Genomic DNA, 57,671 nt, shown 5'->3' on the forward strand with positions numbered 1-57,671 from the left:
ATGAACCATAAAAAAGCCCGCACCTTGCGTTTACAAAGTGCGGGCTAAATTCATCTGGCTACTTGTTTAAGTAAGCAGCGTGGAACTCAATGTGTTCATCAATAAAGCTAGAGATGAAGTAGTAGCTGTGGTCGTAACCAGGCTGCATACGTAGATCTAAATCGGCATTGGTTACCTTAGCGGCTTCGACTAATTGCTCAGGTTTAAGCTGTTCAATCAGGAAGTTATCGGCTTCACCTTGGTCGACCAACATTGGCAGTTTAGTGCCTTTGGTTTTTAGAAGCTCAGAGGCATCGTAGTGTTTCCACTCTTCAATATCCAAGCCTAGGTATTGGTTGAAGGCTTTTTGTCCCCAAGGGCATTGCATTGGGTTGGTGATTGGGCTGAATGCAGAGATAGAACGGTAGCTATCTTCGTTTTTAATGCCAATCGTTAGGGCACCATGTCCGCCCATGCTGTGACCAGAAATCGATTTTACGGATGTAACAGGGAAGAACGACTCAATTAATGCAGGGAGCTCTGTTACCACGTAATCGTACATGTGGTAATGGCTGTCCCATGGGGCTTGAGTGGCATTCACATAGAAGCCTGCACCTTGGCCGAGATCGTAATTTTCATCGTCGGCAACACCTTCGCCACGTGGGCTAGTGTCTGGTGCAACAATCGCGATGCCTTGCTCAGCCGCGGCTTTGAAAGCGCCGGCTTTTTGCATGAAGTTTTCATCGGTACAGGTTAAGCCTGACAACCAATACAAAACAGGAACTGGGTTTTCTTTGCTTGCGTTAGGTGGCAAGAAAATCGCAAAACGCATGTTGCAGTCAAGCGTTGCAGAAAAGTGGGTGTATTGTTTGTGCCAACCACCAGCAACCTTTGCTTGGCTAATGTTTTCGAATGTCATCTATTGTGCTCCGTTAGGTTGATGGTTTGGGAGTAAATTTGTCTATATTACATAAAGTTTCACCACCCACCGGGCAGGAGGTGGTGAAGACAGTTTGTTGCTATTCATTTGTAGCTGTGGCCTCGATGCTCGAAAGAATCGAGGCCAAGATGTGTTACTTATCCATGTGTAGAACAGTACGGATAGATTCACCTTTATGCATTAGGTCGAATGCTTCGTTTACGTCTTGCAGACCCATTGTATGAGTGATGAACTCTTGAAGACCAAACTCACCCGCCATGTAACGGTTTACGATTTCTGGAAGCTCAGAGCGGCCTTTAACACCACCGAAAGCAGAACCACGCCATACACGACCTGTTACTAGTTGGAATGGACGAGTTGAGATCTCTTGACCTGCGCCTGCAACACCGATGATTACAGATTCGCCCCAACCTTTGTGACAACATTCAAGCGCTTGACGCATCACGTTTACGTTACCAATACATTCGAAAGAGTACTCAACACCACCGTCTGTCATCTCAACGATAACGTCTTGGATTGGCTTGTCGTAGTTCATTGGGTTGATGCAGTCAGTCGCGCCAAGTTGTTTCGCTAGCTCGAATTTGCTCTCGTTGATGTCAACACCGATGATGCGGTTAGCACCAGCCATGCGAGCACCAATGATTGCAGAAAGACCGATACCGCCAAGGCCGAATACAGCAACGTTGTCGCCTTTTTCAACTTTAGCTGTGTTAAGTACCGCGCCCATACCTGTTGTTACACCACAACCTAGAAGACAAACTTCTTCAAGTGGTGCTTCTTTGCTTACTTTCGCTAGAGAGATTTCTGGAAGTACAGTGTACTCAGAGAAAGTAGAGCAACCCATGTAATGGAAAATTGTTTCGCCATTGATAGAGAAGCGGCTTGTACCGTCTGGCATTAGGCCTTTACCTTGCGTTTCACGAACGGCTTGGCATAGGTTAGTTTTACCAGATTTACAGAACTTACATTCGCCACATTCAGCTGTGTAAAGTGGGATAACGTGGTCGCCAATCTCAACACTTGTAACGCCTTCGCCGATCATCTCAACGATACCGCCACCTTCGTGACCAAGAATTGAAGGGAAGATACCTTCTGGATCGTCACCTGATAATGTGAATGCGTCAGTGTGACAAACACCAGTAGCAACGATGCGAACTAGAACCTCACCAGCTTTAGGAAGTTGTACATCAACTTCTTCCATTTTTAGTGGCTCGCCAGCTGCCCATGCAACCATTGCTTTTGATTTGATATGCGTTTGACCAGGTTTAATTTCGATTGTCATTGGATGTTTCCTATATGTCAGTACAGCGGATAACTGTGCAATTAAATTCAACCCGTTAAGCGTAGTTGAGCTTAATTGTTTCCGCTCTCTCGTTTTGTTGGAGCTAGTATAGGTGTGAGTGCATGTTTTGATAATCCCCTTAAATAGAAAATTATTATTACGTATTTGTAATAATAAGTATGGAGAGCTGATCTGTTTTCCCTGTGATTACTTTATTCGGATCGAGCCGGTTTTTGATGGAGGGCTACTTATTCAAATAGTCGGAATGCATAGTTGTCATTGATGTTTGAGGGGTTGTCTTATGGCGGCTTATATATTAATAACTGATTCGTACGATAGAGTCATCAATACTCATGATCATTACTAACTAATTGAATTTTAAGGATTGAAGCAATGTCGCATAAGCACTCTGTATGCGACGTTTTGTAAGATATCAGAAACAATAGTGTCATTTTTCTCACCTAATCTCCTCGCCAAATTTTGAGTTCTAACTTTTTGGGAAGAGAAAATGAAAAAGAGTACATTGACCGTACTGTCAGGCTTGATAGCAACAGCTTTGGTCGGTTGCAATTCAAGTTCGCCAAGTGATGACAGCGGCAATATGGATAGCGCAGTGCAAGTGGCGTTCATGCCTGATATCCATTTCCATGATGTTTACGGTGATTTTCAGGATGGCTCGTTCGCAGGGTTGCCGAATGCAATCAGTGGTAAGAATGCAACGATCAGAACGATGGAGTCTCAGATGAACTCTACCCGTCTATTCAACGAAAACTATTTCGCGATGATCGCAGCGCTTGATGATGTGGTTGAGCGCGGAGTGAAGTACGTAGCACTGCCGGGGGACTTCAGTGACGACGGTCAGCCAGTACATATGCGTGGATTAGTGAGCATTTTTGACCACTATCGTGACACGTACGGCCTTGAGTTTTTTGCAGCGCCTGGCAACCACGATCCAGTGAGGCCATTTACTATACCTGCGGGTAAGTCGGACTTTTTGGGAGAAGGGGGTAAGAACCAACGTATTTATAGTCGGGGTAAGGAAGAGTGTGTTGGCTATGAAGATGAGTGGACAACCATTCCCGGTGACGGCGATAACCTAGCAACCATCTGTACTGAAGAAGTGCGTGAGTGGGGCTATGAAGAGATCATGAGTATCCTTGGTACTCACGGCTTCTACCCTCAGCAAGATTATCTCTACTTTGAAACCCCTTATAGCAGTGCGCAAGCTCGTACCAACTACAGCTATGAATTAGCGAAAGAAGAAGCAGCTTTTGATAAGCGCATGTACGAGATCTGTTATGAAGGAACAGGTGGTAGTTATAAAGAGAATGGCTACTCAAGTTGTTCTGAAGTGCCGGATACCAGTTACTTAGTCGAGCCAGTCAAAGGCTTGTGGCTGTTGGCCATTGACGCGAATGTTTATCGCCCTAAAGAAAATTCGTCTGATAGCTCTGTAGACGGAAACACGTTTGATGGATCAAGCAGCGCTGGCTACAACATGATGCTGACTCACAAAGAACATGTGATCGATTGGATCTCTGATGTAGTAAAAGCAGCCAAAGAGCAGAATAAGACGCTTGTTTCCTTCTCGCACTTCCCAATGACAGATTTCTACAACGGTGCCTCTGAAGAGATTGAAGATCTGTTTGGTGAAGGAAGCCATCAACTGGCTCGTGAACCAGATGACAATACTAGTCGTACACTTGCTGCAACAGGATTGAATATCCACGTTGGCGGTCATATGCACTTTAACGATACTGGTAAGAAAAGCTTCAATATCGATGGTGTTCAGCACACGCTCTTTAATATCCAAGCGCCATCGTTAGCGGGTTACATCCCAGCTTACAAGCTGCTGAACATTCGCCCTGATAACCAAATCGAAGTTGAAACTGTGGTTATCGATCAAGTTGAACGTTACAACGAACTATTTAGTCACTACGAAGAAGAGCATGAGTACTTAACAGCAAACGCAAGTAATGAGGAAGAAGAAGCTAAGATATGGGATATCAATATTCTTGATTCAAAGAGTTACTATGAACTCACCGACTGGCATATCCGTGAATTAACGCGCTTGCGTTTCCTTCCTAGTGATTGGCCAATCGAAATGCGTGAAATGATCATGCACATGAACGGTGAAGAGATGATGATCATGTCTCAACTAGAAACGCAGTTCACGGTTTGTCAATTAGCTGACAAGTTGGGTTATCCAGTTGAAGGCTGCACTGCAAATGGTGTCGTTGATGAGGAACAGTTCCAGAAAGATTGGCAGGCAGCCAAAGTAGAAGCTGAGGTTTTGGCAACTACTGAGGGGTTAAGCTTAGCTGACTTTGCAGAGTGGAGTGGTGAGCTACTAGCAACCGATTTCTACCGACTACGTAATGCAGACGAACTGGCGTTCCGTGATATCGGTGAAACACAACTACGCCAATACGAACTGCTAAGCCGCGAGCTTGCCGAGTTTGATGGCACAGTGGATTCAGAGCTAGGTGATCTTGGCCAATATACAGTGGGAGAGGTATTCCGCTCTCGTTTCGGTAGCTTGTTCGTGATTCTTGAAAAATTCGCAACAGGCCAAGCAAGTGACCACTTCTTGATTGATATCGACCAGCAAACCCTGACCGATCTTAAAGGTGAAGTGAAGCGCGATATCCTAAGAGGCTCAACGTCTGCAAATTAAGCGCTTTTGCCGATTAGATGATTAGATGATTAGATTGATGAAGGGTCTGCTAGCCACGAATTAGTGGGCTCTTTTTTTGTCTAAGCGTAGGTTTAATCGAGAATTACACCTAAGAATTTTTAAGGTGCATCATAATAATTACTTGCTGAAAATCGCATGAATCGGAAATAAAACTACAATATTCTGAGCGCCGTATTTTATTGTTGTGGACTTAAACATGCTTTTATCTCTCTCGCCTCCTGTGATGCTGTCACTTGCCATTGTATTTGAAGTTGTCGCGACTTCTCTATTGCCTAAAACGCAGTAATTTACTTCTTTGCCCGCGACTGCCGCAGTGCTAGTCGGTTATGGCTTTGCTTTCTATCTGTTGTCTCTCACGGTTCAAACTATGTCTTTAGGTGTGGCATATGCGGTTTGGTGTGGGGCAGGGATAGTGCTAGTCGCAGCGCTGTCTTGGCTGGTCTACGGGCAAAAACTCGATATCTTTGCGATCATCGGTATCGCTTTGATTTTGGTGGGCGTCGTGATTATTAACTTGTTTTCGACGTCGGTGAGTCATTAGGGGCTAACTCGCTTTTGCCCCATTCCGAGTTTGCGTAACAAAATCGTGAAAAATTTAATCTGAAAATTCCCCAACTTTTTCTAATGGTTGTAATATCTATGGACGCGTAACAATAGTGGAACTAATTCAATGAGAGCACCATTTCAGGTACTTATATTCCCATACAAATTTGAAATGGAAGACCCCATATTCCTGATTGCTTGCCGCACAGACAATGGTGAATGGCAGGCAATTTCTGGTGGTGGTGAAGATCATGAGTCTTTGCTTGAAGCTGCAAGAAGAGAATTATATGAAGAAACCTCGTTAACAGGTATTGAGTGGGTTCAACTAGATTCTATGTGTATGTTACCGCGAGTGTTTTATTCTGGTCATGAAGAATGGAGCCTTAACCCTTATGTGATACCAGAATATTCATTCTCAGTGCAGGTTTCGAGTGAGCCACAGTTATCTTCGGAACACACAGAGTTTCGTTGGTGTAAGGCATCTGAAGCGAACGAGCTTCTCAAATATGATTCTAATCGAATAGCTTTATGGGAGTTATCCGAACGACTTAAGCGCCATCCCATAAATAGTTAGAATCGAATCTGTCCATATTTGAGCCAGTGAGACCCGCGCTGGCTCACCTTTACCCCAAAGTGAGTTTAGTATCCAAGTGTGAACAGTGATGATTTGTTAACTTTGCTATACAAAAAGTAATAAGTAAATTCAGCTTTCAAGCTCCGTCAAAACTTAAAAGTCGCTTTGAGTTTTTTCATTTTAGATGATTTACATACCAGTGACTTGGAAGACCTTGCTTGTTTGAGTATTAGATTCAGTAACTCAACTTAGCAGAGCACCAATCTCAAGCTACTTGCGTCTTTGTACAAACGCCTGAATCTCAAGTTCTCTTTTTCTTCGCTCAGAGACCCAGTAAACATCATTGAGGCCAAGGCCCACATCTGCGAATTGGTAAAACAAAGTCTCTTGAATGGTAGTGACTTCCTTCATGCCAATAGAAGCTATTAGTTTGTCCCTTGATGATCTTTCCTGTGCGGGATCGATTTCTTCAATCTGCTCTAATAGAGAAACGATATATTTCATCCCATAAATACAATCACCGTATTTTTCATCTCTTTCTCGGTTACCTTTCCTTAGAATAGATTGTTCACTCTCATTAGATAATTCTTCTAGCCAAGCCCTATTGTAAGAACGGTTGTCACTTTTGTGCTCATCGCGCTCTATAATTTTATAATCGTTATTCAACTTGTCCATTGCTTCATTGAAGTCGGAAAGAAGCCTCTCTAACTTTTGGTTGTTAGAATTACTGATGATTTGGATACCAATGAAAAGAGCTGAGAGCAATGTAAATATAGGAGTCAATACTCCGCCGATATAGTCGCCGAAGTTTGCAAAATCTTCGGTAGTAGCCAAATAGAAATAATCTTTAAACAGTACAATCCAAGGCAGTGTCATCACGGCCAAAATCACTATCAGTCCCACGCTAATAACTAGGATTAAAATTCGATTACTACCCCATTTCTCAATCATACTTTTTTCACCTTGAACATAACTAGTTAATACAATCATATACTTTCTGAGGAGTAACTCTCTGTCGAGACACACAGTTAAGGCATACATCCCAGAAAACTTAAAGGGACATAGTGTTTATGGCACAAGAGGGTAATTCGGTGTTGAACAAGCCCGCTTTCGAGATATGACATGATCACTTGTTCGAATTAAAGTTGTCCGAAGTATGCCCCTGTGAGCAAAGTCGCCAACTCATTCCTGCCCCAAACCTTCTTAGTCCCGACGAACCAGTTACCTAAAGCGTACCGCATTAGACCAAATTATCTTAATCCATTCAGTAGCGTCTTATGCGGAAATTTTCGGCATTTTGCCCTGAAACTCCCTCTCGTTTCACACAACAGTTTGATATGCCTTGAGGTTCACAATTAGTGATAGCAAGATAGACTGAATGCAAACACTGAAAGAACCCGTCTATAAAACATTATGGATCAAGAGTAAGGATAAATTGTGAATCAATTCAAAGAGTATGTTTTAGGGCCATGCTTAGATTCTGAGGGCAATGCTTTGGCACCTCGCAGCGGATGTTCAGAGGTATTTACAAGATACGTGTCTCGTTACTGGGTTACGATTGCTTGTGGTTTTGCCGCTCTCTGCATCAGCTATTACTCAAAAGATCTAATTGGTCATGACTATTTGTATCTAGCAACAAGGCAAGCTGTATCACCTTTGTTTTGGAATATGCTGTTTGTAATCGGAGCTATCTTAATATGTCTGTCATCCCTTAGCTCCATAGTCAGAGTAAAGGTGGCATCTGAATATTTTTTTAATGCAGCTATACGAATCTTTAATATGGCTGCTGAGATTGGTGCGTTGATGTTCGGCGTTTTAGTCGCGATGGTTATAGTCGCTTTAAGTGGTGGTACGATTTCAGCTTGGGGTATGTTAGGTCATTCTATACTTGCAAGTATACTTTTGGGCTATAGCCTTTTTTTAAATATACTTGTGTGGTGGTTCGCCTTATGTACAGAGGACGACAAGTATAAACCACCTTATCTTATTTACATTGAATCAAAGCCTTTGTTGAAGCTTGGGGTGACAGTATTGTCTTTAGTTGTTCTGATTTGCCTTGTTATTGGAACTGAGCCTCATCCCCCAAAGCCATAACAATTGCTCCAGTTTATAAATAAAGAGGTAGGTACGTTGGGTAAGAAGAAGCGCAAAAAGTCCAAATATGACTTAGTTAAGACTCTAAGTCCAATGGCATTTCCTGCCGAGTATGAAGAATTTACAAAGTCTCTTTATACGAAAGCGTGTCAGGGTTCTCGTCACTTATGGGGAGACATCACCAGTTTAGAAGAATTGCGAAATAACCCCGAGCTTAGAAAGCAATTTTACAGTACCGCGAATAAGGGCATGATGTCAGCACAAGATGATATCGTCGCTATAGTTCAGAGTGAAGGTAAACTAGATTTCCCAAAGGAGTTATTGCTTCGAGGAATTGCTGATGCAATAGCATGGCAACTTTTAGGGCACCAACTTGCCCATGCTAGACGTTTTTTCAAATCAACAGCTCAGCCAGATCTTTATAACAGTAATTTTGAGTCAGTGGTATTTGCGGCTCAAGAAACATTGAAAAATAAGCCTGAAGCAGTAACACTCATATCTGACCTAACTTCATTTATACAAGTTGGCGATTTACTTGTATATGAACCAGAAAAAGGTTTAACGATTGCTGAAGTTAAAGAGGGTTCAATGAACGTCAAAATTGGCGATTTCATGAAATTCTACATAGAGTCTGGTTGCGATAGATCTCTCTATTACTTCGCTAAGCAAGAGGGGAAGCAAGCGGTTAAGCAGCTCCAACGGATGGCCCGTCAAGCTAATAGAATGTCTCATGTGACATCAGTTCTTGGTAAAGGTTACGGTGTTGACCCAGATACAAATGAAGAAGTTAGAATACCAGAACCATTCTTCCCAATTGAGACGTGGGACGACAGACTCAACAATGCACTACAACAAGCAAATAGTAAGGGTTGGGCTCTAGATGTTATTGATAACTGCCTTTTCCTTGGAGTATATAAATCAGATCATATGCGAGTTGGTGGACACATTATGTTCAACGCATGGTTTGACGAAATGGGTGGTACTCCCGAATGCCCAAGATCTCTATTGATAGACTGCATGCGCAACCCTTTAGCGCTACCTATATTTAGTCGGAACATTTCTGATGAAGACACGTTCGATGTATTGTTTGGTCGAAAGCAAGTCTGCATGGGAATCTGTATTAAGTCACTACTAAGTGAATGTGAAAAAGCTGGCTACTCTGTAAGATTTGCTACTAGTAAAGAACAAGGTCGCTTGAGTCAAACGGGTAAGCGACCATATAAGCATCAAGGTAAAGTTGTATTCATAGGGAAAGGAAACAAAGAAGTCGTCTTAATGGATGGTATTTTTCTACGTGTTATGTTTCATGGACAAAGCCCAATATCTGTCATTAGAACAATTTTGGAAGATGTTGAAGTAACAACCTAATTAGCAGCTTAAGAGTGATTCGTAACGCGTGGCATTTTTACTATGAAATGTCATTACTATGGATACTTTTTGTTATCTGACACGGATGTGTTTGAGTGTTTGCACTAAATCATTTATGTCCAAAAATGAGTTGCGCTAACTTCCCTCACACCCCAACACAGCCACAAACGCATCCAAATATTGCTCGATAGTTAAATCCGCAGAAACGGGCGGCAGTTCTACGGTAATACACGGTAAGTTTCTTTCTTGGCACCATGTACCGAATGAGCCTGGGGTTTCGTAATCCACGTCTTCCACGAGTGGTAGGTTGAACTGCTTGCCTAGCCAAGTGGCAAGCTCCGATTGGGTTGGGTCATCGACCATGGCGAGAGGTTCGTGGAAAGAGATGACGAATTTTGGCTTACGCTGTTCAATGAGTGTGATGAGGGACTGCACTTCAGGTTCGAGCTGGTTGGCTTGGCCGGTTTTCACTTTTACATCTCTGACTGGTGTGTGGGAGCTCCAGCGATACACGGTGCCGTTTTCTGTCCAGTTTTGAGTTGGGAAGGCGCGGTTCAGATCGACTTGGTTGGCGTTGGCGCGAGTGCCTAATTGATTGCCATCTGGGTTCATCGACAGGATCACATCGTGTCTCAAGTTGGCGGCTGGCAAACTTCTTAGTGCACAAGACAAACCTGCGATAGAAGCGGTTTCGTCACCGTGCGTGCCTGCTAAGATTAGACCTCGAGATTCGCTTTCTACTTGCGCGGGGAAATAGAGCAAGGGTGCGCCCAATACTGACTTTCCATATGTTAGCGGCTTTATTGAAAATGCAGCTCTTTCTGTTCTTGGAATTAAACTCACCTTTATCTCCTGATTGATCAAGTACTATCAAGTATTAACGATTACACAAACTTACTTAAATAAACTAAAGCGTTAAAACTCGTCAACAGTCGCATTGTTAATTTTATTACTTGCTTCAAAGATAGGCTAGGAGAGCAAAAACATATGGATTTTAAGAAACATTCAACGGCTTTACTCATTTCATCTCTATTGACCCCTTTTATCTCAGTAACTGCCGTTGCTGACACATTGCCTGCGGGAACTTCTCTGGCGAAAGAACAACATTTAGTTCGTGCTAACGATGCAGAAGCGGCGACGCTTGACCCTGCGAAAGCAGAAGGCCTGCCAGAAATGCACATTCTACGTGACCTATTTGAAGGTTTAGTGATTCAAGATCGCGATGGCAATATCACCCCAGGTGTTGCACAGTCTTGGGAAACCGAAGACAACCAGACGTTTGTATTCCACCTACGTAAAGACGCGAAATGGTCGAATGGCGATCCGGTGACGGCCGATGATTTCGTGTATGCGATAAGACGCGCGGTCGATCCTAAAACGGCATCGCCGAATGTTTGGTATCTCAAGCTTACTCAAATCAACAACATTGCTGACGTAGCCGAAGGCAAAAAGCCCGTTGAAGAGTTAGGTATCTCTGCAGTCGATAAACACACGGTGAAATTCGAACTCGATAGTAAAGTGCCTTACTTTGTGGCGATGACAGGCCACACATCCATGATGCCAGTGCACAAAGCAACCCTAGAAAGTAGTGACAAGCCGTGGAGCGATCCTAAGCAATTTGTTGGTAATGGTGCATTCGTACTAGATGAGTGGGTGGTGAACGAGCGCATTGAGCTTAAGAAGAACCCGACGTACTGGGACAGTTCAGATACCCACTTAACCGAAGTAACTTATATTCCGTTTGAGAATCAGAATGCCTCGATTAACCGTTATGCGGTGGGCGAGGTCGATATTACTTCGGACGTGCCTACACACATGGCGCAGCAGCTTAAAAGCAAATATCAAGATGCGTTTACCACAGTGCCTCTGTTGTGTACTTACTACTACGCATTCAATACTACGCGACCACCTTTTGATGATGCGCGAGTACGCAAAGCTGTCTCTTATTCTATGATGCGTGACGTTATCACCAATGGTGTGACTCAGGTGGGCAACTTACCGGCTTATACCTTTGCTCATGAGTACACGGCTGGTTTTGATGCGACACAACCTGAATACAGTACTTGGACTCAGAAGGAGCGTGATCAAAAAGCAAAAGAGCTACTGAAAGAAGCGGGCTACGATGCGTCTAATCCGTTGGACTTCAAACTGCTTTACAACACCAGTGAATCGAACAAGTCCATAGCAGTGGCGATTGCATCAATGCTGAAAGGCAACTTAGGTGCACAAGTTGAGCTTGAAAACCAAGAGTGGAAGTCTTACTTGGTGTCACGTCGCCAAGGTGATTTCGATGTAATGCGCGCCTCTTGGTGTGGTGACTATAACGAAGCATCAACCTTCTTGAGCCTATTGCGTTCTGGCTCTTCAGGTAACTTTGCTCGCTACAACAATGAAAAGTACGACGCAGCAATGGATAGCGCACTAGCCGCAACCAGCGAACAAGATCGCCAAGGTTTCTACGACCAGGCAGAACAGTTACTGGCAGAAGACATGCCGATCGCGCCAATTTACTACTACATGCAGGCTCGTCTAGTACGACCAAGTGTTGGTGGTTTTGCGAAGAACAATGTAGAAGGGCGTATCTATTCTAAGGATCTCTACATCAAAGAGTAATTGCGTTTGATTCACGCGGCGACACACCGCTAAGAACATGAAATAAAGAAAAGGGACGTTGATCATAAATATCTGATCAACGTCCCTTCGTCATTAATCTGTAACGGTAAGCGCAAAAAACTGAAACCTGATTGAAGTATTTTTCACTTTTATTTCAATCAGGTGAAGCCATGTTACCCCCTCTACGTGCCCTTGTTGCGTTCGAAGCTGTTGCCCGCCTCGGTTCTATTGGCGCTGCTGCGCGCGAGCTTTGTGTTACCCAAGCTGCGGTGAGTCAGCAGCTTAAAAGTTTAGAAACCTTTCTCGATACCACATTGTTTGAGCGAAGCTCCAAAGGCGTAAAGCTGACGTCAGCTGCCCAGCACTATCAACCGATTGTTGCGGGTTCATTAGCACACCTGAAATTACAGACTCAAATCCTCTTCGGGGAAAAAGAAACCGACGTGCTCAGCTTGCGCGTAAATCACACCTTTTGTCATAACTGGCTGTTACCTCGCCTGCCATCCTTTTATAAGAAATACCCTTTTATCAGGCTCGATATTCAGCTGGTGGACTGGCCATCAACCAACCCTTGTCAGAATGTCGATATCGAGCTGACCAACGGCAAGGTTGAAAGCGAAGACACCCATTGCGAGCGACTGTTTCAAGAACATTGGCAGTTGGTGTGCAGCCCTCAATTCAAATCCGAGCATCAAGAGTTACTCAGCAAGCATGACTTTGCAGCTCTGCCGACGGTTCAGGTGAAAGGCTACCGAGAGAACTGGCTGCAATGGCTTGGGCATAACCAATTCGAGATGACATTACCTAAGGTTCTGCTCGAAGTGAGTAACTCTCTGCATGCCTTAGAAGCGGTCAAACATGGCATTGGAATGTTGCTGGTGCGTTCGCTCGCGGTGTCCGAATTACTCAAGAAAGAAGATCTTGTACTAGCAAGCGAATCCTCGATGCCTGCCGAATCTGCGCATTATCTGATTACTAAGCACAGTCGCAGCGCCAAGGTGAATTTCTTCTGTGATTGGCTTTATCACCAGATGGAAGACGGTGAACTGGAGTAAAGATTTTCTTATGGATAGCCATAAAAAAAATGAAGGGCGCTCTTACTAACCTGTCATAAAAAACACTTAGTTTAACCGCATACAAATAAGGACGAGGTCACTATGAGTGCTTTCTCACAACCAATGAAAAACCGCTTAAAGGTACTGTTATTTACCGCACCGTTGTTGGTGCCACTGTTTACTTTTTGGCTCGTACCATTTGGTTATTCAATTTATATCAGCTTCACCGATTGGGATTACATCTCGCCAGATTATTCGTTCATCGGTTTAGAAAATTACGAGTACATGGTTGAGGACTATGAGTTCATTCAAGCAGTACTCAACACGTTTTGGTTCTCTGTCGGAGTGGTGATTCCAACCATCATTCTTGGGCTTGTGTTTGCGATGTTGTTGCACAAAAACTTCAAGGGCAGCCAGTTCTATCGTGCGGTGATCTTCTCTCCTTGGATCACGCCAACGGTCGCGGTGTCGATTGTGTGGTCTTGGGTGTTCGAGACGAAGTCAGGCTTGGCCAACCACTTATTAGAGTCGGCAGGGTTTAGCGCAATTCCATGGTTAGAGAACGGAAACACAGCCTTGATTGCGGTGATTATCGTGACGGTTTGGCAGGCGATTGGTTGGACAATGCTGTTTTACATCAGTGCGCTCAACAAGATTCCAGAGTCACTGTATGAGGCTTCTTTGATCGATGGTTGCAGCAGCTTAACGCGCTTTTTGAAGATAACGCTGCCGCTGATTTCCCCAACTACATTCTTCTTGGTGGTGGTCAACATTATTACGGCAATGCAGGCATTCGATCAGTTCCAGATATTAACGCAAGGCGGCCCAGGCGGAGAGACTCGTACCTTGTTGTACTTGTTCTACCAACAAGCGTTTGAGCGTTACGAAATGGGACCTGCGGCCGCAACATCGTTAGTGATATTCCTGATTACTGGATTGTTGGCACTTATTAATACCTACATCGGCAAGCGCTGGGTGTACTACTAGTCGATTTTTGAAAGGACAGAATTATGACCACGCAAGTATTGGATGCCAATCAAGTATTGAATCAGAACGCAGCGAAAACCAAAGTTAGCCCCCAAACCATAGCGACCAAATCAGAGGTTGTGTCAAAGAAAGCCTCAGTGGATCGTAGTTCGTTCCTCGCACTGGCTAAGCACCTGTTCTTAGCAACCTGCGGAACCATTATGGTATTCCCGTTTCTATGGATGTTGTCTGGTTCGCTGAAAAGCAACGATGAGATCTTTGCTAACCCACTGGACTTGATTCCAGAGCAGTTTCGCTGGGAGACCTTTGTCGAAACCTTTCACAGCGCGCCGTTTGGCTTGTACATCTTCAACAGCTTTAGTGTGGCTTTGTTCACGACCCTATTGGTGATTGTGAATTCGGCGATGTTTGCATACGCGTTGACTCAGCTGAGGTTTCGCTCGAAGACGCTGCTCTATTTCGTCGTGATGGGTTGTTACATGCTGCCGGGCGCAGTGACTTACATTCCGTCTTACATCACCTTGGCAAAACTGGGTTTGTTAGATTCACACATGGGATTGGTGGCGTCGAACGCGGCATCAGTTTTCGGAGTGTTCTATCTACGCCAAGTGTTTATCAAGGTGCATCCGTCGCTGATTGAAGCGGCAAGAATTGATGGTGCAGGTGAGCTCAAAATCTTATGGGCAATCATCTTACCGCAATGCCGAGCAGCAGTCGCAACATTGTTCCTCATCACTTTTATTACCAATTACAACAGCTACATGTGGCCTAGCTTGGTTATCACCACTCAGGAACTTAACCTGATTGCGACCGGGATTCGTCACTACTTTATTGCCGAAGGTAACTATGGATTGAACTGGTCGCAAATTATGGCGGCGAGCACCATTGCAGTATTGCCTTTGTTAATTCTATTCGTCATTTGTCAAAAGACGATTCTTTCAGGTATCGCCGATAACGGCGTAAAAGAGTAAACGGAAATGAAATTAAAAACTCTCGCACTAGTGTGTGCTGGCGCAGCAAGCGCGTCTATGTTCTCTAGCAGTGTTCTTGCCGCAACCGAAGTTAACTTTTGGTATTCCGGTGGTACTAAGCCACAGCAAATGATGACTAAGCTCATCGAAGAGTTCAACGCCAGCCAAGATGAGTATGTGGTGAAGCCTGCATTGCAAGGTAACTACACGGAAACCTACCAGAAGCTGCAAGCTGGTTTAGCGTCGAAAACGGCACCTGAACTTGTGCTATTAGATTCAGGTCGTGCGGAAGCGATGCACGGGCGTGGTCTGAGCCGTGACCTAACGCCGTTTATGGATGAAGAGTTCAACTTCTCTGATTTCATTGGCGCGTTTAAAGATCAAGTGACGGCAGACGATGGCACCATCATTGGTCTACCTGCTTACGGTACAACTCAAGTGTTCTACTACAACAAGCAGGTGTTGGCTGACAACGGCTTTACCGAGCAAGACCTAAACACATGGCAAGGTGTAGCTAAGGTCGCAGAGAAAGTCACACAGCGTGACGACAAAGGTAACGTGACCTTCTACGGCTGGGAGCCGATGTGGGGTCAAGACAACATGATTGACGCGGCTTTCTCTAACGGCGCTAAGATCATCAGTGATGACGGTAAGAAAGTGCTGATTGACTCTCCTGAGTGGGTTGAGGTGTGGGACAGCTTCCGTAAGTGGATCCATGATGATCAAATCATGCGAATTCACTACGGTGGTCAAGGCTGGGAATACTGGTATAAAACCATTGATGACGTGATGAAAGACAACGCACTGGGTTATACAGGTTCATCGGGTGACCAAGGTGACTTGGACTTCACTAAGCTTTCGGCAACCACACAACCGGGTTGGGGCTCAAACCCTTCTGCACCACAAGCGGGTGCGCTGGTTTATGTAATGCCAAAAGGTACAGACGAAGCAGCAGCGAAAGGTGCATTTGAGTTTGTCGAGTTCTACACCAACGCGAAAAACACGGCAGCATGGTCGATGTTTACGGGCTACATCCCTGTGCGCAACAGTGTTTCTGAAGTTCCAGAATACCAAGCGTTCACCAAAGACAACCCACAAGCTCTGATTCCGTTGAAGCAAGCAAACACGGCGACCAAAGATTTCCTTGACCCTACCAACGGTAAGATCATGGATGCGCTGAAAGTAGCTGCGGACCAAATTCAAATCCAAAACGTGCCAGCTGACAAAGCGCTAAAACAAGCGGCTAAAAAAGCACAACGTGCACTAGACCGAGCGAATCGTTCTTAATCTGCAAAGTGGATTAACACTATCTTTGCACGCATCAAGGCCCATCTATTCGGGTGGGCCTCTTTTTGATCCAGTCCTTCAATTAGGACGAATTTGGTGAAGACAATGACCCAATTTCAAGGTGAACTGCCGTTTGGCAGAGTACGTATCCCCTTTGATGTACCAGCAGGTTCTCACTGCGTAACCATTACTGGTACGACGGTGAAAAAAGGATTCTTATACGCTGCGGCATACGATGCCAACCAAGCATTTCGTGGCAAAGTGCTATTTGAAAAGGCGCACAAGTCACTCTCTATCCAACCGAAAAACTCTGGTTTAGGTGCGATTGATGGTGCGATTCCATCAGGTGAGTGGTTCTTAGAACTTTACAATCTTGAAGGTGAGTTTCGCACCGAGCGTGCGATGCAGTATCAAGTCGATGTACTTTGCTCTGATGAGTCAGTTAATAGCGATGCTGAGTTAGAACTGACTCCAACGGTGACAAGTGATCACGATATCGAGTTTGATTACAGCCATATGCTGAGTTCTGATTCTCGTTGGTATCGCGGCGATTTACACGCTCACACTCAGCTTTCTGATGGTCACAATACCTTGGCCGCGGCCAAAGATATTGTTGAATCACAAGTGCTCGATTTCTTCTTCTTCACCGAGCACAACATCTGCCAGCCTAAGCTGCCTGTATCAAACCAATGTTTGTTTTTACCAGCGTTAGAAGTCACGACCGATCTCGGGCATTTTAATGTGCATGGCCCGGTTAAGTCTTTAGACCTTAGAGACGTTGAGCACAGCAGCCAAGCGACGATGGAAGCAGGATTGAACTTAGCTAAAAGTGGACACAGTTCCCTTGGCATTAATCACCCGATGATGAAGCCGTGGCATTGGCATTACGATCAAGTGGATCTTAGCCAAGTGTCCACGTTTGAAGTGTGTTGTGACCCAACGTGGTCGACCTCGCCAAAAGCGACCGAAGAGGCGTTATTAGTTCTCAATGAAATGTGGAATTGTGGCCAACGCATTACGGCGATTGGCGGCAGTGATTCACACCTTGAACCCCATGAACGCAATCCAAAATCGGATGAGCCCTCTATCTATGGTGACCCATCAACCTTCGTTTACAGCCATGGTTTGAGCGGCGAAGGCATCTTGTCTGGTTTGCGTAATGGGCAAGTTTACCTAGAGCGCCGCTGTGGCCTGAAGTTTGACATCAACTTAGGCGACTTGCTACCGGGTAATGACTCTCAAGGACAGGCACTTAGTTACCGTATTGCAGTTACTGATTCAGAAAACCCTTACTACGCTGAGTGCGTGGTCGATGGCGAGATTATTGACCGAATCGTTTTGAGTGATGAGCTACAAAGTATCCATATTGATGAAGGCTACCGTTGGTGTCGAGTGGATATCCGTCGTGGAGAACTTTCTTCTGCATTAATCAACAGCCCTCAACCCGTATCTGACAAACGTGAGTTTGAAGGCTGCATCAATGCCGTATTCGACGGCAAACAACCAGAATTTAACCAACCCCTAGTGCGTACTTGGGGAGAACTAATGGAGCGAATGAGCCGTGATGAAGTTTAAGGCGATGTTATTTGATAAAGACGGCACATTGATAGAGTTCCACAAGATGTGGCTCAACGTTTCTCGTGGTGCTTGTGAGCGTGTGAAATCTTACAGTGACCAGCATCAGGGTAATCAAACTGTCACACGTGCTGAGTTACTCTTGGCTATCGGCGTGGAAGGTGATGTGGTTGATAACTATGGACTATTAGCCTCAAACCCAGTGGAAGATACCGCAACAGCGTGGTTCAACATGCTGCAACCTAATGTCTCGCTCGCTGAGTTCACTAAGGTGACCAAAGCCGCTTTCAATGACGAAGTGGAAGAGAACCCAAGCTGGATTGAAGCACTACCAGGTGTGGCTGAAAAGCTTGGCCTGTTTAAGCAGCAAGGCATGATTTTAGGCATCGCGACCGCAGACACCAAAGACTCGACCATCTACACACTGGAGCAATCGGGTTTGAGCGAGATGTTCGATTATGTTGGTTATTCTGATGGCGATATCGAACCTAAACCAGCGCCCGCACTACTCAATGCCTTCTGTGAGCAATGCGGTATTGAGCCACATGAAGTGATCATGTTTGGTGACACGGTTTCAGATATGGAATTTGGCCGCAATGCAGGCGCAAGCAATGTCGGTGTTCTGACGGGGACTGCACAACACAGCGAGTTAGAGCCAGTGGCGGATCTGGTTATCGCATCAGTCGCCCATTTTGAGCTCAACCAACTGTAAGAACGTGGCTAAAACGTCCGCGACAGATTGCAAAGATAGTATTTAACGAATTGATTTAAGGACAGGTTATGGCTGAAGTCACACTGAGAGGGGTAGAAAAAACCTACCCAAATGGTTTTAAGGCTGTGCACGGTGTCGATCTGAATATTCGCGAAGGTGAGTTCATGGTGTTTGTTGGGCCGTCTGGCTGCGCAAAATCCACGACACTTCGCATGATCGCAGGCCTTGAAGATATCTCAGAAGGTGATGTCTACATTGGCGATAAGCGTGTGAATGAGCTGCCACCTAAAGATCGTGGCATCTCCATGGTGTTTCAGAACTACGCGCTTTATCCGCATATGTCGGTGTACGAAAACATGGCTTTTGGCCTTAAACAACAGAAGCTGCCAAAGCACGAAATCAATGAACGTATTGAAGATGCAGCCAAGACTCTGGATATCGAACACCTGCTGAACAACAAACCGGGTGAAATGTCCGGCGGTCAAAGGCAGCGCGTTGCTTTAGGTCGCGCGATGGTGCGTAAGCCAGATGTATTCTTGTTTGATGAACCGCTGTCTAACTTAGATGCCAAGCTGCGTGTGTCGACTCGTGTCAGCATTGCGCAGCTGCACAACAACCTGAAACAAGAAGGGCAAAACGCCACCATGATCTACGTGACACACGATCAGGTGGAAGCCATGACCCTTGGCGATCGCATTTGTGTATTGAATCAAGGCGAGATCATGCAAGTCGATACGCCGATGAATCTTTATCAGTACCCAGCCAATAAGTTTGTCGCAGGCTTTATTGGTTCGCCAGCCATGAACCTTATCAAGGTGAGAGTAGATGAGATTGACGGTGTAATGAATGTAGTATCAGAAAGTGGAGCACGCTGGACGCTGCCACAAGACAAGCAAGCTATCGCTCAAGAGAAACTCGGTGAGTGGTTGTGGTTTGGCGTTCGTCCTGAGCACATTCAACTGGCTAATCACGATGCGCCGCTGGCGGAAGTGAATACTCAAACGCACAGGCTTGATGTGGTTGAGTCGATGGGTAATGAGCTGTATCTCTACTTTAAACTCGGTGCAGATAAGCTGGTGGCTCGCGTGCCTTTTGATGCGGATCGCACGGCAAACAGTGGTGAAGAAACGGTGCTGCATTTCAACACCAGCCAATGTCACCTGTTCGATTTAGAAACCGAAGAGACGCTCGATCCTAAGAGCTGATTCTGTTGATCCTACGAGTTGTTTTGTAAAAAGAAATCCCCATTCGTTGACTAGACGAATGGGGATTTTAGTTACTAGGGGTAGTTACTTTATCAATAGTGAACATTCACTAATTTATTGATTATTTAGATAACCTTTGGTTTTAAATAATCTTAGGTTTTAGATAGCCACCATAGTCGCGGCTTTCTTCATTGCTTCCTTGGTTGAACACTCAATCACGTTCGCGTTAGCAAAGCGGTGAGCGTCTTTCACTTGAATATCGTGAGCCAAGATAACCAGTCTTGCGTTCGCTACGTCTAGGTCGCTGATGCGGTTCTGAATACCGTTTTGACCTTGAGTTTCTACCTTAATCTTAAGGCCTGCGGCTAAGCCTGCTTTCTCTAGTGCTTTCGCTGCCATGAAGGTGTGTGCAACACCAGAAGGGCAACATGTTACTGCTACGATGTCGTACTCGCCTTCGCCTGCTACAGGAGCTGCTTGAGCTTGTACTGGTGCTTCAACCATGTCTTCTTCTGTTTCTACCGCTACCGGTTTCCAGAAGCCTACGATAACGGCTGTGGTTAGCGAGCCAAGCGCAATACCGACGACGTACATTGGAATGTTGCTTGATACTGGCGCCGTGATTAGACCGCCCCACGGTGCGTGCAGTAGAACGTCTGTCATGAAGCCGAATACACAGCCCACGATACCACCGGCAACGATTGAAGGAAGTACGCGCATTGGGTCATTCGCTGCAAATGGGATAGCCCCTTCAGAGATACCGATAGAGCCCATGATTGCTGCTGCTTTACCTGCTTCTTGCTCTTGTTTAGAGAACTTGTTTTTGAATAGGAAAGTCGCCAGAGCCATACCTAGAGGTGGAGTACAAATCGCGATGCCAACGCCGCCCATTAGCCAAGGTTGTGTGTCTACTTGAGTTTGGGCAAATAGGGTCGCGACTTTGTTGATAGGGCCGCCCATATCAAACGCCGTCATACCGCCAAGGATTGTGCCCAGAACTATCTTAGATGCACCAGCCATTGAAGCTAGGAACTCGTTCATTGAAGACATGAACAGTTTAATTGGCTCACCGATGCCCCACAGTACGATACCTGCAGAGATTAACGTACCTAGAAGCGGGTAGATGAAGTACGCACCTAGTGCCGTCATGTTTGCAGAAAGTGGGATCTTCTTAAGTTGGAACACCACGCCACCGGCGATAAAGCCTGCCACGATACAGCCAAGGAAACCGCCGCCCATGTCAGCCATGATGCCAGAAGAGATCATTGCAGGTGCTAGTGCTGGTTTATCTGCAATGGAGTAACCAATAAAGCCGCCAAGAATGATTGGGAAAAGAACAAGGCCTTTGATACCGATATTAGAGATGTCTGCCAGCAAGCCGTCTGCTGGTACGGCACCTTTGCCTGATGCCATTACCGCTAACGCCAACAGAACACCACCGGCTACGATGAAAGGCAGCATGTGTGAGGTTCCGAAAAGCAGGTGGCCTTTCATGGTACTAAGGAGTTTTTTAAAGTCGCTACTACTGTTTTTATTATTAGTATTCGTAGCTTGAGTTGTTAGGGTGCTCATAATTTTCTATGCCTTATGAATTAATTAAAATATTAAGGATCTGTTGTTCGTCTTTTGCGTTATGGATATCTTGAATAAATTCATCGCTGAATTTTCCAAATAGTTCTTGTAATACATAAATATGATGGTCAGCACCGTTGTCTGGTGAAGCAATCATAAAAAATACGGTTGGGTTAATGCCGTCTTCATCGCCATACTCAATGCCTTGACGCTTAACACCGACTGCAATCGCCGGCTCAGTTACCGCCTTGCTTTTTGAGTGTGGGTAAGCGATGCCGTCCATTGAAGTGATGCTTTGAGATTCACGAATTTCAATGTCGGCCAAGAAGGCTTCTTTATTGCTGATTCTGTTGTTCTCAAATAACATGCCTGCCAATTCTTCAAACAGTTCTTTTTTATTATTCGCTTGAAGGTTGTTATTAATTAAGTTGACGTTAGTTAGCTGTGTGATCATTTATTAACTCATTCACTATTGAAGTTCTTGAATTAAAATTAATGGATTAACCCGATTCGCGAAATAGCAAATAAAAGCCCTTCACTGTACATTTGTATCCAGCAAAATTAAGTGTGATTTGCATCATTAATGTAGTGTGAGATGGGTCATATTTGATGGCGTATTTGATTAGGTTTTTGACACGCCGAGCGACCTCCTCAGAAAAAAATGCCCCGTATGAGCAGGGCAGTAAGACTTTGTACTGAGTTCTAAGGGAGCTAGCTGTAAGCACGTGCTACTCGGCCAACGCAGTCCAGTTTGTAGCTCTCAGCATAAGCAGGAATGAATACCGATTGGCCTTTCTTTATCACGCAGGTTTCGCCACATTGGTGAGTGAGCACCATGGACTCATCGAGTGGCAATAGGATCTCGGCACCTTCGGTAGTGATCTTTCTTTGATGTGAGTTTTGCACGATAGAGAACTTAAAATCCTCGACCGGAATTTGGTATTCCATCACATCACCTTGCTCTATCGGGCTGAGCAGTAATCTATCGGCAGGCTTTTCATTGAATTGAGTACAAGAGACTAATTCATTGATATCCATGTACTTAGGCGTCAATCCTGCGCGGAGTACGTTGTCTGAATTCGCCATCACTTCTAAGCCCGTGCCTTTGATGTAAGCGTGGGGTGTCTCGGCATCCAGATACATGGCTTGCCCCGGCTTTAGCGTGATCACGTTCAATAGCAGCGGAGCAAACAGGCCGACATCCCCCGGATATTGATGTTCCAACTCTGAAATCAATTGGAACACAGGGGCATCTGAAAGCTTGGCCTTCATCAGTAACATAGTCAGCGCCATGCCTTTTTGTTCACCTTGCAACGACAATAAGCTCGCGAAGAAGCTGGCTAATCCATTGGGTGTTTGGTCGCCCGCGAGGTCATTAACCATAGAGTTTAGCTCTGGAATCTCAAGATAATGGAAGTGCTCAAGGATCTCGTTGATCGACCTAAAGCCATTCATTGCGGTGTAGTCGGTTAATGCATACACCAGTTCTGGCTTGTGGTTGGGATCCTTGTAGTTGCGGTTGCCAGCCGTCATCGGAATGCCTTGCTGCTCTTCAAGAGCATAGCCAGATTCGGCTTGCTGCTTGTTCGGGTGTACTTGAACAGACAGTGCTTTCTCAGCCGCTAATACCTTAAACAGATACGGAAGTTCACCAAAACGACTTGCGACTTTCTCGCTTAGAAACAGGTTTAGGTTCTTGGAAATAAGGTTCGACAACGTGGTCTGTTGCCCGTTATCAGTCACCATTGAGCAACCATTGGGGTGTGCGCCCATCCAAATCTCCGCTTGTGGCTCACCAGACTGGTTATCAATACCAAACAGTTGGCTGAACGAAGAAGGGCTACCCCATGCGTAGTTCTGAATCACATTAGTCATTGGGTAGAAAAAACGTTGTACGAACGAATCGTTCGCTAAAGAAAAATCAGACATCGAAATCACCATGAAGGGAAACATGGCTTGAGCTCTACTCGACCTAGTGAAATGCGAGTAGAAGGGCTCAAGCCATTGGAGTTGAAATGGCTTAAGCCGCTGCTGTCGTTAGCTTGGCTTTGCGTAGATTTTTAAGCGCGATACAAGTCACCGCAGTCACGCCCGCACCTGATGCCATGCATAGTAGTGCCAGCATTGGGTAGTTCATTGCACCGAGCAGAGCTACAACTGGGCCACCATGGGCAACGCTGTTGGTGATACCAAACGAGAACGCCATTACCGCAGCAGTCATTGAGCCAAGCACGTTGGCTGGGATAACTGACATTGGATCTTGAGCCGCGAATGGAATCGCACCTTCAGAGATACCCACCAAGCCCATCGCGCCTGCTGCTTTACCTGCTTCAATCTCAGAAGATTCGAATAGGTCGAACTTACGGCCAAGTCTGGTTGCGATAGCCATACCAAGGGGAGCGACAGGGATTGCACACGCCATTGCACCCATGAACTGAGTTTGACCGCTGGCAATCATGCCGACTGAGAATAGGAACGCCACCTTGTTGAACGGGCCGCCCATATCAAAGCCGGCCATGCCACCAAGGACAATACCAAGCAGAACCACGTTGCCTGTACTCATGCTGGTTAGCAGTGCAGTAAGAGCATCCATCAGCCCAGCGATAGGTGCGCCAATAACAAAAATGAACAAACCTGCGATGAACAAAGAGCCAGTGATCGGAGCGATCATGATAGGCACAAGCGGTTGAACGAATTTGTGGTAGTTAAACGAAGTAATCCATTTAACGAAGTAACCCACTAATAAACCCGCGATGATTGCGCCAATGAAGCCAGTACCTGCGTCAGCGCCATAGAAAGAACCGTTGTTGGCAATCCAGCCGCCAATTAAGCCAGGGGTTAGGGCAGGGCGGTCAGCAATCGCGTAAGCAATGTAGCCAGCCAAGATTGGGATCATCAGGGTGAAGGCCACCACACCCACCTCTAGGATTTGGTTCCACATGCTGCCAGCAGGAATTGCCATGCCAGATTCACTCGGCTCACCGCCAATGGCTAGTGCTAGGGCAATCAAAAGACCGCCCGTCACCACGAATGGGATCATGTGAGATACGCCATTCATCAAGTAACGGTAAAGGTCTGAACGTGCTTGCGAGGCTTTTTCTACAACGGATTGGTTGGTCGGTGTTTGTTCAGCTTGGTAACTAGGTGCATTGAGAGCTTGCTTAATCAAGCCTTGTGCGTCTTTGATTGGTGCTTTTACGTTGGTGCTGATGACGCGTTTTCCGGCAAAGCGAGCCATGTCGACCTGTTTGTCACAAGCCACGACAATCGCATCTGCGCGTTCGATCTCTTCTTGAGTCGGGCTGTTCTTTACACCAATAGAGCCGTTGGTTTCGACCTTGATGTCGTAGCCAAGAGCCGCCGCGCCTTTCTCTAACGCTTCGGCTGCCAAATACGTGTGTGCAACGCCAGCTGGGCAGCCTGTCACGCCAATGATGAAGCCTTGTTTCTCTACGTTAGTTTCCGTTTCTGACGGCTCAGGTTGGGTAAGCAGTAGTTCTAATGCTTGTTGTTCAGATTGAGCATTCATGAAGCTTTCGATAAAGCCTTCTTCAATCAGTTTTGAAGAAAGCTCTGCCAATACTTCTATGTGGTGATTGTCGCCGCCATCAGGAGAGGCAATCATGAAAAATAGCTTTGATGGCTGACCATCATCTGCGCCGTACTCGATACCCTGCTTGTGGACGCCGATAACAACCGCGGGTTTGATCACCGCGCTGCTTTTGGCGTGAGGCAGAGCAATACCTTCTTCAAATCCGGTATTACCTTGTTCTTCACGAGCCTTAATGTCGGCAAGAAACTGTGCTTTTTCTGAGATTCTGCCTTGTGCGTACAGCACGTCTATTAGCTCTTTAAATACGTCTTCTTTTGAATTAGCGCTAAGCGAAAGCTTAATCAAATCTTGATTGATCAATGTCGTGATCATAATGAACCCCTACTCTGTTTTTATTTTGTTAGGGGTATTCTGGAATCTACGGCTTACCTTCTGTAGTGAAGAAAAAATGCATTTACTGGATGATTGTTGCGTTATAAGTGGAGTGTGATTTTGATCGGTCTAACGGGCGTTTTTAGCCCTGTGTTGACAAGATTTGTCGTGCTTTAAAGCTTTTATTTATAAGGGCTACAGCGTGTTTTGTTATCTGGGAAATTACGTGCCTAATCGATTTCTCCACTGGAGATTTATTTCTAAGACTGGATTTTTGTAACCTAGATCTCAAATTGTGATTTTGCTCAATAGCGCTATGTTTCAGTTACAGGTATATCTATTCCGGTAGCCTTATTGCTGCTTATAAGAGTTCGAATAATGATATTTCATGACTTAATCTCGTCGGTGTTAAATGAGCGAGAACCGTTTCATAACATCTGGTTTGCTGGAGATTTTCATACACCTTCAGCGTGCAGTTATCAGGTGAACTTTCCGCGCTTAGAGCTGGTGCTAGACGGAGAGTATATTAATGAAATGGAGAGTCATGATCGTAAGATCACTAACGTTATTGCCAAAGCCGGAGACGCGATTTTCATCCCACCTAACTGCTGGAATAAACCTAACTGGGATACTGACTGCTCGGTGCTGAGTATGTTGTTTGGTCGTCGTCAGCTGGGTTTAAGTTTGGTGAGTAAGCGCAAAGGGGAAGAGAGCTTTTACGATATTCAAAAGCACAGTATTCAGACTCGATCAGGGTTTGCGATTGATAATATCTTGGAGGCGCTTAGCTCGCTAGCGAGGGAGAGCAACAAGCAGCCGATGGATGAGTTATTGCTGCAAGCTCTACTGCAATACAGTAAAATCATGCTGGAAGCGCCCGTAGAAAAATCTCATAGCCGAGTACAGGATGTGTATCAGGGGATTTGTATCTACATTCAAGAGAACTTCCACCGCCAAATCACCCGAGACAGCATTGCCTCACGCTTTAGCATTTCATCCAATCACTTGTCGCGAATGTTCCGTCAGCAAGGCCACATGACGCTAGCAGAGTACATTACCCGCGTGCGGGTCGATCGCGCTAAGTTTATGCTTAAGAAGTACAACTTCAAACTCAATGAAGTGGCACTACGTTGTGGCTTTAAAGATGTGAACTACTTCTGCCGCGTGTTTAAGAATCGCACCGGAAGAACGCCGACCGAATATCGTGGTTCAATCTAATATCCCTTCAAATTACCTTTTCTGACCAGAGCTTATACGACCGAAATTTGTATGACTAGATCACCACAGTGGACTCTGTGGTGTGGTGAGCAATTTGCTTTGTGTTCTCCTCTGCCGTTTATTTCTACACCTTATTTCCCAACCTTATCTTTAGGCAAGATTTCTATTTATCCCGTTTCACTAAATAACCCCCAATTAATAACATTAAGGGTTCGCCTTGCGAGTTGCTTATTATTTTTCGTTGCCTCTTTATTGAATTAAACGTGTGAGAGTTGATGTATTAATGCGATGCATTTAATGAATGCCAAGTAAATTGAAAACCACTTATCGAGACGATAAAATCTTGTTATTGTTGTCCAACTTACTGATTGAAATTATTTTAAGTTATTGATTTTAAACGTTTACTTTTCGTTAGATTGTTCTTTGTTTACTAACGTGTAATTAATGCCTCGAAATCAAATATTCAGGTTTATACGCCCTATCACAATCTTGACTTATAATACTACAAATTAAGAATTCTATAGATAATATGCTCTTCAGATATTCATCATAAAGAAGACTTATACATGGAACTCAATACTCTGATCGTAGGAATTTATTTCCTTTTCCTTATCGCAATAGGTTGGATGTTTAGAACGTTCACCAGTACAACCAGTGACTATTTCCGCGGGGGCGGCAACATGCTTTGGTGGATGGTTGGCGCGACTGCGTTTATGACTCAGTTCAGTGCTTGGACCTTCACTGGCGCAGCGGGTAAAGCGTATGCCGATGGTATGGCTGTCGCGGTTATCTTCCTAGCGAACGCATTTGGTTACCTGATGAACTACCTGTACTTCGCTCCGAAATTCCGTCAGCTGCGTGTAGTAACGCCAATTGATGCGATTCGTATGCGTTTTGGTAGCTTCAACGAGCAAGTGTTTACTTGGTCTGGCATGCCGAACAGTATTGTTTCTGCAGGTATATGGCTGAACGGTTTGGCGATTATCGCATCGGGCATATTTGGCTTCGATATGACAACCACCATCGTTCTAACCGGTCTTGTTGTACTAGTGATGTCGGTAACGGGCGGTTCATGGGCGGTTATCGCGTCTGACTTCATGCAGATGGTTATCATCATGGCAGTAACCGTGACATGTGCTGCTGTGGCTATCGTGCAAGGTGGCGGTGTTACTGAAATCATCAACGATTTCCCTGTAGCAGAAGGCGCATCATTTGTTTCTGGTAACAACCTGAACTACGTAAGCATCTTCGGTATCTGGGCATTCTTTATCTTTTTCAAACAGTTCAGTATCACCAACAACATGTTGAACTCTTACCGTTACCTAGCGGCAAAAGACTCCAAGAACGCGAAGAAAGCAGCGCTGTTGGCGTGTATTCTGATGACAATTGGTCCAATCATTTGGTTCATGCCACCTTGGTTTGTAGCAGGACAAGGCGTTGACCTTGCAGCACATTACCCAGACGCAGGTTCTAAAGCAGGCGACTTCGCTTACCTTTACTTCGTAGAGCAATACATGCCAGCGGGTATGGTGGGGCTTCTAATCGCAGCGATGTTTGCGGCAACTATGTCTTCTATGGACTCAGGCTTAAACCGTAACTCTGGAATCTTTGTAATCAACTTCTATCAACCGATTCTTCGTCCAAACGCGACAGAGAAAGAGCTGATGATTGTGTCTAAGTTGATGTCTACCTTCTTCGGTCTAGCTATCATCCTTATCGCGCTGTTTATCAATTCGCTAAAAGGCTTGAGTTTGTTCGACACCATGATGTACGTGGGTGCACTTATTGGCTTCCCAATGACCATTCCAGCATTCTGTGGCTTCTTCCTTAAGAAGACTCCGGACTGGGCAGGTTGGGGTACGCTAGTGGTCGGTGCGATTGTGTCTTACATCGTTGGTTTCGTGATTACCGCTGAAATGCTACAAAACTTGTTCAACCTAGAGCCTCTAACAGGCCGCGAATGGTCTGACTTGAAAGTTGCAGTAGGTCTGATTGCGCACCTAGTGTTTACTGGCGGCTTCTTTGTTCTTTCGACATTGTTCTACAAACCACTAGAAGCGTCTCGTCAGAAAGATGTTGATACCTTCTTCAACAACCTTGCGACACCATTGGTTTCTGAATCAACAGCACAGAAGAAACTGGACAACAAACAACGTCACATGCTGGGCTCACTGATCGCAGTGTCTGGTGTGGCAGTGATGGCGATGTTTGCTCTACCGAACCCATTCTGGGGAAGAATGATGTTCGTACTGTGTGGCGGTATCGTATTCGTAGTTGGTTTGCTGTTGGTGAAAGCTGTAGACGACTCGGTTGAGGATGCGAAACAAGCGAAAAAAACAGCTTAAGTTAGCTAACCAGTTAAACAAGTAATTAAACATAAAACGGCTGAGCTCTAATGCTCAGCCGTTTTTTATTGTATGAGAAAATGAGCTTATAACGATTGGATAGGTGTCACAACAGGGGATTAATGGATGCTTTGAGTTTGACCAGAAGAGATGAATTAGATAAGGCGTGACGAGATGTACATCAACAAGGCTTGTAGGTCGACACTGCTTCGAGTCTTTTGCAGACGCTCATTGACCTGATCGTGAAGCAGGTTTCGAGTTAGGTTGGTCGCCGCAATAATATGTTCTCGTTGTGGTTTAGTTGGCAGAACGAGTGCAATAGCAACGTGCACTTCGCCTATACGTGATGCCCAGTCAATCGGGTCGTCACTGACGATAACCGCAATCGAGAGATCTTGAGTCGATTCAAACATCACATGCGGCAGTGCGATACCTGGTGACACGCAGGTTGAAGAGCGTTCCTCCCGCTTAATAAATGCCAGAATCAACTCATCTGGGTCTTCTGGATAAACAAGGTGAGCGAGGCCTTTCAAGCATTCAAATTTGGTCAGTTGAGTTTGTGCTTTGGCATGGTGCCACTTGATGTCACAGGGCGGGCATATTTGCGGCATACGCTGGATTAGATCTTTCGAGAATTCATGGTTCACTTGTGAACCAACCATGTCGTAATGCTCAGCAATTACATCTTTGAGAACGAAACAGGCCAGCTCCGCATCAATCCCAACCGCGGTTATCTGACACAAATCACCACGAAGTAAACCTACTTGCAGCATCGCAACGGATTTGGAGAGATCAGCCGTTCGATTTTGAGTGATGTTGATAATGCGGATGTTGCTTTTGAACTTCTTCGCTAATCGAGTAAGGGGCTGCGCGACATGTGAGTTCGCGGAAGGATCGTTAACGAAGAAGGTGATCTGGTATTCGTTCATGAAAAGTTTAAGTTCGACAATGCTTAATAAAGACTTTATCGACACTCAACAACACCTCTTCCATGGGAATGAATACGGTTTTAGCTGGGTCGAACCGGCTTGGTTGTTCAATATCGATATCAGAGACGATCAACACTTTGTCTGCGAGGGTAATATCTTGGGCGGTCAGTAAGTTTTCAATACCCATAGCGCCTTGCGTCTCAACCTTGATTGAAACGTTGAACTTAGGGGCTGTTTTATTTAGAGCATCAGCTGCCATATAGGTGTGCGCAATGCCTGTAGGGCACGCAGTTACCGCTACAATTCTCATTATTATTCTCGGCTTAATCTCGTCCCTGTTACGTTACAAAAGCTACCTTTCAGAAGCTACCTTGGAAAAGCTATCTTGCATGGAAAATCCAGTATAGAAAGCTCGCATAAGGGAGGGGCGATATTGTTATGGGTTCTGTGGATTTTATGGATTGGCGTTTTTTATTCCAAGGTGAAAGTCACACTCTGAGTTCTTGGTTACAATAATCCAGTTAATGCACCTTTCGTCCTATATATTGAGTGCCTTCACACCGTTAATCTTTTCATCTTATTAACCTTATCTCTAGGTTAACAGATACTAATTACTTCAGTCTGAAATCAGGCGAGGCAGAGCAGCATATGGATATCACCAACATTATCGAGCCCGAGATCATCTGCTTAGATTTACAAGCAGACTCAAAACAGGCGGTATTTGAAGAGCTTGTTGAACTGCTCGACCGTGCCGGTAAGCTCTCCAATAAACGTGAATTCCTTGATGATATCTGGAAGCGTGAAGCCATCGGTAATACAGGCTTTGACGATGGTATTGCGATTCCACACGCGAAAAGTACTGCCGTAGCTAAACCAGCTGTGGCGGTAGGTATCAGCCGATCTGGCATCGATTATGGCGCAGACGGCGGCGAGCTGTCGGACGTGTTCTTTATGCTCGCTTCACCAAACAACCACGACGACCACCATATCGAGGTACTAGCTCAGATTTCGACCAGACTTATCGAAGATGGCTTTGTTACAAAATTAAAGGCGGTGGAGTCGGTCGAAGAAGCTCAAGAGCTGTTTCTCGAAGCCAATTTTGAACCTTTCGATAGTTACGCCTCTAGCCATCATGAAGTTTATGTCGAACCACTAAGCCCTTGGGCACAATCTCTTAATCGTCTTAAAGAACACTTGTTATACGGCACCTCACACATGATTCCATTCGTGGTCGCGGGTGGTGTGCTTTTGTCTTTGTCGGTAATGATGTCGGGTCATGGCGCAGTGCCTGAGAGTGGCGTTTTGGCTGACATCGCACAAATGGGCATCGCAGGGTTAACCCTGTTTACCGCCGTGCTGGGTGGTTACATCGCGTATTCAATGGCCGACAAACCGGGTTTAGCGCCCGGTATGATTGGTTCTTGGGTCGCGGTCAATCAATACAACACCGGTTTTCTCGGTGCAATTGTGGTCGGCTTCTTTGCGGGTTTTGTGGTGAATCTGCTCAAGAAGATCAAACTGCCAGATAGCATGATCTCGCTGAGCTCGATCTTCATCTATCCACTAGTCGGCACCTTTGTTACCTGTGGCGCTGTGATGTGGGTGATTGGTTCTCCTATTGCCCAAGTGATGCTAGAGATGAACCAGATGCTGACTGGCATGGCAGGTTCAGGGAAAGTGGTGTTGGGTAGCATTTTGGGTGCGATGACGGCCTTTGATATGGGCGGCCCGATCAACAAAGTAGCCACGCTGTTTGCTCAAACGCAGGTGAATACTCAGCCATGGTTGATGGGCGGTGTCGGGATAGCAATTTGTACACCGCCACTCGGCATGGCATTGGCGACTTTCATATCACCGAAGAAATTCAAACGCGACGAACGCGAAGCCGGAAAAGCCGCAGGCATCATGGGAATGATTGGCATCAGTGAAGGCGCGATTCCTTTTGCAGCCGCCGATCCTGCGCGCGTTCTGCCTGCTGTTGTTGCTGGTGGCGTAGTTGGTAACGTGGTCGGCTTTATGTTCCATGTAGTGAACCATGCACCATGGGGCGGCTGGATTGTGCTGCCGGTGGTGGATGGCAAGATTGGCTACATCATTGGCACACTCGCAGGGGCTCTTACCACGGCTTTAATTGTAATACTGCTGAAAAAGAACGTGGTCGAAGGCGAAGCGAATTCTAATCAGTTCACGGGTGGCTCGGTAACGGAAGAAGGGCAAGCGGAGGTATTGGCGATTACTTCTTGTCCGTCAGGCGTTGCCCACACATTCTTAGCAGCGAAATCCTTAGAAAAGGCGGCGCATCATCTTGGGGTTCGGATTAAAGTCGAAACGCAGGGTGCCAACGGAATAGGCAATCGTATCACGCAGAAAGATATTGAAAGGGCGAGGCTGGTGATCTTTGCTCACGACGTGGCGATTAAAGAAGTAGAACGCTTTGCGAACGTGAAAACGTTAGATGTCAGTACTAAGGAAGCGATGCTTAATGCTCAGGCGTTGATCATGAGAAAGGTGTAACTCTTTAAACCGCAAAGTTTATCATCTATAAAGTTAACTAGATCAAAACTAAAAAGACTCCGCTCAGGCCGGTTAAGGTGAAAGTGGAGTCTTTTTGTATCGCTTTCTAATGTATAAGTTCAGCCCTTAAAAAGGGTGGTACTTAAATACGTCTTCAACCATTGAGTTGAGCAAATCGATATCGTCACAGGTTTTGGCGTAAGTACGCAGGCCTGCGATTTGAACCTGAACATGACGAGCAAGTTGAGTCGGATCGCGCTCTTTGCTGATCTCACCCAATTCTTGTGATTCTGAAATCAGCTTGGCGAACTCACCTTCCATTATCTTGAGTGACTTCTTCGCTTCTGCTAACAATTCTGCGTGTTCATCAGTCAGTTCTGCGACCGTTTTAGCCAACATACACATGCCGTTTGGTGCGCTCTGTTTCGATTCGACAACCGCACGTTTTACGAAGTTTTCCAACGCTTTGATAGGCGATTCGGTTTCACTGCGGAAGCGGTTCAGATTCAGGATGCCAAGTTCGGTATAGCGAGCAAGCGTCTCTTTAAACAAACCTTCTTTGCTGCCGAACGTCGCGTAGATGCTGCCCGGACGCATATCAATCACGTCTTGCAGGTTGCGCATAGAAGTCGCATGAAAGCCCTTTTCCCAATACAGGTTCGTTGCTTTATCTACTACGTCTTGTCTATCGAACTTAGCGGTCTTAGCCATAACATCTACTTCATTAATCTGAACATATGTTCAATATTTTATGCTGAACGCCCGTTCTAGTAAAGGTGTGTTTAGCTGCTTTGCGCAGGCTTAGAACATCAAAGAGTTAATAAAACATCCAGATCATCAGGAAATAATCTTAATCATCAATAACTTCTACGGTCTTGTGCTGAGCGCCGTAGTAGGTGCCTTCATCGATGGTGTACATCAATGTTGCTTCGCACTCTGGACAATCGAATTCCTCATTGGGTTCAATAGCCGCTTCTTCTACCCATTCCCAACCGATATGTTCTTCGCAAGCGGGACAATCCATACAATATCTCTCAGTTGTTGTCGCATATTTATTGCGAATCTCTACTTTGATAATTCGGCATTATACATATTTAGTTAACGAGGAATAGACAGTTAATCAGCGCAGAATAGGGAGTTGATTAGTTGTGAATCAATCGCTGGTGAGCGTTGAATCTATAGTTAGTTCTGAATATATCGTTTTCTCTGAGCACATAATTGGTGCAGGCCTACACCTTTTGGGTAGTTAAAGTGTGTCAGATTTCAGTCGCTTACGTCAATAAAATGTTGTCGCATGTGTTTTGGGTATCGTTAGGTCGCTTAGCTAACAGTTTTATCGGTAAATCAATGAATTTTGTAAGGTTAAATGTTACCTTCATCGCATCGCGATCTGTGTGGCACGGTAATTGATGCACATTGATCAAGTTGAATAATTATACAGTCACAATTGAGGCGCATCTTATTAAGGGTGTGCGAGTTAGATGACTGAAAAGATTTGTTAGCTGCTAGGGAAATGATAATGAAATTAACCGATATGTCTTTTAAGCAAAAAATCATCGCTTTGCTTATTTTACCGATCTTGGGATTTCTATGGCTTAGCGTTTCTGCGATTTCAAAAGGCGTAGAAACCACCAGTGAATTGTCTTCATTAAACCAACTTACCCGTTTGTCGGTTGTGTACAGTGAACTTGTGCATGAGTTACAAAAAGAGCGTGGAATGACGGCTGGGTTTATCGGCTCACAGGGCACTAAGTTTGTCAGTGAACTACGTGCACAAAGAGCCAGTGCAGATAATAGACGTAATCTGAAAACCGAATACTGGCAATCTGCTGAAATCGATTTACCGCAGATCACTCGGCTGAACACTGAAATAAGCCAAAGCCTAAATCAAATCACTTCTATTCGTAATCGAGTGGATTCTCAATCGATTCCTCTGTCTGAAGCTTTGGGTTACTACACCCAACTTAATGCAAAGCTGCTGAGCGTATCGGCGTTAATTGCTGAGCTTAGCTCTGATGCTGCCATCACCACTGAAACCATCGCTTACTACAACTTTTTACAAGGTAAAGAGCGAGCGGGTATCGAGCGTGCTGTCCTAAATAATACCTTCTCTAAAAATGAATTTGGCCCAGGCATGTTGGTTAAATTCATCTCTTTGGTGACTGAGCAAAATACCTATTTCTCAAACTTTGAGGTATTGAGTAACCCAGCTAACGTTCGTTTCTTTGAACAGCAATTGAATGATCGTTCGGTGGCAGAAGTAGAAAAGCTTCGTGGTTTGGCTGAATCTAAGATGAGCGGTTTTGATGTTGATCCTGTGTACTGGTTCTCGCAATCTACCGCTCGTATTGTTCAGCTAAAGAAAACAGAAAACCACCTAGCAGAGTCGCTTATCGCACTGACAGAGAAAAAAATGTCAGAGGCGCAGTCTGCGATGATGATGAGTATTGGTCTGTTTGCTTTGATAACCTTGTTCGCGACCTTCGTGAGCTATAAGGCGATCAGCGACCTGACGATGAGAGTAAAAGATCTTACAGTGATGTTGTCTAAGGTTCGTAATGACAACGACTTAACAGTTCGCGCTAAGTTCGTTGGCAACAGCGAGCTTGGACAGATCTCTTCGGCACTCAACGAAACGCTAGAGAAGTTTTCAAACGTTATCGACAACCTGTCTCAGTCGAGTCTGACCTTAGCTTCAGCCGCTGAAGAAACCTCACAAACCTGTCACTACAATTCGAACACGCTAGTGCAACAACAAGACCAAATTGGCTTGGTTGCGACGGCGACAGAAGAGTTATCAGCAACGGTAAATGAGGTGGCGGCTAAAACTCAGCAGACAGCAAGTTCCGCTAAACTGGTCGATGAGCAGTCTCAAGAAGGTTTGAGTACGGTTCAAAACTCTTACCACTCTATCGAAAAACTGGCATCTGAAATTAATGATCTAGCGGAAAAGATCACGCACTTACACGAGAGCAGTAATAACATCAACAGTGTGATTGATGTGATTAAGTCCGTCGCTGAACAGACTAACTTGTTAGCATTGAACGCGGCAATTGAAGCGGCAAGAGCGGGTGAGCAAGGTCGTGGATTTGCGGTAGTGGCTGATGAAGTTCGCACGTTAGCACAGCGTACTCAGCAGTCGACAGCTGAAATTGAAGGTTTCATCAGCTCGTTACAGTCTGATGTGCAAACCGCGTTTAATGTAATTGATAACAGTCAGAAGATGTCGTCTAAAGCGGTTGAGGATTCAAAAGAGGTGGAACACACCTTACAAGGTATCTCAGCATCGGTGAGCGAGATCTTTAGCATGACTGAGCAGATCGCAACCGCTACCGAAGAGCAAGCGGTAGTGACTCAAGATATTGCTCAAAACGTCATGGCAGTAGAGCAGAAGTCGACAGAATCTACGACAGGTGCAACGCAAATAGCTGCAACAGCCAAAGAACAAGCTCAGTTAGCAGCTTCATTGAAAGATATTGCGAGTACGTTTAAGAGCTAACTAGCAAGCACTCCAATAAGAAGTAAAATGCCCGTTAGTCTCTACTTTTAATAGCAGGACTAACGGGCTATTTGTATCTGCTGTCTTCTAAATGGCAACAGATAGTCCATTCAATGGGGATCTACCCCATAAACCAAGACACGAAAATCAACGCACCAAAACCAAATGTCGCCATTAATGCCGTGTCGCCACCGGCTGCTGTGTAGCTGCCTTCGGTTTGTAGGTGAGGGAAGTCAGGTCTGCGAACCTTAACTACCATTGCGAGTGGGCCCCAGATAGCTAGGAACACCAGGACCATGCCTGCATAGTCCAGCATGCTTACAAACTGGCTAGCGAACAGCTCAGCTAATACCAAAGGTAAGATGAAGGTTAGCGCATAAGCCAACGCTTTGTTGTTGGTCACCGCATCTTTGTTTTGGTCGTAAAGCGCCATCGACACGCCGAGGAAAGAAGTCACCAAGGCCAGAGCAGAGAACAGAGCGATCACCACTTTCAACCAAGCAGATTGGCCGCTGAACGCAGAGATCAACTCAGAGATATTGTGGAACTGGCTTATCGCGTCTGTGCCAAGGTTGCCGATAATCGCGAATAACCAAGTTAGGTAGCAAATTAATGGAATCACTGAGCCTAGCAGAATCATATTGCGGATCTGCTTTTGAGTTGCTTCACGGTTGTAGATAACCAGTGACGGGATCACCACCATAGAGGCAAAGCTAGTAAAGATAACTGCGCTGTATTGCACCACGTCGTTGGCCGTGTATTGGCTGGTTTGAGTTAGGTAATCAAGGCGAATGTTGCTAAATAATGACGCGATAACGATAAACAGCATCACGACCATCAAGATGAATAGCCCGCGATTCAGTTTGTCGATATAAGACTTGCCCGAGACGACGATAGCACCCATCAATAGGCTGAAAATGGTATACGCAACGGATGCTGATACATCGACACCAACGTCGAGCAGTAGCTTATGAATGATGTCACCGACACCCAAGATATAAGCGATCAACATGCATACTAGCAACAGGTAAAAGAGTGCATTGATAAAGTGTTTACCTTTGCTGCCCAGAGTGAGGTAAGCAACACTGCTCATGCCACTGTTGTCTTTAGTTTTAGTGCATGCTTCTGCCAGGAGGAGTGCAGAGTATGTGGTGCCGATAAAGATAAGTAGCATCAGCACTGAGCTGATCATGAAGCCAAATTGGGCCAACACCATGGGAATAGCGAGCATGCCAGCCCCTAATGCAGTTCCTGACAGAATCAAAGAACTGCCGAATAATTTCATATTCAAGAAAAACAACCTCAAGCGATCCAATTAAATTTTGTTTGGATTGTAAATAATTGTTTCCAAGACTAACAAAATACTCAGTAAAGTTAGGGGTTAATTTCTAATAAATTTTGAATTTTTCTAAAAAATTTAAGCAGGAATTTCTGGTGTATATGTGTGGTTGATTTAAGTATTCACTCGGTGAGTTTATTTATCGTTTAGTTAACGTTCGTCCATTATTGAATGATTTAGAAATTGGCAAAATTCAGTTAAAAAGAAGTATGTTTATGAGCTAATTGTTTTCAATTCATCAAGTTTAATACTTCTCCTTTCCTGAATCCCGTTCAGGCAATGTCGATGACTAACCGTTCTATGGGTAAAAGACACGCTCAGATCGCTTTATCAATTTGAAGGTAAATAGGTAAAGAACGAGAAAAGTGTCGAAAATTCTGTTGACCTGACTACAACTTCATAGTTTATCTTTACTACTGAAATGAGGGAGAAGTGGATGTATCGCATATCTGAATTAGCGGAGCTCGTTGGCCTGAGCCGTTCAACGCTTTTGTACTATGGAAAGTTGGGTTTGATAGAAGCTCAACGCACCAATAATGGTTATCGAAGTTATTCCGAACGCGACTTGCAGCGTGTGAAATTGTTGCAGCAGTTACAAGCGGGTGGACTGACGTTGAAAGAGTGTCAGGCGTGTTTGGATGCCAAGGTTGACCGCTCCTTGTTACAAAACCGACTCGAACAATTGGACGAAGAGATCGCTCAGAAACAGCGTTCGAGAGATCTTTTATCGGCCTTGTTAGGCGAGAGTGGTTTGCAAGATTGGCATGAATCGATGGACAAGGTGGCGCCTGATGCGCATCTCGATTGGCTCATTAAGCAAGGCTTTGATGAGAAGCAAGTACTGCGACTGAAATGGCTTTCAAAAGACATGAACGATCATGACCAGTACATGGCGGATTTTGAGGTGATCTTTGAGGGTTTACAGCGTTTAGGGCCAGGAACAGCGGAAGATACTTTAGCGGCGTTGGTACACGTTTCGGTTTCTCCTAAACGTGTGCTTGAGATCGGTTGTGGTAAAGGTATTGCCACCTCTGTGTTAGCGAAAGCCTTAGTAGAATATCAAGTGGATGTGCAAATAACGGCGGTAGATAATGATCAACCGAGTTTAGATGTTCTGACTCAGCAAGCACGGGTTCTTGGCTTAGAAAGCAACGTCAAAACCGTATGCGCGAGCATGATGGATCTGCCGTTTGAAGCTAAGTCGTTTGACCTAATTTGGTCGGAAGGCAGCGCTTACATCATGGGTGTTGAAAAGGCGCTAAAGCAGTGGCGAAATTTACTCAGTGATGACGGCATATTGGTCGTTAATGATTTGGTGTGGAATACCGAACAACCTAACGAATCGAGCAAAGCGTTCTGGCAGAAAGAGTACCCGGACATGACGACGGTTTCCGAGCGTATTAAACAGGCAAAAGCAGCGGGTTATGAAATTTTGGATCACTTTGCAATGAGTGACGCTGGTTGGCTTGCGTATTACCAGCCCTTTCAAAAGCGAATAGAAGCGCTTAAAGCAACGATGCCGAACTCAAAAGCGCTCGTCGATTGCGACAATGAAGTTAAACAATTTTTCGATAGCAGCACATCAAAGAACGGTTTGGGTCAAGAGCCTTCGAAAGGTTCTGAACAACGTGATTTTGATTATCAGTTCTTTGTGCTCAAGAAATTAAAGTAAATGAGTAACACCATGAAATTTAGGCAATATAATTCAAATGAAATCGAAACGATCACTCAAGTTTTCACTCAAACCTTTACGGATTCAGAAGGTGAGAACGAAGGTAAAACTTTGGGTGAGCTTGCCAACGATCTTTTAACGACCACAGCTCCGACAGAGCTATTTTGCTTTGTTGTTGAAGATGATTCTAGTGAGTCGGATGCGGATAGTACGATTGTAGGCTCGATTATCTTTACGTCGCTTTCATTTGACGATGAAACCAAGGCATATTTGCTTTCGCCAGTCGCGGCGAGCACTCAGGTGCAAAAGCGTGGTATTGGTCAGCGCCTGATTAACTCCGGTTTGCAGCTCCTAAAAGAGCAGGGTATTGAGCTTGCAGTGACGTACGGTGATCCTAACTACTATTCAAAAGTGGGCTTTGAGCAAATTACCGTTGAGCAAGTCCCTGCGCCCTTTGAATTGAGTTTCTCTCACGGTTGGTTGGCTCAATCGTTGACTGGTGGTGAAATTAAAGTAACAAGTGGCAAGTCGAGCTGTGTTAAAGGCTTGGCCCACGCAGAATATTGGTAGCCGCTTGCAAAAAAATTGAGAAAAAGAGAAAGCCCATCAGGTGTTGCCTGTTGGGCTTTCTTGTTATGAACGAAGACATTCTTCTGGCTTCAATGTATAAATTGAACAACTGTTCAAAATAACACTTGAACGATCGTTCTTGTTTGATCTATATTGTTTTTACACCAACGGAGAACATTCATTAATTGCTCCGTGATTGAATAACTTTAGAACCGAAAATTGATAGGGATAGAGCAATGAGCAACTTCAAAATTCACTCAGTAGAATCCGCGCCAGAGCAAAGCCAACCTATTCTTGAGGGCGCTAAAAAGCAGATGGGCAGAGTGCCGGGCTTGTTTGGTGTGTTGGCTGAATCTCCAAACACACTTAAGGCTTACACTCAGCTTCATCAGGCGTTTAGTGACTCATCTTTCGATGCTGAAGAGCTAACGGTTGTTTGGCAAACCATCAACGTTGAACACGAATGCCACTACTGCGTTCCTGCACACACTGGCATTGCACATTCAATGAAGGTTGATCCTGCAATCACCGAAGCACTGCGTAATCGCACAGCTTTACCCACTGAAAAGCTGCAAGCCCTGCATGATTTTACGCTGAGCATGGTACGTAACCGCGGCAATGTGCCTGAAAGTGAAATGGCAGCATTTTTCGAAGCGGGCTACGGTCAGCAACAAGTGCTAGAAGTGATTCTTGGCCTGTCTCAGAAAGTGATCAGTAATTACGTAAACCACGTTGCTAAAACGCCAGTCGACAAAGTTTTTGAACAGTTCGCTTGGCAAGGGTAATCGTATTTAACTAACCATCGTATTTAAGCAACTCAAGATATTATAATGATGAAAGCCCCACTCAGTTGAATGGGGCTTTGTTGTTTTGGTCTAAATGGTAATTAGAAAGGTAACCTAACGCACGTGCTTAGCGATTATTTTCGCTAGTGTCACAACCCCTTCTTTCCACTCTTTGCTCTCTTCAATGTTGGCAACAGTAAAGCGCAAGCAGTGTTTATATTGGTCGTTGGTGCCAAATACTGTTCCGGGTAAAATCCCCAACTTATGCTTTAAACAGTCTTGATAGACCGCGTAGCTATCGACCGATTCAGGCAGTGTTATCCAGTTTAAAAAAGAGCCTTCCGGTTTTGATAGGTGGTATTGCCCGACAAGGTGTGGGTGGCTATCTAGTGCTTGTATTAACAGGCTTTGGAATTGCTTTTGGTTGGTTTGGTAGAGCCGTTTCATTTTGGATAAGTGGCTGCGATATTTACCGGTAGTGAGGAATTGCCCCACCGCGGATTGCATCAGGTTTGAGCTGCCCATGTTGTCGCATAAAAGGTACTTTTCGACTAAAGGTTGGTAGCGACCCGATAGTAACCAGCCGATTCGCAAGCGTGAGTCTAAGGTTTTAGACAGTGAGTTGACGTAGATGACTCTATCTTGATCATCAAGCTCTTTGAGGCTAGCGATTGGTGTATCGAATGCCAAGCTACCGAACACATCGTCTTCGATAATTGGCAAACATCCGGTGATCTCCAGTAATGCTTTTCGATTCGCCAATGGCATCCGTGAACCGGTTGGATTAGTAAAGTTTGGCGTTAGCAGTAAGGTTTTCACTTCCCATTTGTCCAACGCACTCTGTAGGGATGGTATATCAATACCGTGGCTAACGCTGCTTGGGATTTCAAGGGCTTGCAATCCAAGTGATTCAAGTAAAAGTAGATTGCCGAAATAACAGGGCGACTCGACCGCCACGATGTCACCGGGCTTGGTGAGCGCACGTAAAGCCAAACTGATCGCCTGTTGAGCACCATGAGTAATCGCAATCTCTTTAGATCCCGCAGGTACACCAAGATCATGGGTGATCTTTAACAATTGCTTTACTAATTGCTCGTCGCCAGGAGGCAGTTGGTAATAACCGGGAAGCTGAGTTTGCAAACGGCTATGGCGACCGATTTCGGCATACAAGCTACGAATCGCTGGATTGTTGATGTTCGGGTGCGCGGAGCCTGCCAACAGTTTTAGGCGACCTTTTGGACGAGAGAGTACCGATTTGGTGACAGACAACAGATCGACTTTTTGAGGTTGGCTTGGTGTATCCCAGCTGGTGGTGTTCGGTGCTTTCACGCGATAGCCAGATTTAGGTACTGAATAAACCCAGCCTGTGGCTTCCAGTTCTTGATAGGCGCGAATTACGGTATTTTTGCTTACGCCAAGCTGTTCGCTTAACTGGCGGATCGAGGGAAGGCGATCGTCTGGATGAAAGAGCCCCTTATCGATCTGAGCCTTAATATGTTGTTCGGTAGCAAGGTATTTATTGCCGCTGAGTTCTGCTTCCACGTGTTTCTCCCTCGTTGCACACTCTCAATCTGTAACCATTTAAAGTGTTATATCTGTATCTTTATTAGTTATCTGTACCCAACTAAGGTAACAGCATTGATGAAGAGTTGACCAGAGGTTTGTAATGCTGATTAAAATGATTCCGTTTGTGTTTGTAATATTGTGGTCGTCAGGTTTTGTCGGCGCACGTCTTGGTGTTGAATATGCCGAACCCGCAACATTACTTTCATTGAGGATGGTAGCCAACGTGGCGCTGTTCTTGGTTTTGATTGCAATCCTTAAGCGTCGTATTCCTCGTGGTCGAGCATTCTTCCACGCAAGTGTGGTTGGCATCTTGATTCATGGTTTCTACCTTGGTGGCACCTATCTGGCGATTGATATAGGTATGCCCGCCGGGTTGAGTTCTCTACTTGTTGGCTTACAACCGATTCTTACCGCATTGATTATGATCAGCTGTACTTCGCAGCGTTTTAATTTTGCACAGTGGTTGGGGTTAGCGCTTGGTTTTGCGGGTATTAGTTTGGTGTTGATGGGCAATATTGAATGGCAGTCAGACGACCAAAAAGGCTTGGCAACGTTATTGTGTTTGGTTTCTTTGGTGGGTATTACCTGCGGCACTTTGTATCAGAAGCGCTTCTGTCAGGGGACAGATATGGTCGGCGGTGCGATGGTGCAATATTTGGCTTCTGCCGCGTTGTTTCTGCCGTTCGCAATGCGTTACGAAACTATGCAAGTAAACTGGACGATAGAATTCACGTTGACTCTAATTTGGCTGGTGGTCGTTCTGTCTTGTGTTGCCATCCTATTGTTGCTTTACATGGTAGAGCACGGTGCATCTTCAAGTGTGGCTTCGGTCTTTTACTTGGTGCCACCGACGACAGCAATCCAAGCGTGGCTTATTTTCGGTGAGTCGTTCGACATGTATGGCGCGATGGGCTTTGCCTTGTCTGCTGCGGCGGTTTATTTGGTGGTGAAAAAGCCTGAGTTAATTAAGGCTCGTAGGCGAACAGTGTTAGAGCGGTAGTTTGTATACCAAACTCATCCTACTAAAAATCGATGACTAGAAACAAAAAAGAGCCTGAATATTCAGGCTCTTTCTATATAAAATATTGGCTAGCGACTTTTGATTAGCGTTTCATCAAGCAAGCGTAAGCCGTTGTAAACGGTGCTTCTTGGTATTGCTTAAGGCCAGTTTCTTTGAACTTCATCATAAGAGGGTTGCGCTTAAGGCTCTCCTTGATGTCAGCAGGTGATACAACGGTTACGTCTAGGCCGTCGATCAACTGAATTGCTGCTTCTAGTTTGAAGCCGAAGCCACCGCCAGCAAATTTGCCTTTAGTCTGACGTTGGCGAATTACAACTTTTTCTACTTGGTAATCTTCCATTAACTTTGCAAAAGAGAATTGAAAGTCTTTCATATTCTGTGTGTCGTTTGCGTCGCTAATCGCAACCTTAGAAACTCGGCAATCAGGAATGTTAAATACGCCGTCTGACAGAGAAAGAAGACAGATGACTGCATCGTTACCTTTGATTTCAACACCACAAATTTTCATGTTCTTACCTACTTATTTTAGAGCCCTACATTATGGTGTTATTTCTAACACTTCTCCAGTATTTGCGCGTATCAGCAGCAAATAAGTCTAAATCAGAGAGTATTTTAGTCGCCGAAAGTTAACCTTTGATTGAAAAAGCATCACACGAATTTACGGTATCGTTTGCTATGAGATGAAGCTCACAAAAGCTTAGCGGGATTTTATATGTGTGCTGTATATTGCGCGCGCATCCCTATTTGAAGTGTGGTTATTAATCCCAATGAATATCAATAATCTTTCGATTAAGAGTAAAATCGCGATCCCGCTGTTGGTGATTGTGATTGTTTTTTCTACCGTTACTGTGCTTAATGTCATTAGATCTAATGCTCAGGCTGCGATTAATAACGAGCTCAATAATGTGGTTCAGCCAGTGCTAGATAACCTAGAAGATGGCTACCGAGATACCTACCAAATTATCGCTTCGGCACAAGGTCTGTTGCTTGCGAAAGACCAAGCGGCGGTCGAGTACCAAAAGTTTGAATTTAAAGACAACGCTTACAAAGCGGTTCCTCGTTTTCAAAGTGTCGAAACCTTGTATCAAGCGGGCGTGTTGGACCCATCTTCACGTGGCGAGTTAGCAAAGCTTGTTAACGCGATGAGCAAGTGGGTGGCACTGCACGAGCCAATGTTCGCTGATCCAGCAAACGCAGACCAATACAATATTGATTACTCGCCAGCGCTTGACGCAGAGTTTGCGATCATTCGTACTCAACTGCGCGATATCCGAACTCTGATCGAATTGAAACAGAAAGAGCTTCGCCAGCAAGCCGATGACTCTATTGAATCAAGCAAGTTGATCATTGAAGTGGGTATGGCAGTTGCTGTTTTTGCCGCGCTTTTTGCTATGTGGTTATCGAATCGCTTTATCGTTCAGCCAATCCAGAACGTAGAGAAAGCGATGAATGAGATCGCATCGGGCGACGGTAACTTGTCTCAACGTATGAAGGTCGAAGGTAATGATGAGATCGCTCGTTTAAGTTCTGCTTTCAACCAGTTTGTTGGCAAGATCCATGTCACCGTGGAGCAAGTTATTCTCACATCGAACGCAGTACGTGGCGAGATGGAAAACATCAAATCACTCACGCAAAGTGTTGCTGAATTCTCGTCTAATCAACAGCGAGAAAGTGAAGTGGTCGCGGCTGCAGTTCATGAAATGCAAGCAACCAGTGAAGTGGTGAGTGGTAACGCATTAGATGCGGCAACCGCAAGTAAAGTTGCAAACCATGAAGTGGAATCGGCCGATACTACGCTTGGCTTAACTGTTACTTCGATTGAACGCCTTGCGCAAGATATCGAGAACGCGGGTGGTGTGGTTCAAGAACTAGATACAGACGTGAAGAACATCGCCTCAATCCTTGGCGTGATCAAAGGTATTGCAGAACAAACCAACCTACTTGCTTTGAATGCGGCTATTGAAGCGGCACGAGCGGGTGAACAAGGCCGTGGCTTTGCGGTTGTGGCTGATGAAGTTCGAGCGCTTGCGAGTAAAACTCAAGACAGCACTGGCGAAATCCAATCAATGATTGAACGCTTAGAAATGGGTGCTAAACACGCGGTTGGTGTGATGACTGAAAGCAAAGTGAGTGGCGAGAAAACCATTGTTCAAGCAGGAACTGCAGCATCTTCATTGAGTGAGATTCGTAACTCAATTGGCAAGATGAATGACATGAACACACAAATTGCTACGGCGGCTTCGCAACAGTCTCAAGTGTCTGAAGAAGTGAATAAGAATGTTCAACGCATCGCTGAAAGCACCATGCAAATGGTTGAGATGGCAAGCAGCGCAGAAAATGCATGTATGGCATTGGCTGAACAGTGTGAAGCGCTAGATAGCCTTGTGTCTCAGTTTGAAGTGTAATTTTCAAAATTAGACAGACGAATATGAGCTGATAATGGTTGCTCGTATTGAGTCCCATTAATCAGCGGTGAACGACAAAAAGCCCGCACTCTATGAGTGCGGGCTTTCTTTTTGACTAGGTGATCAGTCTTTTGACTAGGTGATCAGTCTTTTGACTAGGTGATCAGTTTTTAGACCTGATCAATCACTCAGTGTTAGCTGCTAAGACCGTCTTTGTATGTGTAACGGTAGTCAACTTTTACGTTCGCTTGGTAATGAATGTCGCCGTTCATGTTAGTGATCTTTTTCACTTCCATATTTACATCATCAATCTTGAACGAATCGTATTTGGTTGTCTGTTGGAACTGTGGCAGTTCTCTTGAAAGCTCAAAAGGTGTTTTTGCGCGTAACTCATCCATAAGGTTGGTGCCTGCATCGTATGCTTCGACTTCACTAGCATATGTGTCAGATTTTAGCGTTGTTTCTTGAATTGTTGTTTTAGTTGCTGCAAACGCAGTGGTGCTGAGTACAAGAGTTGATGCAAGTATGATTAACTTCTTCAAAGGGATACCTTACTTTGTTGTACCAGTGTTTTAGAGATTCTCACCCTAGCAATAGGGGATGAGGTTAATGTTAGGACAAAAATATGGTTCTGTAAGGGAATGACTATAGGTGCCGAAGATTAATGCACAGCGCATATCAAGCAAGGTGACACTGATATCTAACTTCAATACACTGTATGGGTAACCAAAGTTCAGCATAAGGTAAAGGCATGGCCAATTGGGAAGGGGTAAGTGAGTTTGTTGCAGTGGCAGAGCGTGAAAGCTTTACTGGTGCGGCGCAGAAGCTCGCTACGTCGGTGGCTCAAATCAGTCGTAGAGTAGCAAACCTCGAAGAACGACTCGCAGTGAAACTGCTCAATCGAACGACTCGAAAGGTGTCTCTTACAGAGGCTGGGCAACTCTATTACCAACAATGTAAGTTGTTGGTCGAAGGTTTAGAAATTGCTGAGCTTGCGGTCACGCAGATGCAATCAACACCCAAAGGCTTACTGAAAGTCACCGCGCCTGTGACTTATGGTGAGCGCCAACTCGCCCCAATACTGCATCAATTCTTAAAGCTTCACCCGCAAGTAGAGCTTGATCTGATGCTGACCAATCAAAAGCTCGATCTTATCGATTCGGGTGTTGATGTTGCGATTCGTCTTGGCCGCTTGGAAGACTCAAGCCTTGTGGCAAAGAGGCTGTCTCAACGCCAACTTTATGTATGTGCAAGCCCTGAATATATTGAACGTTATGGCGAGCCGCATACATTATCAGAATTAAATAATCACCAATGTTTAGTCGGTGGATTTGAACATTGGCGTTTCAAAGAAAATAGACGCCCTCGCTCAGTTCGTGTTAACGGACGCATTAAGTGCAACAGTGGTTTAGCCTTGTTAGACGCAGCTAAGCAGAGCATTGGCTTGGTGCAGTTGCCTGAATACTATGTGAGTGAAGACCTTGATTCTGGTGAGTTGGTTGAGGTGCTGTCCGATTATCGAGATGACAAAGAAGGGATCTGGGCGCTTTATCCTCAGAACCGCAACTTATCTTCAAAGGTTCGCCTGCTGGTGGACTTCCTTTCTGAGCAATTGGATTAGTGTATGGCTTAAAACCTCCACCGATAAAAACGGGCTTCAGAATAGGGGTTCTGAAGCCCGACGTGTTTTAGGGTTAAGTCGCGTTTGATTGCGGCTTACTAAACCGAAAATGTATTAGACGGTGAAGCGATCTACCAAGTGATACAGCTCATTTGCACGACTGTTGAGGTTTTGGCTACCTGTACGGTTTTGATTCGCGAGTTCGGCCGATTGTGAGCTTTGGTCAGAAATTACCACGATGCGTTGAGATATCTCTTGGCCGACTATATTCTGCTGTTCAGTGGCTGTAGCAATAAGCGAGTTCATGTCCATGATGGTATCGATCGACGCTTGGATCTTCGCCAGTGCTTCGGCTGCGGCATTCGCTTCTTCCACGGTTTGCGCACTTCGGTTTTGACTTGAATCCATTGCTTTCACAGCAGCATCTGAGGCAGCTTTAAGTTGCTCTATCATCTTGTGAATGTCGCCAGTGCTTTCTTGAGTACGGCTTGCCAGTTTACGAACCTCATCGGCAACCACAGCAAACCCACGCCCTTGTTCGCCTGCACGTGCAGCTTCAATCGCGGCATTCAACGCGAGTAGGTTAGTTTGCTCGGCAATGTCTTGAATCACCGCCAATGAAGAAGAGATGTTCTGTACATCGCCTTCTAAACGAGACACCACGGTGTTCGCTTCTGATACTTCGCTCGCTAGGCCTGCCACCGAATCTGCAGCTGCGTTTACGATCTGTTGCGCTTCTTTGGCATTGCCTTCTGCAAGCTTCGCTGAATCCGCCGCTTGGCTAGCGTTGCTCGAGATCTCTTGCGCCGTTGTGGTCATCTCGGTCATCGCTGTTGCAACTTGTTCTGTCTCTTCACGTTGCCCAGTAGCAATCTCGTCGACCTGCGCAGCGCGAGAAGACATGCTAGATGTCTCGGCTACGACTTGCTGACCGACATCGCTTACGCTGCGAATGATGGTTTGCAGGCTTGCCACGAAGGCGTTGAAGTTCTCGCTGAGTTTTGTGAACTCGGGTGCTTTGAAGGTTTCCATTCGAGCGGTTAAATCAGCTTCGCCACTCGCGAATGCGCTGATTGAACGGTCAAACTGCTCGAGTGGTTGCATGATAGTGCGGTTGACGGCAACTGCAAACACAGCGACCACTAGGGCAATCAAACCACAGAAAATCGCGATGGCTGTTAATGAGCTTTGTAACGCGGCATTTGAGCTCTCTTTCATCTCTGCGATGACCGCATCGATGTCGTCAGTATAGAAACCTGTGCCTAGCATCAAGTCCCACTGGGGAACGAATATCGAGTAGCTCAGTTTCGGTAGAGCTTCTGATTGACCAAGTTTTGGAAAGTAGTAGGTGGTGAACTCACCAAGCTTTGAGTTCTTGATCAAGTCACGAATCAGGTAGTTGCCTTTTTTGTCTTGCAGGTCGTAGTAGTTTTTACCAATACCATCGTTATTTTGCCCAACAACGACTCGAACACCTTTGGAGTCGTAACCAAAAATATAGCCAGACTCGCCATATTCTAATGTTCTTAATGTTGGTAAGGCTTCTTCTAATGTTGCACCTCTTTCCAAGAACGGGCTGATCGAAGAATAGGCCATTTGTAGATACGCTTTGAGTTCCTTTTCTTTCATCGCCATCATATTGCTACGCGTCGATTCAACTTGCTGTGCGGTTAGCTCGGTGCTCTTCATATACGTCACGCTCATCATGCCGATTGCCATAAGTAGCAACGGAATGAAAGAGAGAATATAAAGGCGGTTTTTGATGGTTAGGGTCATGTCACGCTTCCTGTGTGATTATCTCATGCAATTTTCAACACATTATTAATGTGGTTTTAAAATGTAAATGGACTTGTTGTTGAATTGTTATCCAGAAATGTTTTTGTTTTATAAACATGATGGCGGTTAGATTTTTGATGTTAGAAGCCTTGCAACTACGGGCTTAATGATAAAAAGAGCGGTTTGTTACGATGCTTTTGAATTTGGCGCTGCTTTGGTAGAATGCGACGCTTTGTAGCACCCTGCTATGTCTATTCGTTAAGTGAGAAAGATTCATGAACAAAAGCCATGTGACTATTGGTTTAACTAACCCAAAGAGCCCGACAAACGTTGGTGCTGTTATGCGCGCGGCTGGTTGTTACCAAGTCGACGAAGTTAAATACACAGGGCAACGCTACGAAAAAGCCGCTAAATTTCATACCGATACCAAGAGTGCTGCGCGTACTATCCCACTAACGGGTGTCGAGTCGTTTTTGGATAACCTTGATTCAGAAACGAAAATTGTTTGTGTAGAACTCGCTGAGGGTGCAACACCACTGCCGCGTTTTAAACACCCAGAAAATGCCATCTATATCTTTGGCCCTGAAGACGGTTCTATTTCTCAAGATGTCGCCGACAGAGCAGATCATGTTGTTTATGTACCAACAGTAGGCTGCATGAACTTGGCTGCGACAGTTAACGTGCTGCTTTATGATCGCCTTGCTAAGTCAGATGAAATGGACGAGAGCAACGAGCTGATTAAGAAAAGCCGTGATAACCGTAACCATCTGCTAATCAAAGAAAAGTAACTATTTACTTCTAGTAAAAGTAACGATCTGCTTCTAGTGTTATCTATCCCGTAAGCAATCGGATATTATCTTGAGTTCATCATCAGATAATTGAAGGGTTAGATAACACCATGGAAGACAAGCAATTACTTGCCGCGCTACAGCAACACTCTGTCCTCGATCTCTATCAGTTATTCCAAGAAGTTGGTCAAAACCGCTCTTTGTATGCATTACTAGAGAGGTTATCTTCCCTTAAAGAACATCATCAACTGAGTACTCGTCTTAGCCCTTTTAAGCCTCATATCGAAGGATTGCTAGCTCAATTTGATAGCGCCACGCCAGATAGCGAGATCCTCAAGGCAGTCGCTCTTCAGTCTGAGATTCAGCAACGAGGCCACAGTATGAGTCGTTATATCATGACATCAGATAACCATCGCCATTTTTCCCCAAGTGCAGATCTAGTCATGTTTGGTGATTCGATCACCGAATGGGCCCCGTGGGCGGATATCTTTCGCGATGTTTCGATGGTCAACCGTGGCTTAGCGGGTGACACCACAACTGGCATGTTGCGCCGTATTGATACCACGTTGAATGTGAAGCCAAAGCTGGTGTGTTTTATGGCAGGGATAAACGATTTAGCTCAGGGTTATGATGTCGACCATATCTACCAGAACTACATTGATATGCTTAAGGTGTGGCAAGAAAATGAGATTCGCATATTGGTGCAATCAACGCTTTATGTTGGCTCTAAACTGCAAGGTTTGAATCCTTCGGTTGAACTGCTCAATAGCAAGATAAGCGAGTACTGTTCTCAGCAAGGCATTGCATTCTTAGATGTGAATTCTGTATTGTCACCTAATCAGCTTTTGTCGAATGAGTACTCATGTGATGATTTGCATTTGAATGCCAAGGCTTATCAAGTTTGGGCTGAGGTGCTTCAACCTGCGATAGCTGAGCTACTAAAGTAGACTCACGCAAATAAATAGAAAAATAGACAGCTAATTAAACAGATAGACCGTTAACCAGCTTAGCTAATACAAGAAAAGCCAAACCCTAGATTTGTTTCGCGAACCATAAGGACATCAATGTGAACCTAAGACAATTGGAAGTCTTTTACGCCATTATGCAGACCGGAACCGTATCTGGAGCCGCTCGCAGCTTGCATGTGTCGCAACCAAACGTGACCCGTATTTTGGCGCACACGGAGCAACAACTTGGGTTTGGCTTATTCGAACGAGTTAAAGGGCGCTTAGTACCAACGGTTGAAGCGAAAACCTTGCTGCCAGAAGCGGAAAAGGTCTATCAGCAACTGGGTCAGTTTCGATCTTTGACCAACAAAGTTAAGCAAGGCCATCAGCATTTACGTATTGGTGCGCCACCGATTCTGGCGACTAAGTTGCTGACTCCGGTAATAGCCCAAATGTCTCGCGAGCAATATTCCAGTAAACAAGAGCTCTCTTTTGAGTTGCTGACAGCAAACCGTGATGAACTGTGTGCTGGGTTGTTAAAGCATGAGCTTGATATTGCTATCGCGTTTGGCGATGAAGCACCGCCTGCGATATTAAGTGAAACGCTATTAACCGAATCGCTCAAGGTTTTGGTTCCATCCAATACGGTTGAGCAGTTACCGGCAGAATTAACGCTAGATGAGCTTATCAATTATCCGCTCCCAATCATCGGGCTTGATAGCCGCGATCCATTAGGCCTCCTGTTACATCAAAGCCTTATTGCACGCGATGAGCATTATCACCACCCGATATCTGTACGTGGGTATAGCGCTGCGGCGGAACTGGTGAAGCACCAAGCAGGATTTGCGATTGTTGACCCGTGGACGGCAGATCAGTATCAAAATGACGATGCGGTTTGTGTGTTGCCACTTCAACCAGATATTCAATTCTCGGTATCGATGCTTTGCGCAGAGCACACCCCTCAGTCAATTTCCGTTAAGCAATTTATCGCTTCATTGAAGATCTATACTCACCCTATAACTTAAGGTTATAGGCTCGCCATAAATAGGTATTCGGCAGCTATCTAATTCCTAATTAAAGTAAACCCATACAAGGGCTTATTAATTAGGAATACTCATGTCGATCGCTCAACCTTACCTTCTTTTTCTTGGGGATGTTACTGACCCACTCGCTGCAAAAACAGCTCGCGGTATTCATCAATGGCGACCAGAAATCTGCCTAGGTCAACTGCGTTTAACGGGTGATACCGTTTCACTGGGCTTAACGGATATGACCCTGCAAGAGGCGCAAGCGCAGGGCGCGAAGACGCTAGTGATTGGTACCGCAAATCCGGGTGGTGTTATTCCTGATTCTTGGCAGTCAACCATTATGGCCGCTGCAGAAATGGGATATGAGATTGCATCTGGCATGCACCAACGATTGAGTGAATTTTCACCGCTTGCTGACATGCAGCAACAAGGATTGACTAAGCTTCATGATGTACGCCATTTTGACGGTGTTCTTAATGTTGGTAACGGTAAGCTTCGTCAAGGTAAGCGCCTGCTTACTGTCGGAACTGATTGCTCAGTAGGCAAAATGTTCTCGGCATTAGCGATTGAAAAGTCGCTTAAACAAGCGGGAACATCCGCTCAGTTTAAAGCGACAGGGCAGACAGGTATTTTGATTGAAGGCAGCGGTATTTCGATTGATGCGGTGGTTGCGGATTTTATTTCTGGCGCAGTTGAAGCGATTAGCCCTGATTTTACCGACCACGATTGGGACATCATTGAAGGGCAAGGCTCTTTGTTCAACCCTTCGTTTGCAGGCGTGAGTTTGGGTCTTTTACATGGCGCACAAGCTGATGCCTTAGTGCTGTGTCATGAAGTTGGGCGACCACATATTCGTAACCTTCCTCATGCTAAATTACCAAGCATAGAACAGACGATTGAAGTCAACTTGCAAGCGGCGCGACTGACTAATCCAGACGCGAAGCTGGTGGGTATCTGCTTGAACACGTCGGCGATTAGCATTGAAGAGGCTGAGACATTGTGCCAAGAATGGACCACACTCTATCAAGTGCCAGTGACGGACCCAGTGCGCTTTGGTGTACAACACATTACTGATCATTTGCGACATTCACTTTAACGACTTCATCATTTCTACGTTTCCATTTGTTAAAGTGAACATCAACCGAGTGAAATTATGAAGATTACAGCTGAACCCATTATTATCGCGATGCAAACGCCTTTTCGCATCTCTCGTGGCAGCCGAACCGAGTGTCACGTTGTTCGTGTCTACATTGAACATGATGGCAAACAAGCTCAGGGAGAGTGCACCCCTTACCCACGATACGGCGAGTCATCGGAGTCTGTGTTAGCGCAAATCCAACAAGCGTCTAGCGCACTTGAAGGTATGTTTGAGCGAGGTGTTACCGATCCGGCAGAGCTAAGAGATCATCTTCAGTCTTTATTGACCGGAGGGGCAGCGCGAAATGCGGTCGATTGTGCGCTTTGGGAGCTTGAAGCCAAACAACATGACCAGGTCTTCCCAAATAGCCTGTTTGAGTTACCGAATCAAATCGTGACAGCCATGACCGTCTCGATTGGTACGCCAGAAGCGATGGCGATTCAGGCTCGAGACTATGTCGCAAATGGAGCGAAACTCTTAAAAGTGAAGCTTGATGGAGAGCAAGTGGTAGAGCGTGTTCGCGCGGTACGAGAAGCTGCGGCAGATGTTCAGATTGTACTGGATGCCAATGAAGCGTGGACGGGGCTGAATCTCGAAGAGTTGTTTAATCAACTAACAGAGTTTGATATTGCGATGATCGAACAACCTCTTCCACAGCAGCACGATGCGTCACTGGCACACATCAATCACCCGATCCCACTGTGTGCTGATGAAAGCTGTCATACCACTTCACAGCTCTCATCGCTGTTGGGTAAGTATGAAATGGTCAACATCAAACTCGATAAAACGGGCGGTTTGACTGAAGCATTGGTTCTTGCAGAAGAAGCCCAAAGGCTAGGATTTACGTTGATGTCTGGTTGTATGCTCGGAACTTCTTTGGCGATGCGTGCAGCTTTGCCTATCGCCGTTCAATCTGAAATTGTCGACCTTGATGGCCCAGTCTTACTTGGCCAAGACGTTTCTCCTGCTCTGACTTATCGCGATGGGATGATTATTCTCTAAGTTCGTTGAGCTTCGGGTTAGTCGATGGGCATGACATAAATGAAATCGCATGAGTGAAAGCTTGTGCGATTTTTGCTTCAAAGTCTGAGCGATTATCTAAATTACTTCACTTTTAAGCCTCAGCAGCGCATCCACAAATTCTGCAAACCCATAGCCACCAGGCTGCGACATGACCCTGCTTGGATGGTGCTCTAGCTTATCCCAATAATGTTGAATGTTTGCCACGCCAACGGTAAGTGGAAGTGATTCGAACATCTGCTGATCATTCATTGAATCGCCGACATAGCAGGCTTGATTGTGGATTTGCTCAAGCGATAAGCCTTTATTAGCCAGGAAACGGTGCACGGCGTTTTTCTTTGAGTGTTCGCCGTACCAAGCGTTGATATGAATCGAACTTGCCGTCGCGTGTGCGCCTAAAGCGTGTATTCTTTCGAGTACCGCTTGAACAGTTTCAGGATCAACAGGCTTACGGTTTTGGCCGATATCAATCGCGACCTCACACAAGCGGTAAGATTGATCCAAAGTTAGCGATAGGTCGGGGTAACTCAACAAGATCGCTTCAACTTCTTGTTTTAGCTTAGCTTGGTTCTTACGCACTTGTTCTAGCGGTGTTTCAGATGAGAGTTGTAATGCATCATCTTGCTTCTCTAGTAAGAAGGCGCCGTTTTCTCCAAGCACGGCATCGACAGGCCAGAGCTGCGCAATATGGTCACACCAACCAGCACAGGCTCCCGTTACAGCGACCACTTTGATTCCATTGTCTCTCAGCTTTTGTAACACAATCAGGGTTTCTGGAGGGAGTGAACCTTGCCAAGTGAGCGTGTCATCGACGTCGGTTAATACCCATTCGATGTGCTTCCAGTTGTTGTCTAGTTGGTGTTCCATTAAAACTCACTTGTTCCATGGATTGTTTTACACAGAGCGTATTAATTCAGCCCAATGTAGAATTAGAAGCTAACGTGATTAGAAAATACAGTGTTTAGCAAAATCGCCCGCTTCATTAGCCGTCCAGTCACCTTTAGGCTTTTCTTTCATATCCGCACACCAAGCTTCACTGCCAACCTCGGTACAAGCCATTAATTGAGTAGCAAGGAAAAGTATCAACGCGATTTTCTTCATAATAAACATTCCGTTGTGGTCTAAATTTCTGCTTATAACTGTATCAAATCCCACAAGTGATTGTTATAGCTGCTAAGAACTTAAGGGCGTTAATAATGATGTGGGGTTGAGCTGAATTCGAGGGACGGTAAAGAAGCGAAGGTTTGCTTGGCTTTAAGATCGAAAAAGCCAGCAATGTATGCTGGCTTTGAAATTCTTAATAAGTTTCTATTCGTTATTTCGCTTTAACTACTTATCGATTTATACCAATTTCATCTCTTGGATGATGTCCGAAGCAATCTCTGGCTTCGTGCTTGTTGGTTTCTCGTGTAGGTCGGCTTTCAATTGTCCCTTACGGTTACTTAGGCCCGCTTCAAGTTTCTTAAGTGCTGCAGCGATAGCTGGGTACATAACATCGTCTGTCGATTTTGCTGTTACTCGTACACCTTCGTAGTTGGTGAATACTTCAACCTGATGTTGACCGTGTTCTTTAGTAATGATGATGTCGCAACTGATCAGTGATGGGAAATGGTTAGATATCTTCTCGAATTTACCTTCGATGTCTTTGCGTGACTCGTCGTTAATTGATACATGATGTGTTTGAACATTTATTTTCATAAATCATACCTTTCCAATGACTGTGTCATTTAAACGTAGCAAACATCGCATAGATTAACCAACTGAGAATTAGCACATGTGTGATTGACTTCAGTGTTATCAAATATTCTCTTGTTACTCCCTTGAAAGTCCGATGAACTGATCGCATATTATGTTTCGTGTTTTAAAGACATGTTCAAAAAAACTCCATCCTTGATAATTTGCGCTAACCTACAGCGAATTCCCAGTGAATCTCTCTTTATCGGTTTTATAATTCCGAACTTGTCACTCCATTGATTTTCTTTCCAGCTCACTCACTTTTTCTTCTTTGATTAAAAACTCAGCTTAAGTTACTAATTTATAGACACTCAACTGCCCACTCCATATTGAAGTGAAACTCTCCTGCTGTGAGTTGAGACTCGGGTATGGTAATGCGTGCTCGAATATCGACTTCTTTATTGGATGCCAGTTGATCGACAGGAAATTCGACGCCCTGACGCCAATAATTAATGTCACCTTCATAGCGAACCGGCGTTTCGACTTTGAATCGCACAAGTTCTGAAATGCGAGACTCATCAATTGAGCCTAGATCAATATGTTGCAGTTTGAGCAACAATCGAGAATCTTTGCGATTGGACTCAAGCTTAAGCGTTATCGCTCGGCCATCGTATTCTCGGCCACTGAATTTAAGCCGTTTAAGCGTATTAAAACCATCAAAGCCATTAAGATTGATGCAGAAATGCTGGAGCTGTTAGGCAGTGAAGATGGCAACACGGCGATGATCAAAGTGAGCTGGGATGAGAAGGGAATGAAGGTCTATAAGGATGGCTACTTAGCGGATTATGAGTACGGGATTGTCCCTCATGAGATGCAAGAAAACTACGAATTAGCACCTAAGTAACTCGATTCGATTGCAGAAAAGCGCCTTACTTATTAGTGGGCGCTTTTCTTTTGCTCACCAAAGCATGACGAAACTCACACTTTTCTGACAATTAATGACTCGTTGTGCTAGTATGCGCCGCTTGTCTTTGTAATTGATAAAAAACGCATTACCAAAACAGACTTTTTCTGTTTATCTGCTTGTAATGACCTCATTCAGTTTGGCCTGACTTGGCCGAACATCTGCATTTTGCTCGGACGCAAAGAGAGTAGTTCTCACTACTTCACTATGTACATTTGAGAGCACCATCTATCAAAGGCCTTTTTGAAACAGCCTAAATTAGCGCGAACTTAGTTCAGCGTGAAGGGTTTCGTTTTTCCAAAAATCCCTCTCGGCGGCTAAGTGAACCTTAGTTGCTGACAAATAAGGAGTCTATATGACGACTACGGTATCTACATCCGTACCTACATCTCAAGCTGGTAACGCAGCGCCGACAGAGAAAGAAGTAAACCACCCGTTTCTCTCTTTGGTTATCATGGTGATCGTTGCTGCAATCGCAACTTACTTCATCCCTGCTGGTGAATTCGAGCGAGTGGTCATGAATGGCCGCACGGTTATCGACCCAGACAGCTACACACAATTGACCAGCAACCCAACAACATTAGCCTCTTTTTTCGAATCATTTTTTAAAGGCTTCAAATCCGCTTCTGGCGTGATGGGCGTTGTGGTATTTGTGGGTGGTGCTTTTGGCATTATCAAACACATGGGTCTGTTAGACGCATCCGTTGTTGCACTAACTACTAAGCTAAAGAAGCAAGGCTTATACGTGATTGCGCCTGTGATCATGACGGCGATCTTCTTCAACGTTACCTTCACCGGTATGCGTGAACTTGATGTCATTTTCATCTCTTTGATGATCCCGTTCTGTATCAAGCTTGGCTATGACGCGATTACGGCACTTGGCGTTGTTTTACTGGCAAGTTGTGCCGGTTTCGCGGCCGCTTTGGCTAACCCATTCTTTACGGGTATTGCACACACTATCGCTGAACTGCCTATGTATTCAGGCATGTGGTACCGCTTTATTGTTGGTATGTTCATGTTGTTAACGGGTGCATGGTATGTGCTTAACTACGCGCGCAAAGTTAAGCAAGATCCGACCAAAGGTTTGTTGCACGGTACGGGTTACCACTACGAATCTAACGTTGAAGCGAAAACACTCACCACACGTGAAAAGCTTGCGGGCATCGCGTTCTTGGGCGTGTTCGCATACATGATCTTCGGCACGTTGACGATGGGTTTCGGCTTCACCGAGATTGCGGGTGCATTCGTGGCGATGGCGATTATTCCGGGTTTGGTGGCGGGCTTATCTCCGAACAAGATTTGTGAGTACTGGACCAAAGGTGTTAGCGATGTATTGGTTGCTGTGTTGATCATCTTCTTTGCGCGTTCGGTGTTGACCATCATGGAAGACGCGAAGATTGTCGATTCGATTATCTACTATCTTGCGCAGATCATTTCTGGCAGCTCTAAGCTTGTTGCGGCGGCAGGTATCT

Annotated in this window: 49 protein-coding genes and 2 pseudogenes (1 of these 51 running past the window's edge); 30 read left to right on the forward strand and 21 right to left on the reverse strand. The window is 45.2% G+C overall.

Features of this window, described 5'->3' with window-relative positions; genetic code table 11:
• Positions 1 to 58: 58 nt before the first annotated feature.
• A complete protein-coding gene (fghA, locus tag AB4323_RS04870; RefSeq protein ID WP_372151803.1) occupies positions 59 to 898 on the reverse strand; it encodes an S-formylglutathione hydrolase in 840 nt (279 codons plus the stop codon).
• A gap of 154 nt (positions 899 to 1,052) precedes the next feature.
• Positions 1,053 to 2,201, reverse strand: a complete 1,149-nt coding sequence (locus AB4323_RS04875; RefSeq protein WP_017061634.1) for an S-(hydroxymethyl)glutathione dehydrogenase/class III alcohol dehydrogenase — start codon at positions 2,199 to 2,201, stop codon at positions 1,053 to 1,055.
• Between the two features lie 508 nt (positions 2,202 to 2,709).
• On the opposite strand from AB4323_RS04875, the gene AB4323_RS04880 reads away from it, so the two are divergent.
• From AB4323_RS04880 to AB4323_RS04890, 3 genes and pseudogenes are all read left to right on the forward strand, one after another.
• Positions 2,710 to 4,878, forward strand: coding sequence for a metallophosphoesterase (locus AB4323_RS04880; RefSeq protein WP_102332236.1), 2,169 nt, complete (start codon positions 2,710 to 2,712; stop codon positions 4,876 to 4,878).
• A 217-nt stretch (positions 4,879 to 5,095) separates the two neighbouring features.
• Positions 5,096 to 5,440, forward strand: a pseudogene (locus tag AB4323_RS04885) (DMT family transporter).
• 129 nt (positions 5,441 to 5,569) lie between these two features.
• A complete protein-coding gene (locus AB4323_RS04890) occupies positions 5,570 to 6,016 on the forward strand; it encodes an NUDIX pyrophosphatase (RefSeq protein WP_231900081.1) in 447 nt (148 codons plus the stop codon).
• Between the two features lie 270 nt (positions 6,017 to 6,286).
• On the opposite strand, the gene AB4323_RS04895 is transcribed toward AB4323_RS04890, so the two are convergent.
• Complete coding sequence (locus tag AB4323_RS04895) at positions 6,287 to 6,967, reverse strand: hypothetical protein (protein WP_102308706.1); 681 nt, start codon at positions 6,965 to 6,967, stop codon at positions 6,287 to 6,289.
• Positions 6,968 to 7,453: 486 nt separating this feature from the next.
• Here AB4323_RS04895 and AB4323_RS04900 point away from each other — a divergent pair, with 486 nt between their 5' ends.
• Both AB4323_RS04900 and AB4323_RS04905 read left to right on the forward strand, forming a co-directional pair.
• On the forward strand, positions 7,454 to 8,110 hold the full coding sequence (locus AB4323_RS04900) for a hypothetical protein (protein WP_102385568.1): 657 nt from the start codon (positions 7,454 to 7,456) through the stop codon (positions 8,108 to 8,110).
• Between the two features lie 36 nt (positions 8,111 to 8,146).
• Positions 8,147 to 9,478 carry a hypothetical protein gene (locus AB4323_RS04905; protein ID WP_372043737.1) on the forward strand — a complete coding sequence of 444 codons (1,332 nt, stop codon included), beginning with the start codon at positions 8,147 to 8,149 and terminating at the stop codon, positions 9,476 to 9,478.
• A 135-nt stretch (positions 9,479 to 9,613) separates the two neighbouring features.
• On the opposite strand, the gene mpaA is transcribed toward AB4323_RS04905, so the two are convergent.
• Positions 9,614 to 10,312 (reverse strand): murein tripeptide amidase MpaA, encoded by a 699-nt coding sequence (gene mpaA / locus AB4323_RS04910; RefSeq protein WP_372151844.1) that lies wholly within the window; start codon positions 10,310 to 10,312, stop codon positions 9,614 to 9,616.
• 153 nt (positions 10,313 to 10,465) lie between these two features.
• On the opposite strand from mpaA, the gene AB4323_RS04915 reads away from it, so the two are divergent.
• From AB4323_RS04915 to AB4323_RS04950, 8 genes are all read left to right on the forward strand, one after another.
• Positions 10,466 to 12,091, forward strand: coding sequence for an ABC transporter substrate-binding protein (locus AB4323_RS04915; RefSeq protein WP_372151805.1), 1,626 nt, complete (start codon positions 10,466 to 10,468; stop codon positions 12,089 to 12,091).
• A gap of 170 nt (positions 12,092 to 12,261) precedes the next feature.
• Positions 12,262 to 13,146 carry a LysR substrate-binding domain-containing protein gene (locus AB4323_RS04920; RefSeq protein ID WP_046224776.1) on the forward strand — a complete coding sequence of 295 codons (885 nt, stop codon included), beginning with the start codon at positions 12,262 to 12,264 and terminating at the stop codon, positions 13,144 to 13,146.
• A 102-nt stretch (positions 13,147 to 13,248) separates the two neighbouring features.
• Positions 13,249 to 14,133, forward strand: a complete 885-nt coding sequence (locus tag AB4323_RS04925; RefSeq protein WP_017074494.1) for a carbohydrate ABC transporter permease — start codon at positions 13,249 to 13,251, stop codon at positions 14,131 to 14,133.
• A gap of 23 nt (positions 14,134 to 14,156) precedes the next feature.
• A complete protein-coding gene (locus tag AB4323_RS04930) occupies positions 14,157 to 15,104 on the forward strand; it encodes a carbohydrate ABC transporter permease (protein ID WP_372151807.1) in 948 nt (315 codons plus the stop codon).
• A 6-nt stretch (positions 15,105 to 15,110) separates the two neighbouring features.
• Positions 15,111 to 16,391 carry an extracellular solute-binding protein gene (locus AB4323_RS04935; protein WP_372151809.1) on the forward strand — a complete coding sequence of 427 codons (1,281 nt, stop codon included), beginning with the start codon at positions 15,111 to 15,113 and terminating at the stop codon, positions 16,389 to 16,391.
• A gap of 105 nt (positions 16,392 to 16,496) precedes the next feature.
• The gene (locus AB4323_RS04940) at positions 16,497 to 17,966 is read left to right on the forward strand and encodes a CehA/McbA family metallohydrolase (protein WP_372151811.1); all 1,470 of its coding nucleotides are present in this window, start codon (positions 16,497 to 16,499) and stop codon (positions 17,964 to 17,966) included.
• Positions 17,956 to 18,678, forward strand: a complete 723-nt coding sequence (locus AB4323_RS04945; protein ID WP_372151846.1) for an HAD family hydrolase — start codon at positions 17,956 to 17,958, stop codon at positions 18,676 to 18,678. Before AB4323_RS04940 ends, AB4323_RS04945 begins: the two co-directional genes overlap by 11 nt.
• A gap of 68 nt (positions 18,679 to 18,746) precedes the next feature.
• On the forward strand, positions 18,747 to 19,883 hold the full coding sequence (locus AB4323_RS04950; RefSeq protein WP_372151813.1) for an ABC transporter ATP-binding protein: 1,137 nt from the start codon (positions 18,747 to 18,749) through the stop codon (positions 19,881 to 19,883).
• Between the two features lie 159 nt (positions 19,884 to 20,042).
• On the opposite strand, the gene AB4323_RS04955 is transcribed toward AB4323_RS04950, so the two are convergent.
• From AB4323_RS04955 to AB4323_RS04970, 4 genes are all read right to left on the reverse strand, one after another.
• A complete protein-coding gene (locus tag AB4323_RS04955) occupies positions 20,043 to 21,455 on the reverse strand; it encodes a fructose-specific PTS transporter subunit EIIC (RefSeq protein WP_372151815.1) in 1,413 nt (470 codons plus the stop codon).
• A gap of 13 nt (positions 21,456 to 21,468) precedes the next feature.
• On the reverse strand, positions 21,469 to 21,909 hold the full coding sequence (locus tag AB4323_RS04960; protein WP_004732913.1) for a PTS sugar transporter subunit IIA: 441 nt from the start codon (positions 21,907 to 21,909) through the stop codon (positions 21,469 to 21,471).
• Between the two features lie 257 nt (positions 21,910 to 22,166).
• Positions 22,167 to 23,384, reverse strand: a complete 1,218-nt coding sequence (gene manA, locus AB4323_RS04965; protein ID WP_372151817.1) for a mannose-6-phosphate isomerase, class I — start codon at positions 23,382 to 23,384, stop codon at positions 22,167 to 22,169.
• Between the two features lie 91 nt (positions 23,385 to 23,475).
• Positions 23,476 to 25,380, reverse strand: coding sequence for a fructose-specific PTS transporter subunit EIIC (locus AB4323_RS04970; RefSeq protein WP_372151819.1), 1,905 nt, complete (start codon positions 25,378 to 25,380; stop codon positions 23,476 to 23,478).
• Between the two features lie 378 nt (positions 25,381 to 25,758).
• On the opposite strand from AB4323_RS04970, the gene AB4323_RS04975 reads away from it, so the two are divergent.
• Together AB4323_RS04975 and AB4323_RS04980 are read left to right on the forward strand one after the other, a co-directional pair.
• A complete protein-coding gene (locus AB4323_RS04975) occupies positions 25,759 to 26,598 on the forward strand; it encodes a helix-turn-helix transcriptional regulator (RefSeq protein WP_029222326.1) in 840 nt (279 codons plus the stop codon).
• A gap of 566 nt (positions 26,599 to 27,164) precedes the next feature.
• Entirely contained in the window at positions 27,165 to 28,943 is a 1,779-nt protein-coding gene (locus tag AB4323_RS04980; protein WP_029236500.1) for a sodium:solute symporter family transporter, read from the forward strand.
• Between the two features lie 155 nt (positions 28,944 to 29,098).
• On the opposite strand, the gene AB4323_RS04985 is transcribed toward AB4323_RS04980, so the two are convergent.
• Positions 29,099 to 29,872 carry a PTS sugar transporter subunit IIA gene (locus AB4323_RS04985; RefSeq protein WP_372151848.1) on the reverse strand — a complete coding sequence of 258 codons (774 nt, stop codon included), beginning with the start codon at positions 29,870 to 29,872 and terminating at the stop codon, positions 29,099 to 29,101.
• Between the two features lie 7 nt (positions 29,873 to 29,879).
• Positions 29,880 to 30,182: a PTS fructose transporter subunit IIB gene (locus AB4323_RS04990; RefSeq protein WP_004732927.1), complete on the reverse strand. Its 303-nt coding sequence runs from the start codon at positions 30,180 to 30,182 to the stop codon at positions 29,880 to 29,882.
• A gap of 338 nt (positions 30,183 to 30,520) precedes the next feature.
• On the opposite strand from AB4323_RS04990, the gene AB4323_RS04995 reads away from it, so the two are divergent.
• Complete coding sequence (locus tag AB4323_RS04995; protein ID WP_372106780.1) at positions 30,521 to 32,386, forward strand: fructose-specific PTS transporter subunit EIIC; 1,866 nt, start codon at positions 30,521 to 30,523, stop codon at positions 32,384 to 32,386.
• A 126-nt stretch (positions 32,387 to 32,512) separates the two neighbouring features.
• On the opposite strand, the gene AB4323_RS05000 is transcribed toward AB4323_RS04995, so the two are convergent.
• Together AB4323_RS05000 and AB4323_RS05005 are read right to left on the reverse strand one after the other, a co-directional pair.
• On the reverse strand, positions 32,513 to 33,097 hold the full coding sequence (locus AB4323_RS05000; RefSeq protein WP_017061660.1) for a TetR/AcrR family transcriptional regulator: 585 nt from the start codon (positions 33,095 to 33,097) through the stop codon (positions 32,513 to 32,515).
• 139 nt (positions 33,098 to 33,236) lie between these two features.
• Positions 33,237 to 33,410 carry a hypothetical protein gene (locus AB4323_RS05005; RefSeq protein WP_017061661.1) on the reverse strand — a complete coding sequence of 58 codons (174 nt, stop codon included), beginning with the start codon at positions 33,408 to 33,410 and terminating at the stop codon, positions 33,237 to 33,239.
• A 495-nt stretch (positions 33,411 to 33,905) separates the two neighbouring features.
• Between AB4323_RS05005 and AB4323_RS05010 the strand changes: the two genes are divergently transcribed.
• Complete coding sequence (locus AB4323_RS05010) at positions 33,906 to 35,885, forward strand: methyl-accepting chemotaxis protein (protein ID WP_229648208.1); 1,980 nt, start codon at positions 33,906 to 33,908, stop codon at positions 35,883 to 35,885.
• 121 nt (positions 35,886 to 36,006) lie between these two features.
• Here the strand turns inward: AB4323_RS05010 and AB4323_RS05015 are convergent, their stop codons facing one another.
• A complete protein-coding gene (locus tag AB4323_RS05015) occupies positions 36,007 to 37,170 on the reverse strand; it encodes an amino acid permease (RefSeq protein ID WP_017061663.1) in 1,164 nt (387 codons plus the stop codon).
• 490 nt (positions 37,171 to 37,660) lie between these two features.
• Here AB4323_RS05015 and AB4323_RS05020 point away from each other — a divergent pair, with 490 nt between their 5' ends.
• The 3 genes from AB4323_RS05020 to AB4323_RS05030 all read left to right on the forward strand — a co-directional run bounded on the left by AB4323_RS05020 (position 37,661) and on the right by AB4323_RS05030 (position 40,251).
• On the forward strand, positions 37,661 to 38,896 hold the full coding sequence (locus tag AB4323_RS05020; RefSeq protein WP_102332218.1) for a MerR family transcriptional regulator: 1,236 nt from the start codon (positions 37,661 to 37,663) through the stop codon (positions 38,894 to 38,896).
• Positions 38,897 to 39,466 (forward strand): GNAT family N-acetyltransferase, encoded by a 570-nt coding sequence (locus AB4323_RS05025; protein WP_102332217.1) that lies wholly within the window; start codon positions 38,897 to 38,899, stop codon positions 39,464 to 39,466.
• A gap of 236 nt (positions 39,467 to 39,702) precedes the next feature.
• Entirely contained in the window at positions 39,703 to 40,251 is a 549-nt protein-coding gene (locus AB4323_RS05030; RefSeq protein ID WP_017061666.1) for a carboxymuconolactone decarboxylase family protein, read from the forward strand.
• A 114-nt stretch (positions 40,252 to 40,365) separates the two neighbouring features.
• On the opposite strand, the gene AB4323_RS05035 is transcribed toward AB4323_RS05030, so the two are convergent.
• Positions 40,366 to 41,793, reverse strand: a complete 1,428-nt coding sequence (locus tag AB4323_RS05035; RefSeq protein ID WP_372151820.1) for a PLP-dependent aminotransferase family protein — start codon at positions 41,791 to 41,793, stop codon at positions 40,366 to 40,368.
• 124 nt (positions 41,794 to 41,917) lie between these two features.
• Here AB4323_RS05035 and AB4323_RS05040 point away from each other — a divergent pair, with 124 nt between their 5' ends.
• Positions 41,918 to 42,817 carry a DMT family transporter gene (locus AB4323_RS05040; protein ID WP_102429238.1) on the forward strand — a complete coding sequence of 300 codons (900 nt, stop codon included), beginning with the start codon at positions 41,918 to 41,920 and terminating at the stop codon, positions 42,815 to 42,817.
• 103 nt (positions 42,818 to 42,920) lie between these two features.
• Here the strand turns inward: AB4323_RS05040 and AB4323_RS05045 are convergent, their stop codons facing one another.
• Positions 42,921 to 43,346, reverse strand: coding sequence for a DUF3010 family protein (locus tag AB4323_RS05045; RefSeq protein ID WP_017071370.1), 426 nt, complete (start codon positions 43,344 to 43,346; stop codon positions 42,921 to 42,923).
• Between the two features lie 259 nt (positions 43,347 to 43,605).
• Between AB4323_RS05045 and AB4323_RS05050 the strand changes: the two genes are divergently transcribed.
• Positions 43,606 to 45,243, forward strand: a complete 1,638-nt coding sequence (locus tag AB4323_RS05050) for a methyl-accepting chemotaxis protein (RefSeq protein ID WP_372151822.1) — start codon at positions 43,606 to 43,608, stop codon at positions 45,241 to 45,243.
• A 194-nt stretch (positions 45,244 to 45,437) separates the two neighbouring features.
• Here the strand turns inward: AB4323_RS05050 and AB4323_RS05055 are convergent, their stop codons facing one another.
• A complete protein-coding gene (locus AB4323_RS05055; protein WP_229648209.1) occupies positions 45,438 to 45,785 on the reverse strand; it encodes a DUF3316 domain-containing protein in 348 nt (115 codons plus the stop codon).
• A 209-nt stretch (positions 45,786 to 45,994) separates the two neighbouring features.
• On the opposite strand from AB4323_RS05055, the gene AB4323_RS05060 reads away from it, so the two are divergent.
• Positions 45,995 to 46,864, forward strand: a complete 870-nt coding sequence (locus tag AB4323_RS05060) for a LysR family transcriptional regulator (protein WP_229648210.1) — start codon at positions 45,995 to 45,997, stop codon at positions 46,862 to 46,864.
• Positions 46,865 to 46,978: 114 nt separating this feature from the next.
• On the opposite strand, the gene AB4323_RS05065 is transcribed toward AB4323_RS05060, so the two are convergent.
• Positions 46,979 to 48,640, reverse strand: a complete 1,662-nt coding sequence (locus AB4323_RS05065) for a methyl-accepting chemotaxis protein (protein ID WP_372100901.1) — start codon at positions 48,638 to 48,640, stop codon at positions 46,979 to 46,981.
• A gap of 275 nt (positions 48,641 to 48,915) precedes the next feature.
• On the opposite strand from AB4323_RS05065, the gene AB4323_RS05070 reads away from it, so the two are divergent.
• The 5 genes from AB4323_RS05070 (at position 48,916) to dgcA (ending at position 53,543) form a co-directional block, all read left to right on the forward strand.
• Positions 48,916 to 49,428, forward strand: a complete 513-nt coding sequence (locus AB4323_RS05070) for an RNA methyltransferase (RefSeq protein ID WP_017111519.1) — start codon at positions 48,916 to 48,918, stop codon at positions 49,426 to 49,428.
• A 110-nt stretch (positions 49,429 to 49,538) separates the two neighbouring features.
• The gene (locus tag AB4323_RS05075; RefSeq protein WP_372151824.1) at positions 49,539 to 50,375 is read left to right on the forward strand and encodes an SGNH/GDSL hydrolase family protein; all 837 of its coding nucleotides are present in this window, start codon (positions 49,539 to 49,541) and stop codon (positions 50,373 to 50,375) included.
• 119 nt (positions 50,376 to 50,494) lie between these two features.
• On the forward strand, positions 50,495 to 51,400 hold the full coding sequence (locus tag AB4323_RS05080; protein ID WP_372151826.1) for a LysR family transcriptional regulator: 906 nt from the start codon (positions 50,495 to 50,497) through the stop codon (positions 51,398 to 51,400).
• 91 nt (positions 51,401 to 51,491) lie between these two features.
• Positions 51,492 to 52,499, forward strand: coding sequence for an N-acetyltransferase DgcN (dgcN, locus tag AB4323_RS05085; protein ID WP_372100906.1), 1,008 nt, complete (start codon positions 51,492 to 51,494; stop codon positions 52,497 to 52,499).
• 57 nt (positions 52,500 to 52,556) lie between these two features.
• Positions 52,557 to 53,543: an N-acetyl-D-Glu racemase DgcA gene (dgcA, locus tag AB4323_RS05090; RefSeq protein WP_372102119.1), complete on the forward strand. Its 987-nt coding sequence runs from the start codon at positions 52,557 to 52,559 to the stop codon at positions 53,541 to 53,543.
• A gap of 96 nt (positions 53,544 to 53,639) precedes the next feature.
• On the opposite strand, the gene AB4323_RS05095 is transcribed toward dgcA, so the two are convergent.
• The 4 genes from AB4323_RS05095 to AB4323_RS05110 form a co-directional block, all read right to left on the reverse strand.
• Entirely contained in the window at positions 53,640 to 54,428 is a 789-nt protein-coding gene (locus AB4323_RS05095; RefSeq protein ID WP_102393449.1) for an HAD-IIB family hydrolase, read from the reverse strand.
• A 78-nt stretch (positions 54,429 to 54,506) separates the two neighbouring features.
• Positions 54,507 to 54,662 carry a DUF3012 domain-containing protein gene (locus tag AB4323_RS05100; RefSeq protein ID WP_017061679.1) on the reverse strand — a complete coding sequence of 52 codons (156 nt, stop codon included), beginning with the start codon at positions 54,660 to 54,662 and terminating at the stop codon, positions 54,507 to 54,509.
• A gap of 240 nt (positions 54,663 to 54,902) precedes the next feature.
• Positions 54,903 to 55,259, reverse strand: a complete 357-nt coding sequence (gene hpf / locus AB4323_RS05105) for a ribosome hibernation-promoting factor, HPF/YfiA family (RefSeq protein WP_017061680.1) — start codon at positions 55,257 to 55,259, stop codon at positions 54,903 to 54,905.
• A 337-nt stretch (positions 55,260 to 55,596) separates the two neighbouring features.
• Positions 55,597 to 55,854 carry a hypothetical protein gene (locus AB4323_RS05110; RefSeq protein ID WP_229648214.1) on the reverse strand — a complete coding sequence of 86 codons (258 nt, stop codon included), beginning with the start codon at positions 55,852 to 55,854 and terminating at the stop codon, positions 55,597 to 55,599.
• Between the two features lie 57 nt (positions 55,855 to 55,911).
• Between AB4323_RS05110 and AB4323_RS05115 the strand changes: the two are divergent.
• Positions 55,912 to 56,139, forward strand: a pseudogene (locus AB4323_RS05115) (hypothetical protein); the annotation flags it as partial.
• A gap of 415 nt (positions 56,140 to 56,554) precedes the next feature.
• Positions 56,555 to 57,671 carry the 5' portion of a YfcC family protein gene (locus tag AB4323_RS05120; RefSeq protein WP_372151828.1) on the forward strand. The gene runs 314 nt beyond the window's last position, so the window shows 1,117 of its 1,431 coding nt (coding positions 1-1,117); the start codon lies at positions 56,555 to 56,557; its stop codon lies off the right edge, out of view.

Source organism: Vibrio sp. 10N.261.52.C11 (genome assembly GCF_041471405.1).
GTDB lineage: Bacteria > Pseudomonadota > Gammaproteobacteria > Enterobacterales > Vibrionaceae > Vibrio > Vibrio crassostreae_C.

What these genes read in the sequence shown, in the direction of transcription:
- fghA (WP_372151803.1), bottom strand. Translation starts at nt 898, where the DNA reads ATGACATTCGAAAACATTAGCCAAGCAAAGGTTGCTGGTGGTTGGCAC.
- AB4323_RS04875 (WP_017061634.1), bottom strand. Translation starts at nt 2,201, where the DNA reads ATGACAATCGAAATTAAACCTGGTCAAACGCATATCAAATCAAAAGCA.
- AB4323_RS04880 (WP_102332236.1), top strand. Translation starts at nt 2,710, where the DNA reads ATGAAAAAGAGTACATTGACCGTACTGTCAGGCTTGATAGCAACAGCT.
- AB4323_RS04890 (WP_231900081.1), top strand. Translation starts at nt 5,570, where the DNA reads ATGAGAGCACCATTTCAGGTACTTATATTCCCATACAAATTTGAAATG.
- AB4323_RS04895 (WP_102308706.1), bottom strand. Translation starts at nt 6,967, where the DNA reads ATGATTGAGAAATGGGGTAGTAATCGAATTTTAATCCTAGTTATTAGC.
- AB4323_RS04915 (WP_372151805.1), top strand. Translation starts at nt 10,466, where the DNA reads ATGGATTTTAAGAAACATTCAACGGCTTTACTCATTTCATCTCTATTG.
- AB4323_RS04920 (WP_046224776.1), top strand. Translation starts at nt 12,262, where the DNA reads ATGTTACCCCCTCTACGTGCCCTTGTTGCGTTCGAAGCTGTTGCCCGC.
- AB4323_RS04925 (WP_017074494.1), top strand. Translation starts at nt 13,249, where the DNA reads ATGAGTGCTTTCTCACAACCAATGAAAAACCGCTTAAAGGTACTGTTA.
- AB4323_RS04930 (WP_372151807.1), top strand. Translation starts at nt 14,157, where the DNA reads ATGACCACGCAAGTATTGGATGCCAATCAAGTATTGAATCAGAACGCA.
- AB4323_RS04935 (WP_372151809.1), top strand. Translation starts at nt 15,111, where the DNA reads ATGAAATTAAAAACTCTCGCACTAGTGTGTGCTGGCGCAGCAAGCGCG.
- AB4323_RS04940 (WP_372151811.1), top strand. Translation starts at nt 16,497, where the DNA reads ATGACCCAATTTCAAGGTGAACTGCCGTTTGGCAGAGTACGTATCCCC.
- AB4323_RS04945 (WP_372151846.1), top strand. Translation starts at nt 17,956, where the DNA reads ATGAAGTTTAAGGCGATGTTATTTGATAAAGACGGCACATTGATAGAG.
- AB4323_RS04950 (WP_372151813.1), top strand. Translation starts at nt 18,747, where the DNA reads ATGGCTGAAGTCACACTGAGAGGGGTAGAAAAAACCTACCCAAATGGT.
- AB4323_RS04955 (WP_372151815.1), bottom strand. Translation starts at nt 21,455, where the DNA reads ATGAGCACCCTAACAACTCAAGCTACGAATACTAATAATAAAAACAGT.
- AB4323_RS04960 (WP_004732913.1), bottom strand. Translation starts at nt 21,909, where the DNA reads ATGATCACACAGCTAACTAACGTCAACTTAATTAATAACAACCTTCAA.
- manA (WP_372151817.1), bottom strand. Translation starts at nt 23,384, where the DNA reads ATGTCTGATTTTTCTTTAGCGAACGATTCGTTCGTACAACGTTTTTTC.
- AB4323_RS04970 (WP_372151819.1), bottom strand. Translation starts at nt 25,380, where the DNA reads ATGATCACGACATTGATCAATCAAGATTTGATTAAGCTTTCGCTTAGC.
- AB4323_RS04975 (WP_029222326.1), top strand. Translation starts at nt 25,759, where the DNA reads ATGATATTTCATGACTTAATCTCGTCGGTGTTAAATGAGCGAGAACCG.
- AB4323_RS04980 (WP_029236500.1), top strand. Translation starts at nt 27,165, where the DNA reads ATGGAACTCAATACTCTGATCGTAGGAATTTATTTCCTTTTCCTTATC.
- AB4323_RS04985 (WP_372151848.1), bottom strand. Translation starts at nt 29,872, where the DNA reads ATGAACGAATACCAGATCACCTTCTTCGTTAACGATCCTTCCGCGAAC.
- AB4323_RS04990 (WP_004732927.1), bottom strand. Translation starts at nt 30,182, where the DNA reads ATGAGAATTGTAGCGGTAACTGCGTGCCCTACAGGCATTGCGCACACC.
- AB4323_RS04995 (WP_372106780.1), top strand. Translation starts at nt 30,521, where the DNA reads ATGGATATCACCAACATTATCGAGCCCGAGATCATCTGCTTAGATTTA.
- AB4323_RS05000 (WP_017061660.1), bottom strand. Translation starts at nt 33,097, where the DNA reads ATGGCTAAGACCGCTAAGTTCGATAGACAAGACGTAGTAGATAAAGCA.
- AB4323_RS05005 (WP_017061661.1), bottom strand. Translation starts at nt 33,410, where the DNA reads ATGGATTGTCCCGCTTGCGAAGAACATATCGGTTGGGAATGGGTAGAA.
- AB4323_RS05010 (WP_229648208.1), top strand. Translation starts at nt 33,906, where the DNA reads ATGAAATTAACCGATATGTCTTTTAAGCAAAAAATCATCGCTTTGCTT.
- AB4323_RS05015 (WP_017061663.1), bottom strand. Translation starts at nt 37,170, where the DNA reads ATGAAATTATTCGGCAGTTCTTTGATTCTGTCAGGAACTGCATTAGGG.
- AB4323_RS05020 (WP_102332218.1), top strand. Translation starts at nt 37,661, where the DNA reads ATGTATCGCATATCTGAATTAGCGGAGCTCGTTGGCCTGAGCCGTTCA.
- AB4323_RS05025 (WP_102332217.1), top strand. Translation starts at nt 38,897, where the DNA reads ATGAGTAACACCATGAAATTTAGGCAATATAATTCAAATGAAATCGAA.
- AB4323_RS05030 (WP_017061666.1), top strand. Translation starts at nt 39,703, where the DNA reads ATGAGCAACTTCAAAATTCACTCAGTAGAATCCGCGCCAGAGCAAAGC.
- AB4323_RS05040 (WP_102429238.1), top strand. Translation starts at nt 41,918, where the DNA reads ATGCTGATTAAAATGATTCCGTTTGTGTTTGTAATATTGTGGTCGTCA.
- AB4323_RS05045 (WP_017071370.1), bottom strand. Translation starts at nt 43,346, where the DNA reads ATGAAAATTTGTGGTGTTGAAATCAAAGGTAACGATGCAGTCATCTGT.
- AB4323_RS05050 (WP_372151822.1), top strand. Translation starts at nt 43,606, where the DNA reads ATGAATATCAATAATCTTTCGATTAAGAGTAAAATCGCGATCCCGCTG.
- AB4323_RS05060 (WP_229648210.1), top strand. Translation starts at nt 45,995, where the DNA reads ATGGCCAATTGGGAAGGGGTAAGTGAGTTTGTTGCAGTGGCAGAGCGT.
- AB4323_RS05065 (WP_372100901.1), bottom strand. Translation starts at nt 48,640, where the DNA reads ATGACCCTAACCATCAAAAACCGCCTTTATATTCTCTCTTTCATTCCG.
- AB4323_RS05070 (WP_017111519.1), top strand. Translation starts at nt 48,916, where the DNA reads ATGAACAAAAGCCATGTGACTATTGGTTTAACTAACCCAAAGAGCCCG.
- AB4323_RS05075 (WP_372151824.1), top strand. Translation starts at nt 49,539, where the DNA reads ATGGAAGACAAGCAATTACTTGCCGCGCTACAGCAACACTCTGTCCTC.
- dgcN (WP_372100906.1), top strand. Translation starts at nt 51,492, where the DNA reads ATGTCGATCGCTCAACCTTACCTTCTTTTTCTTGGGGATGTTACTGAC.
- dgcA (WP_372102119.1), top strand. Translation starts at nt 52,557, where the DNA reads ATGAAGATTACAGCTGAACCCATTATTATCGCGATGCAAACGCCTTTT.
- AB4323_RS05095 (WP_102393449.1), bottom strand. Translation starts at nt 54,428, where the DNA reads ATGGAACACCAACTAGACAACAACTGGAAGCACATCGAATGGGTATTA.
- AB4323_RS05100 (WP_017061679.1), bottom strand. Translation starts at nt 54,662, where the DNA reads ATGAAGAAAATCGCGTTGATACTTTTCCTTGCTACTCAATTAATGGCT.
- hpf (WP_017061680.1), bottom strand. Translation starts at nt 55,259, where the DNA reads ATGAAAATAAATGTTCAAACACATCATGTATCAATTAACGACGAGTCA.